Origin of the sequence: Sphingomonas sp. GV3 (assembly GCF_031082075.1) — a bacterium.
In the GTDB taxonomy this organism is placed as follows: Bacteria; Pseudomonadota; Alphaproteobacteria; order Sphingomonadales; family Sphingomonadaceae; genus Sphingomonas; species Sphingomonas beigongshangi.
This window is the reverse complement of sequence record NZ_JARWLE010000002.1, coordinates 54,248-109,594: the sequence shown is the minus strand read 5'-3', so window position 1 is coordinate 109,594 and position 55,347 is coordinate 54,248. Positions and strand designations below refer to the sequence as shown.

57 protein-coding genes and 3 pseudogenes (1 of these 60 running past the window's edge) are annotated in these 55,347 nt (G+C 64.9%); 25 read left to right on the top strand and 35 right to left on the bottom strand.

Annotation, left to right across the window (positions count from 1 at the left end; all coding sequences use genetic code 11):
• Both RF701_RS16935 and RF701_RS16930 read right to left on the bottom strand, forming a co-directional pair.
• Positions 1 to 383, bottom strand: a 383-nt coding sequence (locus RF701_RS16935) for a hypothetical protein (RefSeq protein WP_308815715.1), incomplete at its 3' end; no start/stop codon positions are given.
• 53 nt (positions 384 to 436) lie between these two features.
• Entirely contained in the window at positions 437 to 1,207 is a 771-nt protein-coding gene (locus RF701_RS16930) for a hypothetical protein (RefSeq protein WP_116463038.1), read from the bottom strand.
• 227 nt (positions 1,208 to 1,434) lie between these two features.
• Between RF701_RS16930 and RF701_RS16925 the strand changes: the two genes are divergently transcribed.
• Complete coding sequence (locus RF701_RS16925; protein WP_145147057.1) at positions 1,435 to 2,598, top strand: IS110 family transposase; 1,164 nt, start codon at positions 1,435 to 1,437, stop codon at positions 2,596 to 2,598.
• Positions 2,599 to 3,047: 449 nt separating this feature from the next.
• Here the strand turns inward: RF701_RS16925 and RF701_RS16920 are convergent, their stop codons facing one another.
• Both RF701_RS16920 and RF701_RS16915 read right to left on the bottom strand, forming a co-directional pair.
• A complete protein-coding gene (locus tag RF701_RS16920; protein ID WP_133177346.1) occupies positions 3,048 to 3,416 on the bottom strand; it encodes a protealysin inhibitor emfourin in 369 nt (122 codons plus the stop codon).
• On the bottom strand, positions 3,413 to 3,937 hold the full coding sequence (locus tag RF701_RS16915) for a hypothetical protein (protein ID WP_133177345.1): 525 nt from the start codon (positions 3,935 to 3,937) through the stop codon (positions 3,413 to 3,415). Before RF701_RS16915 ends, RF701_RS16920 begins: the two co-directional genes overlap by 4 nt.
• Positions 3,938 to 4,055: 118 nt before the next feature.
• Between RF701_RS16915 and RF701_RS16910 the strand changes: the two genes are divergently transcribed.
• Positions 4,056 to 4,337 carry a helix-turn-helix domain-containing protein gene (locus RF701_RS16910; RefSeq protein ID WP_115381532.1) on the top strand — a complete coding sequence of 94 codons (282 nt, stop codon included), beginning with the start codon at positions 4,056 to 4,058 and terminating at the stop codon, positions 4,335 to 4,337.
• A gap of 562 nt (positions 4,338 to 4,899) precedes the next feature.
• On the opposite strand, the gene RF701_RS16905 is transcribed toward RF701_RS16910, so the two are convergent.
• From RF701_RS16905 to RF701_RS16890, 4 genes are all read right to left on the bottom strand, one after another.
• The gene (locus tag RF701_RS16905; protein ID WP_125471575.1) at positions 4,900 to 5,118 is read right to left on the bottom strand and encodes a hypothetical protein; all 219 of its coding nucleotides are present in this window, start codon (positions 5,116 to 5,118) and stop codon (positions 4,900 to 4,902) included.
• A 393-nt stretch (positions 5,119 to 5,511) separates the two neighbouring features.
• Positions 5,512 to 6,702, bottom strand: a complete 1,191-nt coding sequence (locus tag RF701_RS16900; RefSeq protein ID WP_116463034.1) for a replication initiator protein A — start codon at positions 6,700 to 6,702, stop codon at positions 5,512 to 5,514.
• A 79-nt stretch (positions 6,703 to 6,781) separates the two neighbouring features.
• The gene (locus tag RF701_RS16895; protein ID WP_116463033.1) at positions 6,782 to 7,837 is read right to left on the bottom strand and encodes a ParB/RepB/Spo0J family partition protein; all 1,056 of its coding nucleotides are present in this window, start codon (positions 7,835 to 7,837) and stop codon (positions 6,782 to 6,784) included.
• Between the two features lie 50 nt (positions 7,838 to 7,887).
• The gene (locus RF701_RS16890; RefSeq protein ID WP_116463050.1) at positions 7,888 to 9,036 is read right to left on the bottom strand and encodes an AAA family ATPase; all 1,149 of its coding nucleotides are present in this window, start codon (positions 9,034 to 9,036) and stop codon (positions 7,888 to 7,890) included.
• A gap of 93 nt (positions 9,037 to 9,129) precedes the next feature.
• On the opposite strand from RF701_RS16890, the gene RF701_RS16885 reads away from it, so the two are divergent.
• Together RF701_RS16885 and RF701_RS16880 are read left to right on the top strand one after the other, a co-directional pair.
• On the top strand, positions 9,130 to 10,008 hold the full coding sequence (locus tag RF701_RS16885) for a site-specific DNA-methyltransferase (RefSeq protein WP_238995145.1): 879 nt from the start codon (positions 9,130 to 9,132) through the stop codon (positions 10,006 to 10,008).
• Positions 10,009 to 10,352: 344 nt separating this feature from the next.
• A pseudogene (locus RF701_RS16880) lies at positions 10,353 to 10,664 on the top strand (integrase core domain-containing protein); the annotation flags it as partial.
• A 338-nt stretch (positions 10,665 to 11,002) separates the two neighbouring features.
• Here RF701_RS16880 and RF701_RS16875 read toward each other — a convergent pair.
• Positions 11,003 to 11,116: pseudogene (locus tag RF701_RS16875) on the bottom strand (transposase domain-containing protein); the annotation flags it as partial.
• On the opposite strand from RF701_RS16875, the gene RF701_RS16870 reads away from it, so the two are divergent.
• The 3 genes from RF701_RS16870 to RF701_RS16860 are packed head-to-tail and all read left to right on the top strand — an operon-like array spanning position 11,064 to position 13,326.
• Complete coding sequence (locus RF701_RS16870) at positions 11,064 to 12,083, top strand: acyl-CoA dehydrogenase (RefSeq protein WP_232474430.1); 1,020 nt, start codon at positions 11,064 to 11,066, stop codon at positions 12,081 to 12,083. The pseudogene RF701_RS16875 and the gene RF701_RS16870 sit on opposite strands and share 53 nt — an antisense overlap.
• Entirely contained in the window at positions 12,080 to 12,733 is a 654-nt protein-coding gene (locus RF701_RS16865; RefSeq protein ID WP_198355652.1) for a PIG-L deacetylase family protein, read from the top strand. Before RF701_RS16870 ends, RF701_RS16865 begins: the two co-directional genes overlap by 4 nt.
• Positions 12,730 to 13,326, top strand: coding sequence for a class I SAM-dependent methyltransferase (locus RF701_RS16860; RefSeq protein ID WP_198355651.1), 597 nt, complete (start codon positions 12,730 to 12,732; stop codon positions 13,324 to 13,326). Before RF701_RS16865 ends, RF701_RS16860 begins: the two co-directional genes overlap by 4 nt.
• 95 nt (positions 13,327 to 13,421) lie before the next feature.
• On the opposite strand, the gene RF701_RS16855 is transcribed toward RF701_RS16860, so the two are convergent.
• Positions 13,422 to 15,590 (bottom strand): catalase, encoded by a 2,169-nt coding sequence (locus RF701_RS16855; RefSeq protein WP_232474429.1) that lies wholly within the window; start codon positions 15,588 to 15,590, stop codon positions 13,422 to 13,424.
• A gap of 337 nt (positions 15,591 to 15,927) precedes the next feature.
• On the opposite strand from RF701_RS16855, the gene RF701_RS16850 reads away from it, so the two are divergent.
• Together RF701_RS16850 and RF701_RS16845 are read left to right on the top strand one after the other, a co-directional pair.
• Positions 15,928 to 16,164 (top strand): diguanylate cyclase, encoded by a 237-nt coding sequence (locus RF701_RS16850; RefSeq protein WP_238995150.1) that lies wholly within the window; start codon positions 15,928 to 15,930, stop codon positions 16,162 to 16,164.
• Positions 16,165 to 16,263: 99 nt separating this feature from the next.
• Positions 16,264 to 17,439, top strand: coding sequence for a zinc-dependent alcohol dehydrogenase (locus RF701_RS16845; protein ID WP_116732693.1), 1,176 nt, complete (start codon positions 16,264 to 16,266; stop codon positions 17,437 to 17,439).
• Between the two features lie 124 nt (positions 17,440 to 17,563).
• On the opposite strand, the gene RF701_RS16840 is transcribed toward RF701_RS16845, so the two are convergent.
• Complete coding sequence (locus RF701_RS16840; protein WP_254688145.1) at positions 17,564 to 19,462, bottom strand: GGDEF and EAL domain-containing protein; 1,899 nt, start codon at positions 19,460 to 19,462, stop codon at positions 17,564 to 17,566.
• A 180-nt stretch (positions 19,463 to 19,642) separates the two neighbouring features.
• Between RF701_RS16840 and RF701_RS16835 the strand changes: the two genes are divergently transcribed.
• The gene (locus RF701_RS16835; RefSeq protein ID WP_165800967.1) at positions 19,643 to 19,798 is read left to right on the top strand and encodes a hypothetical protein; all 156 of its coding nucleotides are present in this window, start codon (positions 19,643 to 19,645) and stop codon (positions 19,796 to 19,798) included.
• A gap of 21 nt (positions 19,799 to 19,819) precedes the next feature.
• Here RF701_RS16835 and RF701_RS16830 read toward each other — a convergent pair.
• The 3 genes and pseudogenes from RF701_RS16830 to RF701_RS16820 all read right to left on the bottom strand — a co-directional run.
• Positions 19,820 to 20,038: pseudogene (locus tag RF701_RS16830) on the bottom strand (Tn3 family transposase); the annotation flags it as partial.
• Positions 20,039 to 20,388: 350 nt separating this feature from the next.
• Positions 20,389 to 20,901, bottom strand: a complete 513-nt coding sequence (locus RF701_RS16825; protein ID WP_116732694.1) for an MgtC/SapB family protein — start codon at positions 20,899 to 20,901, stop codon at positions 20,389 to 20,391.
• Positions 20,898 to 21,965 (bottom strand): molybdopterin-dependent oxidoreductase, encoded by a 1,068-nt coding sequence (locus RF701_RS16820; protein ID WP_114688962.1) that lies wholly within the window; start codon positions 21,963 to 21,965, stop codon positions 20,898 to 20,900. The genes RF701_RS16825 and RF701_RS16820 overlap by 4 nt, the downstream gene beginning before the upstream one ends.
• 146 nt (positions 21,966 to 22,111) lie before the next feature.
• Here RF701_RS16820 and RF701_RS16815 point away from each other — a divergent pair, with 146 nt between their 5' ends.
• Positions 22,112 to 22,984 carry a LysR family transcriptional regulator gene (locus RF701_RS16815; protein WP_116732679.1) on the top strand — a complete coding sequence of 291 codons (873 nt, stop codon included), beginning with the start codon at positions 22,112 to 22,114 and terminating at the stop codon, positions 22,982 to 22,984.
• 232 nt (positions 22,985 to 23,216) lie between these two features.
• Here RF701_RS16815 and RF701_RS16810 read toward each other — a convergent pair whose 3' ends face one another.
• A complete protein-coding gene (locus tag RF701_RS16810; protein ID WP_007407197.1) occupies positions 23,217 to 23,789 on the bottom strand; it encodes a recombinase family protein in 573 nt (190 codons plus the stop codon).
• A 191-nt stretch (positions 23,790 to 23,980) separates the two neighbouring features.
• Here RF701_RS16810 and RF701_RS16805 point away from each other — a divergent pair, with 191 nt between their 5' ends.
• The 3 genes from RF701_RS16805 (at position 23,981) to RF701_RS16795 (ending at position 26,780) form a co-directional block, all read left to right on the top strand.
• Positions 23,981 to 25,381 carry a Mu transposase C-terminal domain-containing protein gene (locus RF701_RS16805; RefSeq protein ID WP_004212864.1) on the top strand — a complete coding sequence of 467 codons (1,401 nt, stop codon included), beginning with the start codon at positions 23,981 to 23,983 and terminating at the stop codon, positions 25,379 to 25,381.
• The gene (locus tag RF701_RS16800) at positions 25,308 to 26,186 is read left to right on the top strand and encodes an AAA family ATPase (protein WP_239436640.1); all 879 of its coding nucleotides are present in this window, start codon (positions 25,308 to 25,310) and stop codon (positions 26,184 to 26,186) included. The genes RF701_RS16805 and RF701_RS16800 overlap by 74 nt, the downstream gene beginning before the upstream one ends.
• A gap of 141 nt (positions 26,187 to 26,327) precedes the next feature.
• Complete coding sequence (locus tag RF701_RS16795) at positions 26,328 to 26,780, top strand: hypothetical protein (RefSeq protein WP_043060763.1); 453 nt, start codon at positions 26,328 to 26,330, stop codon at positions 26,778 to 26,780.
• A gap of 40 nt (positions 26,781 to 26,820) precedes the next feature.
• Here the strand turns inward: RF701_RS16795 and RF701_RS16790 are convergent, their stop codons facing one another.
• On the bottom strand, positions 26,821 to 27,234 hold the full coding sequence (locus tag RF701_RS16790; protein WP_018251207.1) for a MerR family DNA-binding protein: 414 nt from the start codon (positions 27,232 to 27,234) through the stop codon (positions 26,821 to 26,823).
• A 63-nt stretch (positions 27,235 to 27,297) separates the two neighbouring features.
• On the opposite strand from RF701_RS16790, the gene RF701_RS16785 reads away from it, so the two are divergent.
• Positions 27,298 to 28,065: a glutaredoxin family protein gene (locus RF701_RS16785; protein WP_017980773.1), complete on the top strand. Its 768-nt coding sequence runs from the start codon at positions 27,298 to 27,300 to the stop codon at positions 28,063 to 28,065.
• A gap of 21 nt (positions 28,066 to 28,086) precedes the next feature.
• Here RF701_RS16785 and RF701_RS16780 read toward each other — a convergent pair whose 3' ends face one another.
• From RF701_RS16780 to RF701_RS16720, 13 genes are all read right to left on the bottom strand, one after another.
• Positions 28,087 to 28,413, bottom strand: a complete 327-nt coding sequence (locus tag RF701_RS16780) for a copper-binding protein (protein WP_017980774.1) — start codon at positions 28,411 to 28,413, stop codon at positions 28,087 to 28,089.
• Positions 28,413 to 31,550 (bottom strand): efflux RND transporter permease subunit, encoded by a 3,138-nt coding sequence (locus RF701_RS16775; RefSeq protein WP_018251208.1) that lies wholly within the window; start codon positions 31,548 to 31,550, stop codon positions 28,413 to 28,415. Before RF701_RS16775 ends, RF701_RS16780 begins: the two co-directional genes overlap by 1 nt.
• A complete protein-coding gene (locus RF701_RS16770; RefSeq protein WP_043060764.1) occupies positions 31,547 to 33,046 on the bottom strand; it encodes an efflux RND transporter periplasmic adaptor subunit in 1,500 nt (499 codons plus the stop codon). Before RF701_RS16770 ends, RF701_RS16775 begins: the two co-directional genes overlap by 4 nt.
• Positions 33,043 to 34,260, bottom strand: coding sequence for a TolC family protein (locus RF701_RS16765; RefSeq protein WP_018251210.1), 1,218 nt, complete (start codon positions 34,258 to 34,260; stop codon positions 33,043 to 33,045). The genes RF701_RS16770 and RF701_RS16765 overlap by 4 nt, the downstream gene beginning before the upstream one ends.
• A gap of 897 nt (positions 34,261 to 35,157) precedes the next feature.
• Complete coding sequence (locus RF701_RS16760) at positions 35,158 to 35,610, bottom strand: DUF411 domain-containing protein (RefSeq protein WP_017980778.1); 453 nt, start codon at positions 35,608 to 35,610, stop codon at positions 35,158 to 35,160.
• A gap of 68 nt (positions 35,611 to 35,678) precedes the next feature.
• The gene (locus tag RF701_RS16755) at positions 35,679 to 36,044 is read right to left on the bottom strand and encodes a DUF305 domain-containing protein (protein WP_018251211.1); all 366 of its coding nucleotides are present in this window, start codon (positions 36,042 to 36,044) and stop codon (positions 35,679 to 35,681) included.
• Positions 36,045 to 36,204: 160 nt separating this feature from the next.
• Positions 36,205 to 36,942, bottom strand: coding sequence for a PepSY domain-containing protein (locus tag RF701_RS16750; RefSeq protein ID WP_017980780.1), 738 nt, complete (start codon positions 36,940 to 36,942; stop codon positions 36,205 to 36,207).
• A 25-nt stretch (positions 36,943 to 36,967) separates the two neighbouring features.
• Positions 36,968 to 37,564 carry a cytochrome c gene (locus tag RF701_RS16745; protein WP_017980781.1) on the bottom strand — a complete coding sequence of 199 codons (597 nt, stop codon included), beginning with the start codon at positions 37,562 to 37,564 and terminating at the stop codon, positions 36,968 to 36,970.
• A 3-nt stretch (positions 37,565 to 37,567) separates the two neighbouring features.
• Entirely contained in the window at positions 37,568 to 38,860 is a 1,293-nt protein-coding gene (locus RF701_RS16740) for a copper resistance protein B (protein WP_043060765.1), read from the bottom strand.
• Positions 38,857 to 40,890 (bottom strand): copper resistance system multicopper oxidase, encoded by a 2,034-nt coding sequence (locus RF701_RS16735; RefSeq protein ID WP_018251213.1) that lies wholly within the window; start codon positions 40,888 to 40,890, stop codon positions 38,857 to 38,859. The genes RF701_RS16740 and RF701_RS16735 overlap by 4 nt, the downstream gene beginning before the upstream one ends.
• A 67-nt stretch (positions 40,891 to 40,957) precedes the next feature.
• Positions 40,958 to 41,527, bottom strand: a complete 570-nt coding sequence (locus RF701_RS16730) for an RNA polymerase sigma factor (protein WP_018251214.1) — start codon at positions 41,525 to 41,527, stop codon at positions 40,958 to 40,960.
• Between the two features lie 10 nt (positions 41,528 to 41,537).
• Positions 41,538 to 41,978, bottom strand: a complete 441-nt coding sequence (locus tag RF701_RS16725; protein ID WP_017980786.1) for a periplasmic heavy metal sensor — start codon at positions 41,976 to 41,978, stop codon at positions 41,538 to 41,540.
• On the bottom strand, positions 41,975 to 42,244 hold the full coding sequence (locus RF701_RS16720) for a hypothetical protein (RefSeq protein WP_020486670.1): 270 nt from the start codon (positions 42,242 to 42,244) through the stop codon (positions 41,975 to 41,977). The genes RF701_RS16725 and RF701_RS16720 overlap by 4 nt, the downstream gene beginning before the upstream one ends.
• Positions 42,245 to 42,371: 127 nt before the next feature.
• Here RF701_RS16720 and copC point away from each other — a divergent pair, with 127 nt between their 5' ends.
• Genes copC through RF701_RS16705 form a run of 3 tightly spaced genes read left to right on the top strand, consistent with a single transcriptional unit; the run spans position 42,372 to position 43,993 of the window.
• Positions 42,372 to 42,740, top strand: a complete 369-nt coding sequence (gene copC / locus RF701_RS16715; RefSeq protein ID WP_020486671.1) for a copper homeostasis periplasmic binding protein CopC — start codon at positions 42,372 to 42,374, stop codon at positions 42,738 to 42,740.
• Between the two features lie 4 nt (positions 42,741 to 42,744).
• Entirely contained in the window at positions 42,745 to 43,671 is a 927-nt protein-coding gene (copD, locus tag RF701_RS16710; protein WP_017980789.1) for a copper homeostasis membrane protein CopD, read from the top strand.
• A 52-nt stretch (positions 43,672 to 43,723) separates the two neighbouring features.
• The gene (locus RF701_RS16705) at positions 43,724 to 43,993 is read left to right on the top strand and encodes a flagellar biosynthetic protein FliQ (RefSeq protein WP_017980790.1); all 270 of its coding nucleotides are present in this window, start codon (positions 43,724 to 43,726) and stop codon (positions 43,991 to 43,993) included.
• Positions 43,994 to 44,038: 45 nt separating this feature from the next.
• Here RF701_RS16705 and RF701_RS16700 read toward each other — a convergent pair whose 3' ends face one another.
• The 3 genes from RF701_RS16700 to RF701_RS16690 form a co-directional block, all read right to left on the bottom strand.
• Positions 44,039 to 44,371, bottom strand: a complete 333-nt coding sequence (locus tag RF701_RS16700; protein ID WP_017980791.1) for a four-helix bundle copper-binding protein — start codon at positions 44,369 to 44,371, stop codon at positions 44,039 to 44,041.
• Positions 44,372 to 44,460: 89 nt separating this feature from the next.
• Positions 44,461 to 45,339, bottom strand: coding sequence for a DUF4396 domain-containing protein (locus RF701_RS16695; protein ID WP_017980792.1), 879 nt, complete (start codon positions 45,337 to 45,339; stop codon positions 44,461 to 44,463).
• Positions 45,340 to 45,409: 70 nt separating this feature from the next.
• Entirely contained in the window at positions 45,410 to 46,723 is a 1,314-nt protein-coding gene (locus tag RF701_RS16690) for a type II restriction endonuclease (protein WP_308815708.1), read from the bottom strand.
• Positions 46,724 to 47,054: 331 nt separating this feature from the next.
• Between RF701_RS16690 and RF701_RS16685 the strand changes: the two genes are divergently transcribed.
• Together RF701_RS16685 and cueR are read left to right on the top strand one after the other, a co-directional pair.
• Entirely contained in the window at positions 47,055 to 49,412 is a 2,358-nt protein-coding gene (locus tag RF701_RS16685; protein ID WP_371262954.1) for a heavy metal translocating P-type ATPase, read from the top strand.
• Positions 49,409 to 49,792: a Cu(I)-responsive transcriptional regulator gene (gene cueR / locus RF701_RS16680; RefSeq protein ID WP_017980795.1), complete on the top strand. Its 384-nt coding sequence runs from the start codon at positions 49,409 to 49,411 to the stop codon at positions 49,790 to 49,792. Before RF701_RS16685 ends, cueR begins: the two co-directional genes overlap by 4 nt.
• Positions 49,793 to 49,844: 52 nt before the next feature.
• Here cueR and RF701_RS16675 read toward each other — a convergent pair whose 3' ends face one another.
• Positions 49,845 to 50,366 (bottom strand): DUF6118 family protein, encoded by a 522-nt coding sequence (locus RF701_RS16675; RefSeq protein ID WP_017980796.1) that lies wholly within the window; start codon positions 50,364 to 50,366, stop codon positions 49,845 to 49,847.
• A gap of 212 nt (positions 50,367 to 50,578) precedes the next feature.
• Here RF701_RS16675 and RF701_RS16670 point away from each other — a divergent pair, with 212 nt between their 5' ends.
• Positions 50,579 to 51,826, top strand: coding sequence for a cytochrome P450 (locus RF701_RS16670; protein ID WP_017980797.1), 1,248 nt, complete (start codon positions 50,579 to 50,581; stop codon positions 51,824 to 51,826).
• Between the two features lie 73 nt (positions 51,827 to 51,899).
• Here RF701_RS16670 and RF701_RS16665 read toward each other — a convergent pair whose 3' ends face one another.
• Positions 51,900 to 52,316 (bottom strand): helix-turn-helix domain-containing protein, encoded by a 417-nt coding sequence (locus RF701_RS16665; protein ID WP_017980798.1) that lies wholly within the window; start codon positions 52,314 to 52,316, stop codon positions 51,900 to 51,902.
• 62 nt (positions 52,317 to 52,378) lie between these two features.
• Here RF701_RS16665 and RF701_RS16660 point away from each other — a divergent pair, with 62 nt between their 5' ends.
• From RF701_RS16660 to RF701_RS16650, 3 genes are all read left to right on the top strand, one after another.
• Complete coding sequence (locus RF701_RS16660; protein WP_017980799.1) at positions 52,379 to 52,795, top strand: mercuric transporter MerT family protein; 417 nt, start codon at positions 52,379 to 52,381, stop codon at positions 52,793 to 52,795.
• Positions 52,795 to 53,016: a GDCCVxC domain-containing (seleno)protein gene (locus RF701_RS16655; protein ID WP_081609171.1), complete on the top strand. Its 222-nt coding sequence runs from the start codon at positions 52,795 to 52,797 to the stop codon at positions 53,014 to 53,016. Before RF701_RS16660 ends, RF701_RS16655 begins: the two co-directional genes overlap by 1 nt.
• 262 nt (positions 53,017 to 53,278) lie before the next feature.
• On the top strand, positions 53,279 to 54,481 hold the full coding sequence (locus RF701_RS16650; RefSeq protein ID WP_081614886.1) for an aspartyl protease family protein: 1,203 nt from the start codon (positions 53,279 to 53,281) through the stop codon (positions 54,479 to 54,481).
• Here the strand turns inward: RF701_RS16650 and RF701_RS16645 are convergent.
• Positions 54,475 to 54,894 (bottom strand): helix-turn-helix domain-containing protein, encoded by a 420-nt coding sequence (locus RF701_RS16645; protein WP_007406847.1) that lies wholly within the window; start codon positions 54,892 to 54,894, stop codon positions 54,475 to 54,477. The genes RF701_RS16650 and RF701_RS16645 overlap by 7 nt on opposite strands.
• Positions 54,895 to 54,969: 75 nt before the next feature.
• Here RF701_RS16645 and RF701_RS16640 point away from each other — a divergent pair, with 75 nt between their 5' ends.
• On the top strand, positions 54,970 to 55,347 hold the 5' portion of the coding sequence (locus RF701_RS16640) for a cation transporter (protein WP_004212870.1). Its footprint extends 249 nt past the window's final position; 378 of the gene's 627 nt are visible here — the first part of the coding sequence; its start codon is at positions 54,970 to 54,972; the stop codon falls past the right edge of the window.

Genomic DNA, 55,347 nt, shown 5'->3' with positions numbered 1-55,347 from the left:
TCCGAACTCGTCATCGTCGCAGGCATTCCGAGCCGTTCACGCTGCTCATCGCGGGTTACGTAGCGGTCGGACTTGGCGCCCACGATGTCGGATTCGGAGCCATACCCAGCGATCACGAGAGCGGCCCGGATGAGCTCGCCAATGTCATGCGACCCGGCCTTCGCTTCGAGGCTCGCGAGCATGGGGTAAGGCAGGTCCAGCTTGACCCGGATCATCCAATCTCCCGCCGCGGTTCGGGTCGGATAACCGCCATGTCCGGGCTCGCTCCAGTCGGTGCCGGCAAAGATCAGCCGCAGGTCCGTAGAAGGGTCCGCCGACGCATAGGGCGGGGTCTCATGGGAGGGCAGAGGCGTCGGTTTAAAGTCGCTCAGGTCGAGGGTCATGATGGAGCTCCATTCAGTGTCTCAGTCGTATGCGAATTGGGCGGATCGACCCCTCAGAGTCCGTAAGTGCAGGGCGTCGAGAAGGTCGGTGCCAGCGCGTCGCGCCGCGACCAGAAGGTGGACTTGCCGTTGGGCGTCAGCCTGGTCGCAGGCACCGCGATCTCGACCATGGGTCCGCGGATCTGGATGACCGTGCCGCAGTTGGTTACGGTGCCGATCGCGAGCTCACGCCGAAACGTCTCGCGGTGCTTCTGCTCGGCCTCGCGATCGGCGACGTAGCTGTCCTGCGCGCGCTGGAACCATGCCGCCGAACGGATCTGGTCGGGGCGGTAGGCGTAGACCGCGGTGCGGGTCGGGACCATCGACACGCGGCTCATCAGCCGGCTGCCGAGGTCGCCTTTGGTAGCGACTTCGGTCGTATCGTAGGTGATCGCGACGAAGCCGCCGAGCACCTGGTCGGCGCCGCGCGAGCACACCGCCGAGCTGCCGGACCAGAAGTGCTTGGACTCGCCCCGGGGCGGCAACCTGCGACCGAGCGCGCGATCACGGAAGGTGCGCGCCGCGTCGCCGTCTTCCGGTTCGATCCGACCGCCCTTGGCGGCGCATTCCTGCGCGAATGCATCGCGGGCGCGCTCGGCCGTCGCCGAGCCGTTGGCGGTGATCTTTTCGGAGAAGAAGCGGTAGCCGATGATCTCGTCGGCGTCGTCGAGCAGCGGAAAGACCTGCGGCGACGGGCGGGTCCGAAGCGACCCGCTCGTCTTCATGTCGGTATCGCCGCCGATGGTGATGAGGAAGCCGGCAATACCGGGTGACTGCTGCGCCATGGCCGGAATGCCCGCCAGAGCCGCTGTGAGCGCCGCTAAGGCCTGAAATGCACCCTGCCCTGCCATAACTGCCTCCTCGTCGTCTGGAGGCGTTCTCCGGCCCGTAAGCCGGGTGTTAGGAACCCGGGCTCTCGCGCGAGCGCTGCCGCTTGTGGGTTAGCTGCTGCCCAGGCGACGGCGAGAGGCGTATCCTTTTTCGACCAACGGTGACGGGAAGGGAGCAAGTCATGTCGAAGAAGATCGTGGCGCCGGCCTATGTCGCGGCGATGGCGCGGGCGGAGGCGGATCCGGCGTCAGCGCGGTTCTGGGTGGGGCTGGATATCGGGTTCAAGAGCACGGCGGTTTGCGTGGTCGATGTCGACGGCGCAGTGGTCCACCAGGTGTCGATGAAGAGCCACGCGACCGAGATCGGCCGCTACCTGCGCCGCAACTTCAAGTCGCATGTGACGCTGATCGGCATGGAGACGGGCGGTTTGTCGCCGCACCTGGCGGGCAAGCTGCGCGAGCAGGGCTTCCAGGTGGCGGTGCTCGATGCGCTACAGGTCCACCGGGTGCTGTCGGTGAAGCGCAACAAGACCGACACCAACGACGCGCGCGGCATCGCCGAGATCACGCGCAGCGGCCGCGACTATCTGACCGAGGTCTACGTCAAGTCGAACCTGTGTTTCGAGGTCCGGGCGTCGCTGATCATGCGCGACCGCCTGGTCAAGCAGCGGCGCGAAACCGAGGCGATGATCCGCGGTCTGGTCCGGGTCTATGGCGGACGGATCGAACCCGGCAGCGACAGCCCGGCGACGTTCCGCGAACGGGCCATCGACCAGCTGTGCCTCATCGCCGACACCGAAGGCGTCGACCTGCGCCCGCGCATCATCCCGCTTCTCGACCTGTGCGAGCGCTTCTACATCGAGGCCGGGCGGATCGAGCGCGAGCTGGACCTGCTCGCCGCGTCCCATCCGGTGTGCAAGCGGTTCATGGAGATCCCCGGCATCGGCACAATCACGGCGCTGTCCTTCTACAGCGCGATCGAGGACCCGACCCGGTTCCGGCATGTCGACGATGTCGCGGCCTATCTCGGCCTGACGCCGCGCGTCTACCAGTCGGGCGAGAGCCTGACGCACGGCGGGATCAGCAAGATGGGCAACCAGCTCACCCGCACGCATCTGGTCGGCGCCGCGACGGTCATGCTGGCGAACACCAGGTCGTTCAGCACGCTCAAGGACTGGGGCATGAAGCTCAGCAAGCGCGTCGGCTTCAACAAGGCCAAGGTCGCGCTCGCCCGCAAGCTGGCGATCGTGATGTTCAGCCTGTGGCGCGACTGCACCCATTTCATGGCCAAGGCCGCCGACGTGGGGCCGCACCGCGACCTGATGCGGGCACGCGCCAGCGCATAGACAATTTCAGGGTCACACCAGGTTCGTCCGCACAAGAGCGGCGAAACCATCCTCCCGGGAGGCGGAGGGACAGGAGACTTCGGGCCTAAAGGTGAGGTGGCGACAACCTCGTGATGCTTGTTGAAGCTCCACCCTTTGCACGTAAATGCCCATAATGCGGCAGGCGACAGGCCTAAAGGCCACGCCACGCGCCCGACCGCGAAGAGACTGTTGCACTCCGGGAGCGATGACGGATGATCTTGCAAAGATCCGACAAGGAGCAGATCATGAGGTAGCGGAAAAAGTCGGGATATTCCTCACACCGAGGGGCAGCAGCTAGAGACTTTAGGCGGAGCCCTGGACATGCGCGACAGCCACCCGGCCGACAAACATGTCGACCGGCCGAGAGACTCTGAGGTTCCTACGCCTCACCGCCAGGACTGACCGGGCGGCGCGCGGATGCTATCACGTCATTGGCACGGGGAAAACGGGAAGGTTGCTCGCTCCCCTGCCCTACAGCGGCGCACGGTCCGGACCAGTTGCGCCAGCTCCGGTGCCTCGAACGGCTCAGGCACCGTCAGCAGCCGCGAGTGACCGCCATGGACGAGGCGGATGCTGTACGTGCGAGCGTCAGGGCGGAATGATGCAGCCCCATTCAGATCCGGGCAGGTGAACAAATCACTCGCCTCGGCCGCGGTGAGCAGCTCGGCGACCAGTGTCGGATCGAGATCGGCGAGATGGCGAACCCGCTCGCCAGCCCGGCTGGGAAAGTGCGCGATCCCGCCGAAGATCGTCACGCCGACCAGATCCCCGCCTGTTTCCGGCTTAGAGCCGGTCACGCAGGCGCCCTGCCCTGCCTGGCGGCACGCCGCTCGCGAGCTCGACGGCGTCGTTCCTCGTCGCGCGCGACCTGGGCGGCATCGATCACCGGTGCTTCGACAAGACGAAACCCTTCCGCTCGCCGAGCAGCTTCCCTCCGTCGGACTCGCTCTGCCTGAACCTCGATTCTCAGATCGGAGCGGGTGACCACGTAATCCAACTCGTGCTCATGCTGCCTGATCAGCGCGGCCAGCGCATGGACGGTCACCTCGTGGCCCACGGCCGCATCCACAGCTTGTAGCCAGCGAGGTGACGCATATCGGTGCCGTTGGACCCAAACATCGCGGCCGAGTTCCAGGCCTACTACCAGCGCCCACGCGACCGCATAGAGGCGGCTCGCCACCACAGGCGTCGTTCCGGTCACCTTGTCGACGACGGTGAGCGCGATCAGCCCGGCCCAGAAGGTTAGGATGCTGACGACCGGACATGGGTAGGTCCGGCTGACCTCCAGGCGAGCGACGAAGCGATCCAGCACCGGCACGGACTCTTTCCTGTCCGCCGATGCACATCTTTTAGCATTTCGGTCGTTTTCCATCGGATCACGCTCGCAAAAAGCTAGTCACGCGATATACGCTTTACGTATACTAGGCAAATGGTAGATGCCTGAAATGCGTTCTCCTGCCTCGTCTGACCTGCATGGTCGCATCGTGCACCTGCTCACAAAGGCACGCCGGGATGCGAAGCTGCGGCAGGTCGATCTCGCTGGGCGGCTTAGTTGGCAACAGGCTTACGTGTCGCGGTATGAAACCGGCGAGCGACTGCTTGGCGTTGACGAGTATGTTGCCGTGGCATTGGCTATCGGAGTCGATCCGGTCATGTTGCTGAAGCAAGCTCTCGAGATTGCAGTTGGTAAGAGGGTTGATGAAAGACCAACTGAATAGCCGGCATCCGCTTAGTTGGTCGCGCCGGTGCGATCGACGAGCTGCGAGTCATGGACACGGTTCGTTGAAGACGCCGATATCACCCCACCCGTCCTTCGTCACCGCGCCACTGCACTGACTGGGGCCTGGATCGAGCAAGTCGCTGCCCGGTCCTGACGATTTACGCTAGCGCACGGCACTGGGGGTGAAATGCGACGCCAGAGCCTGCCTTTCTGAATCTCCAAAATTCAAAGAAAAGCATCTCGCGGGGTTAGAGGGTTCAATGAGAGGTTAAGAGGTTAAGGGTGCCGCTGTAGCTGCTCAAGTCAGCGACTTTCCACGATTCGTTATGGAAGGTGCGTTCCCGGAGTATCGTTGCAGCGTTCCTGAAGGATCAATGCTCGCGTTCCCGATGTATCGCCTCGCCGTTCCGGGAGTGTCGATGAGCGTTCCCGGAGTATCGATGATCGACGGACGGGTGGGAAATGAGCGCTCTGATTGAATCAGTTTGTGATGGCGTTGCGCCGGCGACGTTCAAATTGTCCGGGTCTGCGGTGCGCGACGAGGCCGTAGGGAGGATCAGTCACTCGCCACGCGATACATCCGGAACGCCATCGTCCTTGCGGATAATCTCGATGCCCGTGGAACGCGGCTTTTGCGGGACCAGTCTGCTGCAATGGACGTCGACCTCTTGCCGCTCTTTGGATACCTCCACGACGCGGCAACAGCTCTCGCCCACCAGGATCAGTTCGGCGCCCTGCAAATCCAGGCTGTAGCGGAAACCACCGTACATTCCGGGCACCGGGAACTATCAATCCCCGGAGGTCTCTAGCATGGGTGCCAGTCGTGGCAGGCGGAGTCCGCTTTTTGCCTCCAGATCACCGACGCGGCCACGGATGACGGCGTGAAAGTTCGCGCAGGCTCCGCCAAGCGCCCCGTGTGATCAGAGCCATCGTTACGGATGACGGTCCATAGCCATGCGCCACCTGATGCAGCGGCGCGAAGCCGGATGTGCCGCCCGGCCAAGAAGTGTTGGCGAGCGCCGGCATTGTCCGGGCCATTTCAACAACCGTCGTTCAGTTGTAGCTCCGTGCCGCGTTTGCCAAATATCGCGTTGCTGCTCGATGTTCGGACGCAGAACTCCGCGCTTGCCGACGCCGTCCCACTCGGTAGCCATGACTCGGAGGTGACCTCGTTACCGCAGCGTATGTCGGTTCTTTGCATCAAAGCGCCGGACATAGCCGATGAAGGCGTTCTGGTAGCTCACCGGGGTTCGGCCTGCGTCCGCTTCGATCCAGGTGCGGAAGTCTGCGTGGAGTGTTTGATAGTCCCAGCCCGGGCATTCGGCGCGCAGCGTTGCCAGCGTGGCGTCGGTGATCTCGCCGAAGGTCGAGCGGGTGGAAAGGCTTTTCACGCTGCGGCGGATCAGCGCTGCGGCATCGACGCCGGGTTCGGCCGCAGGCTCCGCAACGGCATCGGGCTGCGGTGCGGGGGAGGATGCCTTGCCTGCTTTCGTCGTTTTGGCTGACAGCAGTGCCTTCGTTTCGCCCTCGCTTCTCCGACGCATGCGCAGCGCGGGCTCGCGCTTGCCCTCTGGCTGCTCAATCAACAGCGCATAGCCGGGCAGCTCGTCGCGCTCGGCGATCTTGGCGATCTCGAACTTGAAGCGGCGGTACTGCCCCTCGGCGCCCGACTTCTCGAACAGCGTCGGCATGGAGATGGCAAAGCCAGTCTCGCCGGCGCCGCCCGCGTGTTTGCGCGCGACCTTGTACAGCCAGCGCTCGCGCCCGCCGGTGATGTCGAAATAGGCGCGGTCGATCGACAGCACGCCGCCGGTCATCATCACGCCCTCCCAGAACCAGTTCGATAGCTCGATGGTCATACCGCGCGAGCGCTCGGTCTTCTCGTCGACCAGCTGCGTCCAGCCATCGAGCCAGCTGAACGTCGCCTCACGGCGGTTCTCTGCGCGAATGTTGGTCTTGACCGTGGTCGACACGAGCCGGTCGAGTGCCTGGCCGAGCAGCTCGTAGGCGCGCCCGGTCGGCTGCCGCCCGATCGCGCGCAGCAGGTCGTAGGGCATCAGGTGGAGCTTGCGCGGCACGTCGTTGACGCCGCGGCGCGCCATGTCGGCGAGCATCGAGGCGCAGTAGATCAGGATGTCCGCGTCCCAGATCGTCGCCATGCCGTAATCAGGATTGGCCGAGACGTGGACCCACAGCTTGCCGTCCGGCGATCGGTAGTCAATCGGCTTCACCCGCTTCGACTTGGCTAGGCTGAAGAATGGCCGCTCCATCATCTCGCGCTGGTCACGCAAGGGCAGGTCGGCGAGATAGGGTAGGAACAGCTCGAACTGTTCGGAAACCGCCTCGCGGCGCGCGCGCGTCACGCGATGTTTCCCCGGGGAAACATCGACCAGCGGTTTACAAAACCGATGCTCTGCCCCTGCGTGTTTCCCCGGGGAAACATCAGCGCTGGAGTCCCTTCCCGGTTGCCTCGAGGTGGGCGAGCGCGTCGCGCAAGGCGGTCACAAGCTCGTCCGTGTCGGCGCCCGATCCCGCGTGCAAGCGGATCGTCACGCCCTGCCGGTTGGCCGATTGCACCGTCAAGGCCGTGCGACCGTACTTGGTGGCGTAGCGGTACGGCTCTGGCTTCTCCTCGCCCGCCATGGGCTTCGGCGCGTCGAGCAGCCGCCGCAGCACGTCCGCGGCAGGGTAGGGAAGGTCACCCGCTTCGCGCCGCGCCGCCTGTTCCTTGGCGACCTGCCGCGCCATGGCGGTGATCGCCTTGCCCGTATTCTTGTCGTCGAGCGCCTGGGCGAGCGAATAGGCCGGCTTCAGCTGCACGTCGCCCGGGGACGCGAAAGCTGAGATCACCACCTCGGGGATCGTTGCGACCTTGAGCATCTTGGACAGCCAGCCCTTTGAGAGCTTCAGCCGCTCGGCCATCCGCGTCTGGTGGTTGCCGTAGTGTGCCTTCAGCGCGTCGAGGTAATTGCGCGCCCGCTCTAGGTCGGACACGTCGGCGCGCGCGCGGTTCTCGAGATCCGCGAGCCGGAACGCGGCCTCGTCGTCGAGGCTGGCGACCTGTGCCACGAACTGCATGTCAGGATAACTGTGCGAGCGCAGCCAGCTGATCGACCAGTGCCGCCGCGTGCCGGCGATCACTTCGAACTCATAATCGGCATCGCCGTCGACGCGCCGTACCACCGCGGGCACCTTCTGCCCGCCCTCGGCGACGATCGAGTCGATCAGCTCGCGGCAATTCTCCTCTGAGAGGTGCGCGTACGTGCGAGCGTTGCCGGGCCAGATGCGCACGCGGGCAGGATCGAGAAGGAGTTGCGTGACCTGCCGCACCTCGCCGCTCGCGACGCGCGCAAGCGCAGACTCGCGACCGAGCAGCGTAGTGGCCCGTGGGCGCTCCGGTTGAGCCTCGCGCGCTGGTGCAGGGGAGGGGGCCTCGCCTCGCTCGGCCGTGTCGTCCGCGAGCAGCGCCGCCAGATAGTCCGATTGCTTACGCGCCATGCCGCACCTCCCTCGCAGAACGTAAGCAGAACATTGTGCAATAGGAAAGGTTAGGCCGCGGCATGAATAACCGCCTCCTCGCTAGCCGGTTCGACCCGCCCCCAGCCCTGGCGGACCAGCTGCTCCACCTGCCTAAGCGCCTCGTCCAGATTGGCGCGGCTGCGCTTGTGCGTCTTGGGCGTGCCGATCGGCTTTTCCAGCTCATACACGGTCATCATTCGCATCGCCGCGTGGCTGATCTCGGCCGACTCCAGGATCGGAACGGGAAGGAGGGCAGGGCCGAAGCTCTGCTCCATGATCGCGCGCACCATGGCGTGGCTGGGATCGTTGCCGTCGAACTTGGAGCAGATCAGCCGGACAAATTGGTAATCGACCTCGATGCCGGCCCCGGTCAGCTGGTGCAGCACCTGATCCATCATCGACAGGAACTGCACGGTCGAGCAGAAATCCGGCGTCGTCGCCGCCAGCGGCACCAGCAGAGCGTTTGCCGCCTGCATCACTGCCAGGCTGATCGTGCCGAGGGCAGGGGGCGGGTCGAGCAGAACGATGTCATAGTCGCGCGCGAGATCCGACAAACCGCGCTTCAGCTTACGGAAGCGTGCCGCCAGTACCGATCCGCCGTCGCTGCCCGCCGCGGCGAGCTCATACTCCACGTCGAACAGCTCGAGGTTGGACGGGATCAGGTCCACGTTCGGCCATGGCGTCCGCTTCACCGCGTAGAGCAGGTCCGCCTGGGTCGGGTCGATCGAGAGATAGGGGTAGAGCGTCTCGTCGCGCTTGATGTTGAAGTGCGGGTTGAAGCCGAACAGCGTCGTCGTCGTCGCCTGGCTGTCGCAATCGACCACCAGCACGCGATAGCCCTGCACCGCGAAATAGTGCGCGAGGTGCGTGGTAACGGTCGACTTGCCGACGCCGCCCTTGAAGTTCTGCACCGCGATGATCGCCGGCACGTCGAGCGGCGCGCGGGCAGGGGAGGCGCCCAGCACCTCGCGCATCCGCAGCATTTCCTCGACCGTGTAGCCCAGCCGGCGTCCGCTTTCGGAAGCCGGGGCAGGGGGGAGCCGCCCGTCATCCTCCGCCATGCGGATGCGGTTGGTGGAGCAGCCGAGCAACTGCGCCGCCTCGGCGATGCCGAAGCGCACATTGAGGCCCTTGCGGCTCTCGGGCAGAAACGCCTTGCGTCGGAGGCGCTCGATCATCCGCTCGCCGGCATCGGCTAGGTCGCCGATCTGCGTCAGCACTGCACCATCCTGCGTCAAGACAAAGCCCCTTGAACCTTTTCACGCGCGACCTTGCCAGATTTCATTCAGGACGGCAAGAAAGCGGCTGAAGGGGAAACAATGCTGATCCTGCACTGGCTGACACGCGACCGCGACGTGAAGGCGGCCGATGCCGTACCGTACCGCCTGCTGGAGCGCGACGCGGCGCTTTCCGCGGGTGCGCCCGGCAGCGGCAACATGCTGATCCACGGAGACAATCTGGAGGCGCTCAAGAGCCTGCTGCCCTATTATCGCGGGCAAGTGAAGTGCATCTATATCGATCCGCCATACAATACCCGCAGCGCGTTCGAGCATTACGACGACAATCTGGAGCACAGCCAATGGCTGGCGATGATCTGGCCGCGGCTGGAGCTGCTGCGCGAGCTGCTGAGCGAGGACGGCAGCATTTGGGTGTCGATCGACGACAATGAGAGGCACTACCTGAAAGTCATCATGGACGAGGTGTTCGGGCGCGCCTCTTTTCTGTCTACTATGATCTGGCGCAAGAACTACTCACCTAAGTCAACAGCTCGCCACTTCTCGGAGGATCACGACTATATCTTAGTCTACGCGCGGAGTAGCGGCGTATGGCTGCCGAACCTTATGCCCCGGTCAGAAAAGCAGGATAGGGCGTATAGGAACTTGGACGATGATCCGCGAGGCCCCTGGAAAACAAGCGACCTATCTGCACGCAATTTCTACAGCAAGGGCAAGTACCGGATCGTGGGTCCGTCCGGCCGGGTCATCGAAGGTCCCCCGGGTGGTAACTACTGGCGTGTGTCCGAAGAGCGATTTTGGGAGCTTGATGCGGATAGACCTTGCGCCCTTCCGTATTCTCCACGCGCAAAGTCTGGATGGTGGCGACGAACACGCACAGGTGGCGCGACAGGTCGGCGGTGGTCAGCCGGGTGAAATCGGCGATGTCGAACACCCGCACCGGCTCGCCGAAGACTGCGGCCAGTGCCTGGCGATAGGGATGGCGCGGGTTGTTCAGCGCATCCACGGTCTGCCGGCGGATCGTCGTGGTCGGCACCAGCCACAGCACCGGCGGATAGTCGCGCCCGATCCACGCATCGCGCGCGACGGCGATGCTGTGCGCGGCGAGCAGCGTCTTCGAGATGAACTCCGGCCCATAGCACATCGGGAAGCGTCGGAACGGGAGCCGCCAAGGCCCTGATGAAGCCTGCGGCCGCTACGCGGCCTTGTCTTCATCAGGGCCATAGCGGCTCCCAAACCAGCGCTTCCCAATGTGCTACGGCACCGAACTGACCAGTCATGCCGTGCTCGCCTGGTGTCAGGATACCGGCGTCGAGTGGCATTATATCGCGCCCGGCAAGCCGCAGCAGAACGGCTTTGTAGAATCGTTCAACGGTCGCTTGCGCGACGAGTGCCTGAACGAGCACCTGTTCCCATCGCTGGCTGCGGCGAGACGGATCATCGAGGCATGGCGGACGGACTACAACACCGTGCGTCCGCACAGCAGCCTTGGCGGGTTGGCACCCGCCGAGTTTACGAACCGCCCCCGCCAGGGGCATATGGACACCGAAGCTAAGTTATCAGCGGCCTGAAAAGGGGGAGCAGGTCAATATTGTCTGGGGTAGCGTGATATCCATCTACCGCTTCGGCAGGCGGAATGTTGCCGTGAGCTCCAGCAGCTGGCGATGGTTAAGCGAGTCACGCCTCTAGAGAGGTGTACTCATTACTCGAAAAATGTCTGGAGCCCGTGGCGATGGATGATGGCGTTACGGACGCAACTGTGTTCGATGCAGGCTCGGTTCGTTCATCGAATAGGTGCCGTTCCCATGCTCTAGCTGATGCCTCGTGGAGATTACCGTCCCGATCGACGCAGTCTGCCACACCTGGTCTGCCTCTATCTAAGCCGTAAGCGTCCGGTGACGGCGTCACATCAAGCGGGCCGGTAGTTCCACGGCAGCAGTTCAGCGACCCGGCGGGCCGGATGGTCTGCGATGCGTCTGATGGTGTCGGCCAGCCAGGCCTCGGGGTCGACGCCGTTGAGCCTGCGTCATGGGATCGTCGCGGCGGGGTGGGCGACCGATCCCGCCGGCGATCCGACGACGCCCAAGGCATATCTGGACCTGCTCCGCCCTCTTTACGCTGCGGGACGCCGGGATCTCCCCATCGGGCGCCTGCTTGAGGGGCATGTCGATGCGGTGCAGATCGTGTTTCGATACGGCACGTCGTCCCAAGTCGCTGCGTTGCGGGCGCGCATCGCTGCGGGAGCGACGTTGGGTGTTTGGAATGCGGGCCTGCCGGGTGAGCCGCTGGTGCTTACCGGCGGACGGCTGACCGGCGGCAAGGGCTATGCATCGGGGGCGGGGATACTGACTCACGCGCTGGTAACCGCGAATAGCGAACGCGGACCGCAGCTGCTCCTGCTCGACCTCGAGGCCGATCCGCCTGCCATCGATCGGGAGTGGTGGCAGACGATCGGCATGCAGCGCTCGGAGACACATCTGGTGCGCTGGTCCGGCTCTGTGATCGGTGAAGACAGCCGTATCGGCGAGTCCGGCAGCTATGCGCGGGAGCCGTTCTTCAGCGGAGGCGCGCTGCGCTTCGCCGCGGTTCATGCCGGCGGCATCGCCGGCCTGCTCGATGCAGTGCGTGACCACCTGACCACCCACGAGCGCGCTTCCGATCCGTTCCAGGCATCGCGCCTCGCCGACCTGTTCCTGCTTGCCCAGGGTGCAGCGGCGAGCATCCGCGACACGGCGGGCGCCTGGTTCAGCGGGACGGATGCGGAACGCCTCGCCCGGGTGTCCGCTGCGCGGCTATCGATCGCCGGCTCTGCCGAGCGCGCCCTCACGATCGCGCAGGAGGCGGTGGGGCTGCCGGGATTGTTCCTGTCGCATCCGCTGGCGGCAAAGATCGCCGATCTCATGGTGTACCTGCGCCAGCCTGCGCCCGACGCGCATCGCTTTCGCGTCGGCCAGGCTGTCGCCGAGCACATCCTCGACCCCATTCTGTGAGGATCCCGCTGCGAAACGTACGTGTCGCGCTGGTGATCGCCCCGCACCCGGATGACGAGGTCATCGGCGCGGCAGGCCTCATTGCGCGGCTTCGCCGCCATGGAGCTCGGGTCCGGGTTGCGGTCGTGACCGATGGTGCCGCGTCTCACCGGGGCAGCCGACAATGGCCGAGAGCGCGACTGGTCGCGGCGCGCCAGCGTGAGAGCCTTCATGCGCTACGTCGTCTCGGCATCGTTGCTGGCGACGTCTCGTTCCTCAATTTGCCCGATGGCCAGTTGCCCTCGATCCCGGGACGCTGTTATCGCGCGCTGCGCCGCCAGGTCGCACGATGCCGGGATCTCGATCTCATCGTCGGACCGGCCTGCGATGACGACCATCCCGATCACCGCGCCGTAGCAGCGGCCGTCGCCCGATGCCCGGGTGGCGCCGGTCGGCTGACCTACCGCGTGTGGCCGCCTCGCCCGGACAGGTCCGGACCGGCATGGCGCATCGCTGTGCCCGGAGGAGTTCCGGTTAAGCGGTCGCTGATCCACGTCTACCGGACGCAGCTCGGCGCCGTTTCCGATGATCCAGCAGGTTTCACGATCGCGAGACACGAGCTTGCGGCCTTTGCTCGTCCGGTCGAGCGCTACCGGCCGGGTTCGAGGTGACGAGCCCGATCGATCTTGCGGGGTTCGCCGCCAAGTTTGCCGGCGACGACGATCCCTGGCGCACCTTCACCGCCCGTGACGAGGCGGTGAAGCGTACCGCGATCCTGCGCGCAATAGGTGACCGACCGGTCGGACGGGTGCTGGAGCTGGCCAGCGGCAACGGCTCCAACAGTGCCGCGATCGCGAGGAAGGCGTTGCGCCTCGATGCGACCGAGGGCACGAGGGAGGGGGTCGACCTGACGGCACGTGCCGTCGCTGCCTGGCCTCGCGCGTGCGCATCGCTGCTCGTGCTCCCCGGTCGACCGCCACGTGCCGTCTATGACGTGATCGTGATCGCCGAGGTACTGTATTACCTCTCAGCGCGAGACATGGCCCGGGTTGCGCGTGAGATGGCCGCCCGCCTGACGCCAGGCGGCACCATCGTGCTCGCGCACCACAGGATCGACTTCTACGACTTCGCCCAGCACTCGGCAGGGATCCACGCCCGGTTCCTCGCAGAGACCGGGCGTCGTTGGACGGTTCGCACCGTGCGCCGCACCCGCCGCTGGGTCGTCACCGCGGCTCGCCCCGACGATGTGCCCCGATCCCGTTGAACGCGAGCGAGGCAGCGCGTACCGCGTCCGGGCGATATGAAGTTCGCGGGTAAGTGGAGCGGCAGGACGTCCACCTGCCGCTCCCGCCAGGGTCGTCAGGCCGCCGCGTCGAGATCGACCTTCATTTCCCGAGCCCAGAACCTGAGGTCACGACAGGTCGTGACGAACGCCTTGACGTCCTTGCTCTTGCTTAGGGCTACGAAGCCATTGTCAAGCTCCGGCACCCGGGCGGCGTCGAACAACGTGGCGGCCGCATCGGTGTAGCCGATGAACTTGCAGTGGCCGAACGCGTCCGCCACGAAGTCCTTGGAGGCCGCATCCTTGGCGAGCAGCGCAGCCCCTTCCTCGGACGGGAGCACCGCGACGGCATCGAACAGGACCGAAGGTCCGCCGTCGATCTTCTGCTTGGCCGCGACCTTGGTGCCGTCGTCGAGCGTGACCCCGCCGATCTTCGGCGCGACCACCTCCCAGACCGCGCCTTCGGCTTCCAGCGCCTTGGTCAGCGCATTGAACAGCTCGGCGCTCGACCCATCGGTCAGCAGCAGGCCCATCTTTCGCCCGGCGAAATTCGCCGGGCCGTTGGCGACGATCGAGAGCGCCGACGATGTCGGCAGGTCTAGCGTCGGCTTGGCCGCCTTGGCGGCGTCCGGCAGGTCGAGGCCGAGCCCGTTCGCAACGGTAGCGGCGAGATTCTCGTCGATGTTGCGCAGGTGGCTGACCGCCCGGGCCCGGATGTCGACACGATCTACCTTCGACAGCTCGAACACCAGCGCGTCGCCGATGTGCTTCTGCTCGATCGGCTGCTGGCTGAGATAGAACTGCCGCGCCTGGCTGTAATGATCGGCAAAGGTTTCGGACCGAATCCGCTGTTTGGTCCCCTGAACCTCAGCGGGGAAGCTGGTGAAGCCGATCTCCGGGTTCTCGCGAGGACCGCCTTCCGCGCCCCAGCTGTTCGGCTCATAGTTCACGCGCCCCTTCGGATTGCGCATCGCCATGTGGCCGTCCTGCTGGAAGTTCATCACCGGACAGCGCGGGGCATTGATCGGCAGGTGGGTGAAGTTCGGGCTGCCGAGCCGCTTCAGCTGGGTATCGAGATAGGAGAAGTTGCGGCCGTGCAGCAGCGGGTCGTCACTGAAGTCGATGCCCGGCACGATGTTCTGCGTGCAATAAGCGACCTGCTCGGTTTCGGCGAAGAAGTTGTCCACGTTGCGATTGAGCGTGAGCGTACCGACGATGCGGACCGGCACGTCCTCCTCGGGGATCAGCTTGGTCGAGTCGAGATGGCCGAAGGGAAGCTTGTCGGCGGTTTCCTGATCGAACAGCTGGACGCCGAGATCCCATTGCGGGAAGTCACCGCACTCGATCGCCTCCCAAAGATCGCGGCGATGATAGTCGGGATCGGCGCCGCTGATCTTGACCGCCTCGTTCCACAGCACCGACTGGAGCCCCTGGCGCGGCTTCCAGTGGAACTTGACGAAGGTCGACCTGCCTTCCGCGTTCACCAGGCGGAAGCTATGGACGCCGAAGCCCTCCATCGTCCGGAAGGAGCGGGGGATCGTGCGATCGGACATGATCCACATGATCATGTGCCAGGCTTCCGGGGTGAGGCTGGCGAAATCCCAGAAATTGTCGTGTGCGGTTTGCGCCTGGGGGAACGCCCGGTCGGGCTCCTGCTTGGCCGCATGGACCAGATCGGGGAACTTGATGGCATCCTGGATGAAGAACACCGGGATGTTGTTGCCGACGATGTCCCAGTTGCCCTGCTTCGTGTACATCTTGACGGCGAAGCCGCGCACGTCGCGCGCCAGATCGCGCGAGCCCTTGTTGCCCGCTACCGTTGAGAAGCGGACGAACACCTCCGTCTGCTGCCCGACCGTGCTCAGCACGTCCGCGCGGGTGTAGTCGGCCAGACTGTCGGTCAGTTCGAACACGCCGTGCGCGCCATAGCCGCGTGCGTGGACGACGCGCTCCGGGATGCGCTCGTGATCGAAATGGAAGATCTTTTCGCGGAGGATGAAGTCCTCGAGCAGCGTGGGGCCCCGCAGACCCGCCTTCAGACTGTTCTGGGCGTCCGCGATCGGGATGCCCTGCTGCGTGGTCATGGTAAGTGCCGCGTCCGAAGTCGTCTGGCGGGTTTCGCCGCCATGGCCCTGCTGCTCGGCATAATTCGTCGGCTGGTCGGCACCCGCCGGCAGCGGCGGTGCCTTCTTGGCCGTCTCGCCCTTGAGTTTCACCGCGTCGCTTTTGATGCTCTTGCGTGCCATGGACGTAATCCTCCGATCACGCCCTTAATGCCACCAGCGCCACGGCGGTGCGAGGCATAAATCTTTGTAGCGACTGGGAACCAACCCGGAGGAGCGAAATCAAGTTATGTCAGTCGAGCATGGTAGCCGGTTCGGACGACAGGCGCGGGCTCGGCAACGTAAGTGTTCATGGCTGCGCAGAACCCGACTGCGGCTTCCTCGGTCCTGGATCACAGCCAGGGAAAGCCGATATGAACCGGTTGGGGATGTCTTGAAGCCTTGCCGTTAGCCGAGCATGATGTACTCCCAGGTCGTACAGGTTTTCGACCGCGTCCGGCACGACCATGATCCGTGGTTGGTGCTGCTCGCCGGCCTGGTTTGCCTCTGCGGAATCTATGCGTCGTTCGCCCTGGCCGCCCATGCCGTACGCTCCGGACGTAAGACTCGCCGCCCCTGGGGTCCTGTCAGCATCGTGTCGGCCGGCTGCACGGCTTGGGCGACCCACTTCATCATCTGTCTGGCTTTAAAGCCGGGCATGCCGTCCGCGTTCGACCCGCTGGCCGTACGGCCGTTTTACGGCCGCTCGTTGATGTGAACGATTTAAACGGACGGGGACCCGTGCCGCGGCTCAAGGCGTTGAGCGTCATAGAAATGGCCCTGACGACAGGGACATGCACTCAGATGAGGAAACGACATGCGCGCACTATGCTGGCACGGTAAAGGCGATGTCCGCGTCGACACCGTCGCGGATCCCGAGATCAAGCACCCGCGCGATGCGATCATCAAAGTAACCGCCTGCGCGATCTGCGGGTCGGACCTTCACCTGCTGGATGGCTACCAGCCCACCATGGAGGCCGGCGACATCCTCGGCCACGAGAACATGGGCGAGGTCGTGGCGCTCGGGTCCGAGGTCACCAACCTCAAGATCGGGGACCGGGTGGTGGTGCCGTTCACGATCAGCTGCGGCGATTGCTGGTTCTGCAAGAAGGGTCTGTTTGCGGCCTGCGATCGGACCAATCCGAACGCCGAGATGGCCGCCAAGGCGATGGGCCATTCGCCCGCCGGGCTGTTCGGCTTCAGCCACATGCTGGGCGGCTACTGCGGCGGCCAGGCGGAGTATCTCCGGGTGCCGATGGCGGATGTCGGTCCGATCAAGATTCCCGACAACGTAACCGATGAGCAGGCCCTCTTCCTATCGGATATCTTCCCGACCGGCTACATGGCCGCCGAGAATGCGCAGATCGAGCATGGCGACACCGTCGCGATCTGGGGCTGCGGCCCGGTCGGCCAGTTCGCCATCCGCTCCGCGCTGATGATGGGCGCCGGCCGCGTGATCGCGATCGACGAGGTGCCCGAGCGACTCGCCATGGCGGAGGCCGGTGGCGCTGAGACGATTAACTTCGCCGAAACCGATGTCTATGACGAGCTGCAGGCGCGAACCAAGGGCCGGGGCCCCGACAGCTGCATCGATGCTGTCGGCTGCGAGGCGGCCGCGCACGGGGCGGCGGACGCGGTCATGGACAAGGTGAAGGCAAGCATGATGCTCGCCACTGATCGCGTCCACGTCCTGCGGCAGGCGATCATGAGCTGCCGCAAGGGCGGCACGGTCTCCGTGCCCGGCGTCTACGTCGGGATGGGTGACAAGCTTCCGATCGGTGCAGCGATGAACAAGGGGCTGACGATCAAGCTTGGGCAGACCCACGTGCAACGTTACACCAAGCCGCTACTGGATAAGATCGTCGCGGGCGCGATCGATCCCAGCTTCGTGATCACGCATCCGGCCAGTCTTGAAGACGCGCCAGAAATGTACGCTAAATTCCGCGACAAGGAAGAAGGTGTAATCAAGGTTGTCATGCGGCCGCACGGCTGATTGGCGGAACAACCGGGAACAGGACGCTTATCGATGCCGATCGCCACCGCCGCTGTGGATTATGTTCAGCGGCGGTGTCGATCAGCTTGAGACCAAGTATGTCGACGGACCTAGGCAGCTGCCTTTAGCCGAGCGTGCCGCCTGGTCGAGTAGATCGGTGGCCTGAGCCGGCGAGAGCGGCTTTGCGAAAAGATAGCCCTGGATCGCGTTGCACCCGGCTCGGGCCAGGATGTCCGCCTGCTGCTGCTTCGGATGCGGTGGCGGTCCTCAGCGGCAAACTGCGCGAAGCAACCAACCACTGCCGGAAATCCTCCGCCTCCATTGGTCGTGCGAAGTGGTAGCCCTGTGCTTCCTCGCACCCCATCCCGGCCAGCATCGTCGCAGCGGCGGCGCTCTCAACGCCTTCGGCAACGACGCGGTAGCCCAGATCGTGCGAGAGGGTGATCATTGAACGAACAAGGGCTTGCTCCCGCTCTTCCTCCGCCAGGTGCCGGATGAATGACTGGTCGATCTTGACCACCCGCGCCGGTAGGCGCTGGAGATAGGCAAGGCTGCTATAGCCCGTGCCGAAATCGTCGATTGCCAGCGGCACCCCGGCGGCTTTCAGCTCGCGAAGCTGCGTCATGGCGCGACCGCCATTCTCCATCACGGCACTTTCCGTCACCTCCAGCTCGATCGCATCCGGGCGCAGCCGGTGCTTCAGGAGATAGAGCTGCACGCGTCCGGCGAAGTCGCTTTCTTCGAGATTGGCCGCAGAGACGTTGATCGAAAGCTGAAGGTCGAGCCCCTCTTTCCGCCAGGCTGCAAGCTGTCGCATGGCCGTATCAAGCACCCATGCGGTAGTGGGCTTCGCAAGCGAGGTCTGCTCGATGATCGGAATGAACTCTCCGGGTGACACTTCCCCCAAGCGAGGATGCTTCCAGCGGAGCAGCGCCTCCGCCCCGACGCACTGCCCCGAGGCGACATCGACCCGCGGCTGAAATACGAGCCTGAGCTGACCCGGCTGGTCGAGCGCGGCACCAAAATCGTTGAGGAGCGTGAACCTGCGACCGTGAACGCGGTCCTCGTCGGGTGAGTAGAGGCTAACGGCGTTCTCTGACGCACGGGCGTCCTGGGCGGCGCTATAGGCGGTGCGCAGCACATCGCGCGGGTCCGCCTCACCAAGAATGACGGACGTGACGCCAATCGCGGTGGTCATGGCGAACCGAACGACGGAAGCATTCTGGGCTGTCGCCAGCATCGAGCCGAGCAACGCCAGATATGCGTCCCGCTCCGGCTCAGGCGGGGACAGGAACGCAAACTGCGTTGCAGCGACATGGTAGGCCGTTCGTCCGGGGCCGAGTGCTGCCCGGAGCGACCTGGCGGCATCCTGCACCATGTCATCGACGAACGAAGGCCCCCTCACGCGCAGGCCGTTGTTGAGCTGGTCGTTACGGGCAAGGTCGAGCAGCACGGCATATCGCCGCTCGCCAGGCGCATCCCGACCAAGGTCTTCAAGATCGTCGAGAAACTGGGTGCGGTTGGGAAGGCCGCTGAGGGGATCGATGCGCCCGAACGCGTGCTGCATCTCGATCTGCACCATGACCATATCGGCCAGATCGCTCAGGCCGGTCATCTCCACCTCAGACACCGTTCGCGGCTCCGTGCCGAGCACACAAAGCGAGCCGAGGCCGAATCCTTCGCGGGTAACGAGCGGAACGCCAGCGTAGAAGCGAACTCCTGTTTCCGCCAGGAGGCTCGTCGCATAGCAGTTGTCGGCGAGAAGGTCGGGGATGACCAGCACCTCGGTGGTCTCCGCCACCTGCGCGCACGGTGCCTTGTCGCGCGGTATGGAGCTATGTTCGACCCCGACACGCGATTTGAACCACTGCCGGTCCCGATCGGTCAGTGATACCGCCGAAATAGGCAGATTGAAGATCTGGCTCGCCATGCGCGTGATGCGATCGAAGCTCGCGCTCGGAGGCGTGTCGAGCAGGTTCAACTGGTACAGCGCGTCAAGTCGCGCTTCTTCGTTCTGTTTCACGATCCGTGCCTCTTCGCCCCGGACCTAGCCGGCGAATCGATACCAAACCGCTAACACACACGCTCCAAGGGTTTTGGAGTCGACTCGCTTCCGCAACAATCATGTGCTATTGTCGTGGATGCGAGCGGGGGCGCACGCACCGGGACATGGCGCATGGCGCTGATTCAAGGAGCTGCGATAATGGATCAGGCCACGACTGACTATTACGTGAAGCGCGAGCAGCAAGAACGCGAGCTGGCCGCGTCTGCGGCCGACCCAGCAATTGCAGCAATTCACCTGAATATGGCAGAGCGCTACGCAAAGCTGGTGCATGCCGACTCGAATCGGGGGCGGTGAGAGGATGGTCGAAAACGTACGCTAAGCGTCGCGACCCTGCTGGTGAAGGCGGAGCGGCCTGAATCGCCCGCGGGGCTTGTCGATCTCACCCCATAGATAGTCGCCGGTGAGGCCGACATGCTCCCAGCCCAGCGGCGCGACATGGGCGAGCAGTTCGTCGGGTACGTCGACGCCGCTGCCGCGCAGGTGCCGGACGGCCTGGTCGAGATAGACGGTGTTCCACAGCGTTGCGCTGCCTGTTGACGTAACCTGCCGAATACGGCCGGGAGCTTGGCTGTATCGCTGCTCTCCAAAGACTTCTTAGCGTACGTTTTCGGCCCTTCTCTCACCGTTCCCCATCCCGATCTCGCCGCTTGACACACCGCCAAGCAAGCAGCCTAGACCCCCAGGATGAGGGGTCCTTTTTCGACGCCGATCACCCCGCTACCGGGGTCCCTTTTGCACGCCGATCCACAGTGGTGGGCGAGCGCCCCGCTTCCGAGCCGCATCCGATCGCCGACGAGGTCCGGCGCCAGGCCGATGCGGCGCTGGTGTCCTGATTGCACCTTGCCGCTTCCCGACGCCGACAGGCACCGGGCGATCCAGCGGGATCACGGCTTGCGCTCGACGTCCTTCCTGTCGGCCTCGGCCGGCGTCAGGCGAGCCCGCTCGCGGATGCGGCGTTCCAGCGGCGCACCGACGAACAGGACGAGCATTGCAAGGCTCACCCCGCCGATGATGAGCGGCCACACTGCCAACCCCGCTGCCGCGCCGATCGTGGCCGTCACCCAGATGCACGCGGCGGTCGCCAATCCATGCACTTCCTGACCCTGGCCGACCCGCAGCACCGCGCCGGCACCGATGAAACCGACGCCTGTCAGAATGCCCTGCATCGCCCGCCCTGCGGCGTCGGCGTTTACATTTGGCAGGCCACTATGCACGACCGCCTGCACGGCGATGCAGCTCGCCAGACCGACCAGACCCAGCGTTCGCAAGCCCATGATCTGCCGGTTCTCGCGCGAGCGTTCCCAGCCGAGCACCATCCCGGCCACGGTCGCAACCACCAGCCGCCCGATCGCATCGATCCAGAAGCCGATGTCCGATCCCGCTGACGCTTCGATCATTCGACCAGCACGTGGACGTGATGCCAGGCGGTGCACAGATAGCCGGCGAAGTTCCACATCGTGTCCGGCCGTTCGGGCTGTCCCTGTCCAGCCCCGTCGAAGGCGCGCACGACGAGGTGCTGGCGACCTTTGGCAAGCGTGGCGTCGAGGGTCCAGCGCCGCCAACCCCAGTGCGTCTCCGGATCATCGGCGAACGTCGCCTGTTGCCACTCGCGACCACCGTTTACCGACACTTCGACCCGAGAGACGCGGCGATCATAGGCGATGGCATAGCCCTCGATCCGCACCTCCCCGGCCGGCAGGCTTTCGCCAGAGCCGGGCACGCAGATCGCGGCGTTGAGCGGCATGGCATTGATGGTCAGACCCCGGCTCCAGTCGACGGTGTCGCTCGTCACATCGGCGGGAAACAGCTTGTAGTCGTGCGCCTGGATCGGTGCGTCGGAAGGCATGTCTCGCACCTCGATCCGTGTCAGCCACTTGGCGCTGCGCACGCCGGCATAGCCCGGCACCACCATGCGGAGCGGTGCGCCGTGTTCGGGCGTCAGCGGCTCGCCGTTCATCGCCCAGACGAGGAGGACGTCGGGCTGCCGCGCCTTGCTCATGGCGATCGATACCCCGAACAAGGCTTCCTCGCCCTCCACGTCCACCTCGTCCGCGCCGGTGAACGCCACGAACAGGTCGGAAGCATCAGGTGCGCCGACCGCATCGAGCACATCGGCCAGGCGTACGCCGGTCCACTCTGCATTGCCGATCGCGCCGACATCCCAAGGATCACCCGACGTTTTTCCGACCTGCTGGAGGTCAGTGCGCCGGTTGCCGGCGCACTGGAGAACTGCCGTCACCGTCCGCGTGGGGAACGTAGCTTTCAGTTCCTCTACCGAAAAAGAGCGGCTCGCCATGCCCGTCCCGCTCACCTCGATCCGATGATTGGCGGGCAGATCCGGCACTGGCCCGTGGCTGCGCACGTAGAACAGCGCCTGCGGCGTCAGGAACCGCTCGATCAACGCACCGGGCGTCGGCTCGGCGTTGTAGGGATCGGAATTGCGCGCGATCATATTGGTCATGGACGATCAAACGTCGCAGGCCCGCCTAACGCTCCAAGTCTTCGAGACCATCGCAGACGAAAGGCTGCCGATCATTCCGATATCCAGATTGGAATGACCATATCAAACGGTTGGTCGTATCGATCTAAGTACGCGATATATGCTGCATGACCCTGGAGCAGCTCAGAATCTTCGTCGGTGCCGCGGAGCGCGAACACGTCACCAAAGCAGCGGAGGCGCTGAACGTGACGCAGTCCGCTGCCTCCGGCGCGGTCGCGGCCCTCGAAGCGCGCTACGGAGTTCCTCTTTTTCACCGCGTCGGGCGTGGCATCCAGCTGACCGAAGCAGGCCGAGGCTTTCTGGAGGAAGCGCGCGCGGTGCTGGGGCGGGCAGCGCATGCCGAGACGATGCTGGCGGACTATGCCGGGCTTGCCCGTGGTTCGTTGCGGATCGTCGCCAGCCAGACGATCGCGAGCTACTGGTTGCCGGCAAAGCTCGCCGCCTTCCACGAACGCCACCCGCAGATCGCGGTCGAACTGGCGATCGACAACACCGAAGGTGCAGCAGCGCAGGTCCTGAGCGGCGCCGCGGAGCTCGGTTTCGTCGAGGGCGAGGTGGACGAACCGGCGCTCGCCCACTGGAATGTCGGGCATGACCCGATGGTGCTGGTCGGCCGCGAGGACGCCGGGCGCGTCGACGAGGACTGGCTTCGCGCTGCACGCTGGATCGTCCGCGAGCAGGGTTCGGGCACGCGCTCGACCTTCGAGGACGTGCTGCGAACGCGCGGGTTCGATCCGGCCCAGCTGACGGTAGCGATGACGTTGCCGTCCAACGAGGCGGTGCGTACCGCGGTCGAGGCCGGTGCCGGCGTCGCTGTGTTGTCGCGATTGGTCGTCGCACGCGCGCTCAAGGCCGGCGATCTGGTCGAGCTGCCGCTTGGGTTGCCCGACCGCGCCTTTCACGCGCTACGCCACAAGGAACGCTATCGCACCCGCGCGGCCGACGCGCTGACGAACCTCGTCAAGGAGCAGGTCGCATGACTGCCGACACGCACTCCGTTCTCAGCGGCCTCAAGCCGGGGTCAGCACATAGAACGGACCCAGATATACGGTAACGCGATCGGGTGTCGGCAAACCCCCAGATTCGGGTTTCCGTACAGCTGACCAAAGCGACAGGATTTGTCGCACACTCTGCCGTCCTGTTGGCACCACGACTGTAAACGCTCGCGCTAAGTGGCGGCATTCTGATCGCGCTATTTGTCGGCGAGCGTCGCTACGCGGCTACCGGCTTGGTCTCGGCCGATCGCACATAGGCGTAGAGTGTTGGCTTGGAGATGCCGAGCATCGAGCAAATCTTGGCGATCGGCATCGTGTTCTCGTGGTAGAGCCTGACGGCCAGGTCGCGCTTGTCCTTGCCGAGTGCGGCCGGCCGGCCACCCTTCTTGCCGCGAGCGCGGGCTGCGGTGAGACCGGCCTGGGTCCGCTCGCGGATCAGGTTGCGCTCGAACTCCGCCAATGCCCCGAACAGGTGGAAGGTAAGCTTGCCCGACGTGGTGGTCGTGTCGATCGCCTCGTGCAGGCTCAGCAGCCCGACCTTTTCCTCGTCGAGGTAGGTCATCCATCCGATCAGATCACGGAGCGAGCGGCCGAGCCTGTCGAGGCGCCAGACCACCAGTGTGTCGCCGGCGCGAAGCAGCTCCTTCACCTTTTCCAATCCAGGGCGAGCGGCAGTCGCCCCGGAGGCCTTGTCGGTGATGACCTTCTCGCAGCCGGCAGCCTTCAGCGCATCACGCTGGAGGTCCAGGTTCTGCTCGGCGGTCGATACGCGGGCGTAACCGATTTTCATGCGTAGGGCCGGTGGCGCCCCGATCGGGCGCGGTTTGGGAAGAAAGTCGTCATCGGCAGGTCTATGTTGCCCTAGTTTTCTTTACCGGGTAGATTTACGTCGAACAGGCCGGTTTGGCAACGCGAGCGGACTCGCATGGCGATGGGCAGGCAAATCTCCGTTTTCCTTACCTGCGACACGGACCGTCGGCGGTGACGCATCCGGCGCTTGTCCCGCCGCTGGCGATCGAGCGCTACCGCGTCCTTGAACCGCACCTCGCCGATGGCATCCCGCTCGCGGACCTCGCCCGCACCGGCACGCTGAGCGAGCGGACGTTGCAGCGCTGGCTCGGGCGCTACCGTGCCGAAGGACTTGCCGGTCTCGCGCGTCTGCCGCGCAACGATCGGGGCAGGCTGCACCTGCCGGAACATCTGGTCGAACTGACCCGCACTCTCGCCACCAAGCGCCCGCGACCCCCGGTCGCCGCCATTCACCGAAAGGTGCAGGAACTCGCCATCGCGCATGGACACCGAACCCCCAGCTATGCGGCCGTCGCGCGTGTCGTCAGGGCGATACCGGCAAGCCAGATCGCCGCAGCCTCCGATCCGGCCGTCTACCGCGACCAGCACGAGCTAGTGCATCGGCGCGAAGCCGCGACCTCGAACGAGATGTGGCAGGCCGATCATACCGTTCTCGACATTCTCGTGCTCGATGATGCCGGAACCCCGGTGCGTCCTTGGCTGACCGTCATCGTTGACGATCACAGCCGAGCCATCGCCGGTTACTTCCTCAGCCTCGATGCCCCCAGTGCCCTCAACACGGCGCTCGCCTTGCGGCAGGCGATCTGGCGCAAGCCCAATCCCGAATGGATCGTCAGCGGCATTCCCGAACAGCTTTACGTCGACAACGGCTCGGATTTCATCTCCGAGCATATCGAGCAGGCGTGCATCGCCCTCAAAATCCGCCTCATCCATTCGCTGCCGGGGCGTCCTCGCGGGCGCGGCAAGATCGAGCGGCTGTTCCGCACCATCAACGACATGTTCCTGCCCGACCTGCCCGGCCACCTGATCGCGGGCAAGCCGCTGTCGGCGCCAGTGCTCACGCTCGACGAGCTGCGCGCCCGCTTCGAGGCGTTCGTGTGCGGCGTCTATCATCGTCGCCCGCATGGCAGCACCGGCGAACCGCCGATCACGCGCTGGCAGAAGGGCGGGTTCCTGCCCGCAATGCCCGACAGCCTTGAACAGCTCGACATGCTGCTCGTGCACGTGCCCAAGCCCCGTAAAGTGCTGCGCGACGGCATCCGTCTGATGGGCAGGCGCTATGTCGAACCCACGCTCGCGGCCTTCGTCGGCGAGCAGGTCGAGGCGGTCTATGACCCCCGCGACCTGACCGAGATCCACGTCTACCACCAGGGCCGGTTCGTCTGCCGTGCGCTCAGCTCCGAGCACGCTGGGCACCCGTCGTTGCGCGCGATCCAGCGCGCCCGGCGCGGCGCGAAGGAGCGCGACAAGCAGGTGCCTGCCCCCACGGAGACCTTCGATGGCGACCAAGAGGATACGGCTTCCCGGCCCACCACCTACCGAGGGCTCCGGCTCTACGCCGCTGACGATTGAGTTCCTGGTCGAGCAGCCGTTCCTGGCGACCCGCGAACATGCCCGGTTCGTCGAGTTTGCCGAAGCCTGCGCGCACTACCGCTATATCGGCGTGTGTCATGGCCGGCCGGGCGTCGGAAAGACGCGATCGGCGCGCGAGTTTTCCAGCTTCCCCGACCTGGGGGAATATGCCGCGCTCCGTCCCATTGCCGCGCTCCTTGGCGAAAAGGTCGCTCGCTGCCGCGCCGTCTTCTACACCGTGTCGGTCAGCAACACGCCCAAGACGATCGACGCGGTGTTGGGCCTCAACCTCATTAAGCTGGGCTATGCCCGGCTGACGGTCGCGGGCGGCTCGCAGGACGAAATCACCCATGACGCCGCCCGCATCGCCTGCCCCCTCGTCATCGTCGACGAGGCCGACCGCCTGACCATAAAGTCGCTCGAACATCTCCGCGACATGGCCGATCGCCACGGCTTCGGGCTGATCCTGATGGGTATGCCGGGCTTGGAGAAGCGCCTCGCCCGCTATGCCCAGCTCTACTCGCGGATCGGCTTCGTCCACGAGTTCAAACCGCTTACCGAGACCGAAATGCGGCTGCTGCTCGCGACCCACGCCGGCGATTTCGGGATCAGCTTCGACCCGGCCCAACTCGACGCGATCGAAGCGCAGGCAGCCGTGATCCGCATGACGCGCGGCAACTTCCGGCTCATGGAGCGCCTGTTCGCGCAGATGCGGCGGATCATGACCCTCAACCGCGTCGAGGAGGTCACCGCTGACATCGTTCAGGCCGCGCGCGATTGCCTCGTCATCGGACCCGGCAACTGACAAATAGCGCGATCAGAACGCCGCCATTTAGCGCGAGCGTTTACAGTCAGCTAATCGCTTAGTGACCTAGCCGTAATGGATAAGTTGAGTCACTGCTGTTTTCTGCTTTCGTTCTCCACGATACTGAATCATAGAATTGTTATGCCAATCGCGCGTGAACATCGCTGGCTCTACCCGATTGACTGGCGTGAACTATCTGCCTTCATCCGGTTTGGCCGCGCCAAAGGACGCTGCGAACATTGTCAGCGCCCGCATGGTCGTCATGTGCTGCATCTGGGCGATGGTGTTTGGTGGGATGAGGACATAAGCAGGTGGCGCAACGGGCAGGGCAGGTGCGTTCGCCGCCTGCCGCCGCCCGACGCCCTCTTATGCGCGCAACCTGGCTTCGTCGGCATTGATCCACCTTCACAAGTGCGGATCACGCGCGTGGTTCTTGCTAGCGCGCATCTGAACCATGATCCGAGCGATAACCGACCACGCAACCTCGCTGCACTCTGCCAGCGGTGCCACATGCGCCACGACGCCAGCGAGCATCGCCGACGTCGGTGGATCAACGCCTTCCGTATGCGTGCGATCGGCGATCTATTTGCCTGATCCGAAATCTCCTGCTGACCGCCTGGGAGCTAATCAAAGATCACTCAGTCGGTGAATCGAACGCTGTCAGGATTGGGCACGGCCCTGCCGATCCCGAGCCGCACTCGCTGGCAAGCCGACGCAGCGAAGCACGCGCCTGTTCAAGCTCGGCGATCTTCGCATCCAGCGCCGCCATCTGCTCATGGGCGAGCTGGCGCGCACGCGCGCGATCGTCGGTCGCATCCAGCGCCAGAAGCTCACCGATCTGCTCGAGCGTGAAACCGGCTGCCTGCGCCGAGCGGATGAAGCGAAGGCGGCGGGCGTCATCGGTGCCGTAGCGCCGGATGCCGCCTCCGGCGCCAGCCCCGGTCGGCCGGTCTGGCTCGTCCAGCAAACCGCGACGCTGATAGTAGCGCACCGTTTCGACGCCGACGCCGCCCTCGCGCGCGAGCGCCGCGATCGTCATGCCGGTCATGCCTTGACTCCGTACTATGGTACGGACCCTATATAGGCGGGGCGAGGATATTGGAGAAGCGGCATGGCGAGCGCCCCCGCCAAACAGGCGACGATCTACCGGATGGTGATGCCGGAACATACCTGCCCTTTCGGGCTGAAGGCGAAGGATCTTCTGCGCCGGGAAGGCTATGCGGTCGATGACCATTGGCTGATGACGCGGGAAGAAACCGACGCTTTCAAGGCGAAGCACGGCGTCAAGACGACCCCGCAGATCTTTATCGCCGGGGAGCGGGTCGGCGGCTATGACGATCTGCGCCGCTTCTTCGGCAAGATGGTCCGCGACCCCAAGGCCGTCACCTATCGCCCGGTGATTGCCGTGTTCGCGATGACGGCGCTGATGGCGCTCGCCGCCAGCTATGCGGTACTCGGCACGCCCTTCACGGTGCGGGCGGGTGAATGGTTCATCGCGTTCTCGATGTGCGCTCTGGCGATGCTCAAGCTCCAGAACGTCGAGAGCTTCTCGAGCATGTTCCTCAACTACGATCTGCTCGCGAAGCGCTGGGTGCCCTATTCCTATGTCTATCCCTACGCGGAAGGAGCGGCGGGCGTCCTGATGGCAGCCGGCGCGTTGACCTGGCTGTCGGTGCCCGTCGCGCTCGTTATCGGTACGATCGGCGCGGTGTCGGTGTTCAAGGCCGTCTACATCGACAAGCGTGAGCTGAAATGCGCGTGCGTGGGCGGGGACAGCAACGTGCCGCTCGGCTTCATCTCGCTCACCGAAAACCTGATGATGGTCGCGATGGCGCTGTGGATGATCGCTGCGCCGCCCGTGCTGGCGATGGCGCACTGACGCGAAGGTCGGCACGCGTCGTCAATGCGGGCTGATCGCCGTAACTTCTGCCGTCATACCCTTCGCCTTGGCGGTGAATGCGACCCGCTGCCCCGACCGCAGTCCCTTGAGCAGGGTCGGGGGGGATGCCCGGAAGGTCATCGTCATTGCGGGCCAGCCGATCGTCGGGATCGGGCCGTGCTTGATGGTTACGGTTCCACCTTTCGCGTCGACGGCAGTGATCGTCCCCGATCCGCTGCCGGATTTTACAGCCGATGCAGCCGGCCTGCTGCCTTGAGCAAGAGCGCTCGCTGCGATCGGCGTGACTAGTAGCATGAATGCGGCGCGCATGGAGAAAGTGGCTTTCATCAGATCTTCCTTTCGGGGCGGGTTGAAGCTCGCCGCCGCAAGAGCAAGTAGGCGGCTGGCAGGATGAACATGGAGAGGAAAGGGGCGGTCAGCATTCCACCGATCATCGGCGCGGCGATCCGGCTCATCACCTCCGATCCGGCGCCATGCCCGATCAGCACGGGGAACAGCCCGGCGACGATGACAGCGACGGTCATCGCCTTGGGACGTACCCGCAACAGCGCGCCCTCCCTGATCGCTTCCGATACTTGCTCGCCCGACGGTGACGGCCCGCGCTCGGCCAATGCGTGTTTCAGGTAGATCAGCATGACGACGCCGAACTCCGCCGACACGCCGGCGAGCGCGATGAACCCGACACCTGTGGCGACCGATTGCGCATAGCCGAGCAGCCATAATGTCCAGATGCCGCCGGTCAGCGCGAAGGGCAGTGTGCCCATGATAAGCGCCGCCTCGTCGAGGCGACCGAAGGTAAGGTAGAGGAGAAGGAAGATGATCGCGAGTGTCGCCGGCACGACGAGCATCAACCGAGCCTCGGCACGCTGCAGATACTCGAATTGTCCGGAATAGGCGATCGAGACGCCGGGGCTGAGCCGAACATCTTTGCCAACAGCACGGCGCAGATCGGCGACCGTGGAGGCCAGGTCGCGCCCGCGCACGTCGACATAGACCCATGTCGAGAGTCGACCATTTTCCGTCTTGAGCATCGGTGGACCTTCCGCGATCGACACGGATGCGACGGTGCCGAGTGTGATCTGCTGACCCGATGCGGTGACGATTGGGAGAGTTCGCAGTCCCTCCAGACTGTCACGCAGCTCGCGGGGGTAGCGGACGCTGATCGGGTAGCGGGCAAGGCCCTCCACCGTCTGGCCGATCGTCTCGCCGCCGATCGCGCCGGACACAATCTCCTGCACATCGGCGATGTTGAGACCGTAGCGCCCCGCGGTCACCCGATCGATATCGACATCGACATAGCGGCCTCCGGTCAACCGTTCTGCCAATGCCGAGCTGACGCCCGGCACGGTCCTGGCGACACGTTCGATGCTGCCGGCGATGCGGTCCAGCTCGGAGAGGTTGGACCCCGACACTTTCACCCCGATGGGACTCTTGATGCCGGTCGCGAGCATATCGATCCGATTGCGGATCGGAGGCACCCATACGTTCGTGAGGCCGGGCACGCGCACTGTGCGGTCCAGCTCCTCCACCAGCTTTGCCGGCGTCATCCCCGCGCGCCATTGATCGCGCGGCTTGAATTGGATGGTCGTCTCGAACATCTCGAGCGGTGCCGGGTCGGTCGCGGTCTCGGCGCGTCCGGCTTTGCCGAACACGGTTTTGACCTCGGGAACGGTTTTTATCAGCCGGTCTGTGCGCTGGAGCAGGGCCGAGGCGCTCGCGGCCGAAAGGCCGGGAAGCGCGGACGGCATGTAGAGCAGATCGCCCTCATCCATCGTCGGGATGAACTCGCCACCCAATCGGGTCAGCGGCCATGCCGTCGTCGCCAGTACCAGGGCGGCGATGCCGATCGCCGCCCAAGGCCGCGCCAACACGCGGTCGAGCGCCGGGCGATAGGCACGGGTGAGCACGCGGTTGATAATGTTGTCGTTCTCGGCCGGAATGCGTCCCCGGATCAGCCATCCCATCAGGACCGGCACGAGCGTTACCGACAGGATCGCCGCTGCCGCCATCGCATAGCTCTTGGTGAAGGCGAGCGGGGCGAACAGCCGTCCCTCCTGCGCTTCGAGCGTGAACACCGGCACGAACGACAGCGTGATGATGACGAGGCTGAAGAACAGCGCCGGCCCGACCTCGGCCGCGGCCTCGGTGATGACGCGCCAGCGTTCCTCGCCCGCCAGCGCCACGCCCGGATGGTCGTGTTCCCATCGCTCGATCCGCTTGTGCGCGTTCTCGATCATCACGATCGCGGCATCGACCATCGCGCCGATCGCGATGGCGATACCGCCCAAAGACATGATGTTGGCGTTCACCCCCTGCACACGCATGACGAGCAAGGCCGCGAGCACCCCCAGAGGCAAGGTGACGATCGCGACCAGCGCAGACCGGACATGCCACAGAAACAACCCGCAGATGATCGCGACGACGACGAACTCCTCGATCAGCTTGCCCGTCAAATTCTCCACCGCGCGGTCGATCAATTGCGAGCGGTCATAGGTGGTGACGATCTCGACGCCGGGGGGAAGGCTCGCTTTCAGTTCCGCGAGCTTGGCCTTGACGGCTTCGATCGTCTGCCGTGCATTCTTGCCCTGACGCAGGATGACGACTCCGCCCGCGACCTCGCCTTCGCCGTTCAGCTCGGCGATGCCGCGGCGCATCTCGGGGCCGATCTGGATCGACGCGACGTCGCCCAAGGTAACGGGGACGCCGGCACCGGCGACCTTGAGCGGGATCGCGCGGAAATCGTCGACGGTGCGCAAGTAACCTGACGCGCGCACCATATATTCGGCTTCGCCCAGCTCGAGGACGGACCCGCCGGCCTCCTGATTGGCGCGGCGAATGGCATCGACGGCCTGAGTGTGCGTGACACCGAATGCGGCGAGCCGCGTCGGGTCGAGCAGCACCTGATATTGCTTCACCATTCCGCCGATGCTCGCCACCTCCGCAACGCCGGGCAGCGTTTTCAGTTCATAACGTAGGAACCAGTCCTGCAAGGATCGGAGCTGCGACAGGTCACGGCGGCCGGTGCGGTCCAACAGCGTGTATTCATAGACCCAGCCGACCCCCGTCGCATCAGGACCCAGCGCGGCCTGCGCGCCTTGGGGAAGCCGTCCCTGCACCTGGCTCAGATACTCCAGCACGCGTGAGCGCGCCCAATAGAGGTCGGTCCCATCCTCGAAGAGGACATAGACGTAGCTGTCGCCGAAGAACGAATAGCCGCGCACGGTTTTCGCGCCAGGCACGGACAGCATCGTCGTGGTGAGCGGATACGTCACCTGGTTCTCGACGATCTGCGGGGCTTGGCCCGGCCAGCTCGTGCGGATGATGACCTGCGTGTCGGACAGGTCGGGGAGCGCATCGACGGGGGTGGCACGCATTGCGAACACCCCGGCCATGGCGAGCGCGATGGCCGCCAGGACGACGAGGAAGCGGTTCGCGACCGACCAGCGGATGATCGCGGCAATCATCGCCCAGCCTCGCGCGTCATGCGGCGCAGCGTTGGACCATCGGCGGGTTGATCAAAGCCGAACCGCACCCGCTCACCCTTGCGATACCCACGCACCAACGCGGGATCGGCGACGCGGAACGTCATTGTCATGGCCGGCCAGCCGATCGCCGGAACGGGCTGATGGGACAGGGTGACGGAACTGCGATCGATCGCCTCGATGCTGCCGACCGTCTCGTAGATCGACGCGGTGGGTTTCACGGCCGGCTTTGTTGCGGGTGACGCTTCGACACCAATCGGACGCGCATCGAGGCCAGCGAGGCTCGCTTCGGAGTCGATCAGGAACTGGCCCGACGCGACAACCTTCTCACCCTCGGTCAGGCCGGCGACTATCTCGGTTTTGCCGCCGCCTTCTGCGCCAGTGCGAACCTCGGCGGGTCGAAAGCGTCCACCCGGCCCTGCCAACATGACGAGTGTGCGCCGGCCGGTCCGGATCACGGCCTCACTCGGAACAAGGAGTGCATCGCGGCTCCCCTGGTCGAGCGCCACGCTGGCGAACATACCGGGGCGCAACCGGCCGGCACGGTTGGGGAGCTCGACGCGGATTGTGAGCGTGCGGCTCGCTGCCTCGGCCTGGGGCAGGATCGCAGCGATGCGGCCCCTGAAGCTTTCGCCCGGGAAAGCCGCCAGCGTGGCGATGACGGGCGTGCCGATCCGCAGGTTTCCTGCGAGGGCCTCAGGGACAGCCGCGTTCAGCCACACGGTGGCGAGGCCGTTCACCTCCGCCAGTGTCTGTCCTTGCGCGACCGTCATCCCCTGTCGGACGCCGAGCGTCTTGATGACGCCCCCCACGGGCGTGCTGATCGTCGTCACACCTTGCGGTCGGCCGCGCCACTCCGCCGATGCAATCGATCCGGCGGGCATCCCGAGAAGCAACAGGCGCTCTCGTGCCGCCCGCGTGAGCCCGGCATCCCCGGTGCGGCGCACGGCGAGATACTCCGCCTGCGCGCCCGCCCATTCGGGCACAAGGATATCGGCGAGCGGGGCGCCTGCCGGCACGACATCGCCTGGCGCGCGCGCATAGACGCGCTGAACGAAGCCGCCGCTGCGTGCCTGCACGACCGCAACGTTGCGGTCATTGAACTCGATGCTGCCGGTTGCCGAGGCCGAGTTTGACAACGATCCGCGTTCGACCGTGACGATCCGCGCGCCGAGCCGCTGGAGGCTGGCCGGATCGATCGCTACGCCCGGTGCGGCGCTACCGCCTGCGCCCTCGTCGGCATAGCGGGGGATCAGTTTCATCCTCATCGACGAGAGACCCGGGCCGTCGTGCCGCTCCCCCGGGATCATCGGATCATACCAGTAGAGGATCTTCTTCTGCGGGGCTGGGGATGCCGTTTGATCGGCAGCCGAGGACGTGCCAAGTTTCGCGAGCCCGAAGCCCACGCCCCCTGCGACCAGCACCAGCGCGCTTACCGCGGTGACAAGGCGGGCGCGGGTAATGGTAGTGTCGCTCATCGATCGGCGCTCCCGAAGGTAATGGTGAGGCGGACAGAGTCTGCGGCGACGAGCGCCTCACGGTCGAGCACGGTCAGCTCGGCGTCGGCGAGCGCGGTCTTGGCTTCGATGGCATCCGCAAGACTCGCGCGACCGGCAGAGTAGCTCGCTATCTCCAGATCGGCTCGCTTCCGAGCGAGCGGAAGGAGCACGTCGCGCGCGCGCTGCCATTGGCTGTGATGCATTTGGTGGTCCGCCAGCGCGGCCTCCAGATCGGCTGCCAATGTGCGCCGGGTTTCTTCGCGCGCGGCCTCGGCCTGCGCCTGTGCGGATTTGCGGGCTTCGATGCGCGGGTTCTGACGCGATCGAGCGAACAGCGGCAGGCTCATCGAAACTCCCGCCGACACCATGTCGCCATACCGGGGGTCACGGCGTTGATAAGCTACCTCTACCCCCCAATCGGGTCGCTTCTCCGCTCGCGCCGCATCCACGTCGGCCTGGGCGCGCTGAATACCGGCCTCGGCGAGAACCATGTCGGAGTGAAGGCTGAGCGCGTCCCGCAGCCGCGCCGGAGCCAGATCGATCGCGGGCATATCGCCGGCAATCTCGGGCGCCGATACGCCGGTCCAGCGAGCCAGCATCGCGCGGGCGCGCGCAACGGCGGCCATCAACTCGTCGCGGCGGTCGTCGAGTGCCGCGATCTCCTGATCGGTCGTCAGTGTCTGACCAGGGCGGACCGAACCGGTCGTCACGGCGGCCCGCGCAGCGGAAGGGAGAGATCGAAGGAATAGCAGAACGGTGTCGAGGGCAGCTAGTCGACGCTCGGCATAAGCAAGGTCGATCCATGCCTGCCCCGCTCCCAATCGCACCTCCCGGAGCTTGGTCGCTTGCGATGCTTCTGCCGTTGCGATCACGGCGCGTGCCTGCGCTTGCGCGGCATGACGCTTGGCAAGGTTGGGTAGGTCCTGTTGGAAACCGACACGCCCCATCGTCATGTCGTCTCTGGATAGGGAGAAGGCGGGTGGCCCAGAGACAGGATAATTCTCGATTCCGATCGACACACGGGGGTCCGGAAGGCTTCCCGCCGCACGTGCATCGGCTTGGGCGGCGCTGACCCCCGCGCGACCGGCAACCGCTCCCGGGGCGTTGGCAACCGCATCGCGCAGCGCTTGGTCATAGGTAAGTGTCTGCGCGTGCGCGGCGCTCGTCGTGAGCGCGGCGACCGCGAGCATCATGGATGCGCGCATCCCTCTAGTCCCTTCATGTCATAATGATGGCCGGGCTCCAAATGGTTGATCGGAGCCCGGCACCTGTTCAGGCTCGCCAGCTTAAGTTGACTGGCCGCCCTTCATTGACATGCAGGCGTCGCGACCGCGTTCCATCATCGGGCACACGCAGGCGCTCGACTGGGGAACGTCCGTAACCCATACGCGACGTGGGGCTTGAAGCGGCGCCCGCGGGCCCGGCTGGTAATTGGAACGCCACTCCCAATGACCATTGCTTTTATTTTCAGATGTGGCCGCCGTCGCTGCCGACGCGGCGAGGCTAGCGGCAAATACCGCCAAGATGAACGTTTTCATGTCACTTTCCAATTTGATCGAGATTTAAAATCGGCAGAGCCGCAACCGGCGAACGGCTGCAGCCTGACACGGCTTGACTCGATCAAACGGTAGGCGGTTCGGGCTCGGGAGCGACGTTGAGGCCGGCAAGTGCCCGGCTGGCAGGCCAGATAACGATTTGAGATGCGATCGAGCGCTTCAGCACTCTTGCCGGCTCCTCAAACGTCATGGGAACAACGCATCCCATTTGGGCGATACACGCCAGCGTCAGTCCTTTGCATGGGTGTTCCGATGACGGATCCGGGGTCGCCATACCCGCGCAATCCATGCGGGATGGGGTGACATGGCTCATCGCCATCTTGGGTGAGAGCGATGGGCCGGCCGCATACGCAATTCCTTGGCCCAAAAGGCCAAGCAACGCTCCAACAAGAAGCAAGAGAGAAAGACGAGCTTTCAACACCCGGATACTATCCCAATTGTCAACGCCGAGGTCAATACGGGTGGTTTGCCGGGTGCCGTAGTGCCGGCATGAAGCGCCGGGGAAGATTTGCCGCTCACAAGACAACCTGTCGTTTAGGCGCCGTGGCTAGCAAAGACACGCCGGCCAGCGGCACCGAACGCAATGACGTCATAGGGCTGGGTTCTCATGCCGGGCACCTCCATGCCCGGTGAGCCCATCGGCATTCCGGCCACGGCCAAGCCGCGCACGCCTTTAGGATGCTGGGCCAGCGCGCGCTTCATGTCCGCGATCGGGACATGTCCCTCAAACGCCATGCCGTCGATGATCGCGGTATGGCAGGACGCGAGGTCAGCGGGCAGGCCGATCTTACGCTGCAGCACCTCACGGCGATCATCGTCGATGATCTGGACCTTGCGGCCGAACTGCTGACGCACCTGCGCCGCCCATTTCTCGCAACAGCCGCAACCCGGATCGCGGTGCATGGCGATGTCGGCCGCGGCCGATGCGACCGCTGGGATGGTCATTAGCAAGGCGGCGACGGCGCCACGAACACCATTCTTCATCATCAGCTCCTAAAAGGAAATCCCCGCCCTGCCGGGGGGTAGGGGGATCGACAGGGCGGGGCAGCGCTCCCTTATTGCGGGCGCTTGCCGTGCTTGCTGAGCCACGCCTGCAGCTCGGCAATATCCTTTTCCTGTTTCGTGATCGTCATCTGCGCCATGCGCTTGGTCTCGGCGTCGCGCGCGTCACGCACCGCAACGCGCGACATGGCGATGGCGCCTCGGTGATGCTCGATCATCTTGCGCGTCCACATTTCGGCCGCGTCGCCCTGCTTGGCCGCCATCATCTTCTGATGCATGTCCATCTCGGCCTGGCCGTAGGGATTGCCGGCCATCATGCCCGCCATGTCGTCGTGGTTCATGCCGGCCATCTGACCGTGGTTCATGCCCTGCATTCCGCCGCTCTGCTGCGCGAGGGCGGGCGTGGCGAGCAGCGCCAAAGCTGCGAATGTTGGTGCGAAGCGCATTATTGATCTCCCTGGGTTCTAAGACTTCTACGCGTGCGAGGCGGCTATCCCTCACCCGGGGTGCTAGAACGCGCGAGAAATTGTCAGGAAACAGGACTTTATTTCCGAGGGCTACGCTCCTGAGCCGCGTATATTATGCCTCGATCACGATGTTGCGACGCCGCGTTTTGGGCCATCGCATGTAGAGAAGCACTGCCCCCCCTAACCAAAGCGCAAGCCCACCGATCGCGAAGGCGAGCAGCCAGGGCGTGTTGAAGTTCTCGTGATTCGTCCAATCCATGATGTGAAGGCCCCAGAAGAAGTCGTAGAGCCGCCAAGTGCCGGTTCGGACAGCCGAGATCCGACCGGTGTCGGCCGCGACAAAGACGCGGGTGGAATCGAGGTCGGCGAACGCGACGCGCCAGGCGGGGAGCGTGCCGCGATATTCGGGGCTGGCGCGCTCGATCCGCTCTACCTTCGCCGCTGGTCGAGCACCGCCACGCCATGCCAAACGCGCGATCTCCTCGGCCTCACGAGCCGTTGGTGCTGGCAGCGCTTGGCCCGTCGCGGCGTCGAACAGGCGCGTTCCCTTGGCTGTCGCGACCTCGGCGACCGGGCGGCCAAGCCACATGCGATAGGTGATGGCCTCGATGGGCGCATCTGCTGCGCCTACGATCGCCGATGGTGGGGCGAACGTGCTGCCGCGGGGAAGGGGCGCCGCGGCTTTGCGGTCAACGAGGTGATCGCCATGCACCCGATCGATCGGCAGGAAGCTCATCAGGGCGCCGCTTGCGAACCATAGCAGGAGCTGCGCGCCGATGATGATCGCGAGCCATTTGTGCGTGCGGCTCGCGAGTAGATGCAGCCTCAGTTTCGCGCTTTTCAGAACCACTCCTCCCTCAACCTCGTCGCCGGGGTCACTTCATACCCGGCATGTCCTTCATCATCTCGTCGTGATCGGCCGGGGCGCTCGCGACCAGTGCCTTATACTGTTCGGGCGTCATGCCGGGGAGCTTGCGGACGAACGCGACCATATTCCAAATTAGGGGGTCGGGATGCGTCTTGCCCCATGCCGGCATGGCGCTGAGCTTCACCCCGTGCTTGATGATCCAGAATTGCTGGGCGGGGGTGAGATCTTGAGCGCGCGCGAGTTCCGGCGCCTGTGGATAGAGGCCCTGGCTCATCTCGGATTTCTCGACGCCGGGGCCGAGATGGCAACCGGAACACATTTCTCCGTAAAGGCCCGCGCCGACTGACACGCGCTGCGCCGATGCCAGATCGGCCGGGGGTGTTATGCCGCGCGCGCGTGCCTCAATCGACCGATCGCGCAGGCGTTCGAGCATTGAATAGACCGCCGGCGTGTGCGGTTCGTCGGCCGCGATGTTATACACGCCAAGGTAGATAAACGCGGCTGCGCCCAGCGCCAGGACGATCGCCAGGGCGCCTACGAACGGCAGGCTCGGGAAGTGCTGCCTTATCGAGCGCCTGCCGTCTTGAGCCATCTGTTCCTCCATCGATCAGAACCAGACACGAACGCCGGCGACGATGCTCTTGGACGTTGCGCGATCCCCATCGGCGCGCGCGTAGCGGGCGGTGTCGCCGAAGCGGCGATCCCATGACACGCCGACATAGGGGGCGAACTCGCGCCGGATCTCATAACGCAGCCGCAATCCAAGCTCGGCGTTGGATAGGCCCGATCCGATCCGGTTTTCCGGCACGTCCTGCGCAGCGAAATTGAGCTCGGCGCGCGGTTGCAGGATCAGCCGCTGGGTGATGCGCTGGTCGTAATAGCCCTCAAGCCGCCCTAGCAGGTCGCCCTTGTTGGACAGGAATACCGCGCCCTCTAGCTCGAAGAAGCCCGGTGCCAGCCCCTCCAGCCCGACGGTCGCATAGGTGCGTTTCGGGGACGGCCCCAAATCCTGGCGGACACCCGCTTGTAGATTGAAATAAGGGCCAATGGTCCGGCTATAGAGCGCCTGCACCTCGGCGCTCTCGATGCCCTCGCGGAAGGCTCCCTCGCCCTCAGACTTGATGAAGAGGCGGTTGATGTCACCCCCGAACCACGCCTCGCCATCCCAGCGATAGCCGTCACGACCGTTGCGGAATTGATACTCAGCGAGGTTCAATAGCACCTGGCTGAAGTTTTGACCGCCGTGATGCTGCTGAAGGTGATGGCGACCCATCGCCATCGCGTCCGCGCCGTAAACGCTGTCGGCCGCATGGTCGGTCGGCAGGGGCGGGGCGGGGGCGTTTCCTGCGGGAAGCGCGGTGCCAGTCTGCTGCACCCCATCGGCCGCCATGCCTGGCATTCCGGCCATTCCCGACATGCCCTGCATGTCGTGGCCGCTGTGCTGGTCGGCTGGCATGGTCATCCCCGGCATCGCCGAATGGTCCATGCCCTGCATCGGCTGCTGGGAGCCCTGAGGGACCGTTTGGCCGTTTCCGGGCATCTGCATCCCCGGCATGGCTTCCATGCCCTGCTGTGAGCCCTGCGGAGCCGCATGGTCCATGCCGGGCATAGACGAGTGATCCATGCCCGGCATGGTCCCGTGATCCATACCATTCATGCCGGCCGTTGGCGCGGCGCGGCGTTTCGTCGTCGAAGCTGATGGTCGCCTCGCAGGAGCTGACCTAGTCTTGGCCGGCTTGCCTTTGGCCGTGGGCTTCACCACCGGCTTCTTTTTCGCAGGCATCGGCATGGTCATGCCCGGCATTGCCGAATGATCCATGCCCTGCATCGACTGAGCGGCGACAGGACCGGCGATGCCGAGCATGGTGGCGGCGGCGAGCGCCGCGGTCAGCCGGTTCATGCCGCCTCTCCCGCGAACGGGCGAACGGTGACGACGCGCATCATGCCTGCGGTCATGTGGTAGAGATTGTGACAGTGGAACGCCCAATCGCCGGGTGCATCGGCGGTCAGATCAAAGGTCATCTTGCCTCCAGGCGGCACGTTGACGGTGTGCTTGCGCGGCGCATGATTGCCGTGCCCCGTCACCAGCTCGAAGAAATGGCCGTGGAGATGGATGGGGTGCGGCATCATCGTATCGTTGACCAACGTCACCCGCGCCCGCTCGCCTTTGCGGAACGGGATGGGGTCGGCGGGATCGCTCAGCTTCTGCCCGTCGAAGCCCCACATGTAGCGCTCCATGTTACCGGTCAGATGGATCTCGAACTGACGCGACGGCGCGCGCACGTCGGGGTTGGGCGCGAGCGAAACGAGGTCGCGATAGGTGAGGACGCGGTGATCCAGGCCCTCCAGACCCTGGGGCGGTTCACCGCTACGGTCCTTCGGCATCGGGGAGATGGTCTGCACGCCCGGCCCCATCTTCACGCCCGGCGCATTCTTCGGGTCGCGCATGTTCATGTTCATGCCGCCACCCGACCCGTGGTCCATCCCGGCCATGCCGCCAGCCTGGCCCGATCCGCCCGACATGGCACTATGGTCCATGCCGGCCATGCCAGCACCGCCCGCTGCCATTTGGCTATGGTCCATCCCGGGCATTACAGCGCCGCCCATCTGGCTGTGGTCCATGCCCGACATGCCGGACATGCCCGCCATCGCTGCGCCTGCCGCGACCGTCCCGTGATCGGTCGGCCCCTTCCAGCCCGTCAGCTTCCAAAGATTGCGCGAGGCGTTCTGCATCAAGGTGGGGTCCGGCCCGCGCGTGGCGACCGGGCTCTCGTCCTTCATGCCGGACATGCCCTGCATCCCGCCCATGCTCCCCATGTCCATGCCCATATCGGTCATGGTCAGCAGCGTGCGCGGACGAAGCGGCGGGACCGGGGCGACCATCCCCTCACGCGGGGCGAGCGTCGCCCGGCCCATGCCGGAGCGATCGATAGCCTCGGAGACGAAGCTGTAGGCCCGGTCCTCGGGCGTCACGATCACGTCGAACGTCTCGGCAACGCCGATCTGGAACTCGTCGATCTTCACCGGACGGACATTCTGCCCATCGGCCTGCACGACGGTCATCGGCAGGTCGGGGATGCGGACGTTGAAGTTGGTCTGCGCCGCGGCGTTGATGATCCGCAAGCGGACCCGCTCGCCCGGCTTGAACAGCCCCGTCCAGTTGTCATACGGCCCGTAGCCGTTGACCAGGAAGGTATAGGTCGAGCCGGTGACGTCGGCGATGTCGGCGGGGTCCATTCGCATCTTTCCCCACTCGATCCGGTCCTTGAGCGGCATTTCCCGACCCGCGAGCAAGCCCGCGAGGGTCGGCCGCTGATAGTTGAAATAGGCGCCGCCCATCTGCTTCAGCTTCCGGAAAATCTGCTCGCCGGTCATCTGGCTGTGGTCGGACAGCACGATCACATGCTCGCGGTCGAACGCGATCGGATCGGCACCGGCCGGGTCGATCACGATCGGCCCGTAAAGTCCGCCCTGCTCCTGCTCGCCGGAATGGCTGTGATACCAGTAGGTGCCCGACTGGATGATCGGGAACTCGTAGATGAAGGTCGAGCGCGCCTTGATGCCGGGGAAGCTGATGCCGGGCACGCCGTCCATCGCGAACGGCACGAGCAGCCCATGCCAGTGGATCGAACTGTCCTCGTCGAGATTGTTGGTGACGGAGAGGCGGACCTTTTGCCCCTCCTTCAAGCGAATGAGAGGGGCCGGCACCGTGCCGTTGACGCCGATTGCGGGCGTCGACTTGCCGTCGACGGGAAGTCTGAAACTGTCGATCGTCAGCGCGATGTCAGTGCCCGAGACGGTCGGCAGCGGTTTGACGATCCCGCCCGAGACAGGCTGCGCCCACGCGGGCATATAGGCGGTCAGCGCCATGCCACCGCCAGCAAGGGCGGCGCCGCGAAGCATCTGGCGGCGATCGATAGTGCGGCTCATACGGTCCTCAAGGCTCTCGAACGGGAGTGTCCCTCTAGCCTTGATACGCAGCTCAGGGCGCTATCCCTCAGCGCCCGCCCAATCGCTCCAGCAACTTCGATCGCGCGCGATAGAGGCGGGTTTCTACCGCCTTTTCGCTGATCGACAACACTGCCGCGGTTTCAGCCTGGCTCAACCCCTCGATCGTGCGCAGCACCAAGGATTCCTTCAATGCGGTCGGCAAGCCCGCAATGGCGCGCGTCACGCGGTCGAGTTCCTGTCGGTCGCCCGTCGCGTCGTCGATCGCCACCTGGTCGTCTGCAATGGCTTCGGCTTCCGGGCCGATCGGTGCGGCGAACGCCAGAAAGCGCCGCACGGTGCGCTTGCGCCCCCAATCGCGGCACTTGTTGATCGCGATCGTCGATAGCCACGCGCGCATCGATCGATCGCCGTCGTAGCGGGGCAGGGCCTGATGCGCCGCGACGAAGGTCTCCTGCAGAAGGTCCAGCGCCTCGTCGGCCTCGCCGACGCACGCGCGCACCATGCGGAAGATTGACTGCCGATGGCGGCGCATGATCTCGGCGAAGGCGGCTTCGCGCCCGGCGATGCTGAGGGTCGCCAGCTCGCCGTCCGTAAGCGTGGTCCAGTCGAGGCTCACGCGCCGAACCTCAACGTGCGTCGTCGGTGAGCGCCTTCACCACGGCCTGATCGAACTGGCCGGTCTGATTGGGCCGCAAGAGCTGGCGCATGGCGAAGATGTGCGCCAGCGTCGCTTTCTGGAGCTCGCCCATGACGGCGTGGCTCTGGTCGACCGCTGCGGCGACGCGCGGCCCGTTGCCATGCTCGGCCTCGATCGCTTCAGCGAGCCGGGCATTGTTCGCCCGCAATTCCAGCTCGAATGCGCGCCGCTGCACGGCGAAACGCTGCTCCAGCACTTCAAGTCGCGCTTCCTGGTTGGCGTCCAGCGCCAGCTTATGATGCAGCACGTCGTGCAGCTCCGAGCCGGGCTGGGCACGTGGCGGAAGTAGCGCCCGCCCCACGAACACACCGATGATCGCGGCGATGAAGCACGCGACAATGCCAAGCAGAAGGCGGATGCGGCCGCTCATTGCACGCCGACGAGCAGCGTGGAGGGCGCGAGCGGCGACACCGGCCCCAAGGGCGATAGCGAAGCCGCGCTGGCTTCCTTCGCGGGCACACCGGCACCGAAGATGCCCATGACGAGCGCCGCAGCGATCGTCATTGCCCCAACGCCTAAGCCGGCGCGCGCCGCTGGACGTGCGGCGACCCGCGCCAGCACGCGATCTTCCATGCCATCAAGGCTCGCGGGCACGGGTGCTTGCGCCAGCCTCATCAATACTGCGTCGAGGTCCATGTCGTTCACTCCACCCCTCTAGCATGGATTACGCAAGCGACGCGCCCATCCCTCAAATCCATCCGTGAGGGGTGGTCGATCGGGGCGCGTAATGAAGGACAGGAACCCTCCTGTCGAAAGGCCCCCTATGCGCCGCCTATCCGTTCTGACTGCTGCTGCCGCTCTCGTCATGTTCGCCGGAACGGCGAACGCCCATCCTAAGCTGGTGTCGGCATCGCCGGCCGCCAATGCGACGGTCGCGAAGCCCGCTCGTATCGAACTTCATTTCAGCGAGAAGCTGATGCCAGCCTTCTCCAAGGCCGATCTCACGATGGCAGCGATGCCCGGCATGGCAGCCATGAAGATGGCCAGCGCCTCCGCGCTCTCGTCCGATGGCCGGACCCTCGTCATCACCCCGAAATCGCCGCTCCCATCGGGTCGGTATAGCGTCGCGTGGAATGTCGTCTCGACCGACACCCACAAGGTCGCAGGAACCTACGTCTTCGCGGTGAAGTGAGGCGATGGGGGACTGGTCGCTTATCGGCGTCCGCTTCGCGCTCTACGTGACGCTGGCTGCGCTGTTCGGCCTTGCCGCATTCAGCCTTTATGGGCTGCGGGCGCGCGAGCGCGGCGACGCGCTCGCGCTGCGTCCCTGGTTCATCGCCAGCGCTGGCCTGAGCCTGTTGTTTTCAGGCGCCTGGGTCGTGCTGATGGCCTCCTCAATGGCCGGAACGCCGGCCTGGCCGATCGACCGTGAAGCAGTCGGCGCGCTGCTCACCGGCTCTGCGATCGGAGCAGCATGGAAGCTGCGCATGGTCATGGTGGCCCTCGCGGCGCTGGCAGCGCTGGTCGCGGGCGGGCGCGGCATCTGGCTGAGCATCGTCGCGCTCTGCTCGGCCGTGGCACTCGCAACGCTGGCGTGGACCGGACACGGCGCGATGGACGAAGCCGTGATGGGCTGGGTCCACCTCATCGTCGACATTCTCCATCTGATCGCCTCGGGCGCTTGGGTTGGCGCACTACTGGGGCTGCTCCTGCTCGTCTCCCGACCCGCGGCGCGCGTAGACGCGGCGCATCTGGGGCTGACGCACCGCGCGCTGCACGGGTTCGGCGCGATCGGGACGGTTGTGGTCGGCACGATCCTCGTCACCGGCCTGGTCAACGGCTGGATGCTGGTCGGGATCGGCAACCTCGCCACGCTTCCTGCGACGCTCTATGGTCAGCTCCTGATCGCAAAGCTGGCGCTGTTCGTCGCCATGCTAGGGCTCGCCTCGCTCAACCGCTTCCGGCTCACGCCGGCATTCGAGCGGTCGATCGCAGCGGACGATCACAAGGGCGCCCTCGGCGCGCTGCGGACAAGTCTGGCGATCGAAACCGCCTGTGTCATCGCGGTTCTCGGGCTGATCGCCTGGCTCGGGACGCTCGCGCCGCCTGCATCGGCGATGTGATGCGCGGCCGGGGAGCCCTCGCGGTCCCCGGCCGTTCACGGGGCCGCGCCTGATGGATCAGTCGATCCTGCTCGACGAGACGGGGAGGATGCTGGCCGTGGCCGGCCTGATCTGCGTGGTGCTGCTCGTGCCGATGATGATCGTCGGGCTGATAATCAGCATCATCCAGGCGGCGACGTCGATTAGCGAACAGACGCTGAGCTTCGTGCCTAAGCTGATCGCGCTAGGCGTATGTTTGGTGATTTTCGGGAGCGCAGCGACCGAGCTCCTGACCAAGTTCACGGCCGAGCTGTTCGCTGTGATCGCGAGCATGGGCCGTTGATATGCAGATAGCTGCGCGGGCGGGCGACCGCCCGCGCAAGCCCCGCTATGCCGCCATCCGATCGCAGGAATCGGCGCACTTCCGGCACGCTGCCACGCAATCCTCCATGCCGCCCAGGGCCTCGCAGCTCGCTGCGCAAGCCCGGCAGATCTCGGCACACTCGCGGCAGATATGCTGATGGTGGGCGGACTTGCGCGCCATGAAGTCGATCGCAACCGCGCAAATTTGCGCGCAGTCGGCCATGATCTTCATATGCTCGGGCGCGGCGTGCTGGCCGCCCATTTCGAGGCAATGGTTCATCGCCATGTGAAGACAGGTCACATGGCATTCGTGGCAGGCGTCCATGCACGCCTTCATGCCGGGGTCGATCTGGTGCATCGCATTATCTCCGTATGAGCCCCCGCCTGTTCCTAGATACGCGCGCCGCGCGATCACCCCTTGCCGCGATCTCCGTCGTTCGCGGCAAGTTACATGGCCCACCGACCGAACAGCGTCGCAACGATGATGCCCGCGCCAAGCATGATGAGCGTCAACACTGTCATTGCGGCGATCTGAGGTCCGGTCACGCGCGCGCCGGCCGCCATGCCGCTCATCCCTGCCATTGCGTCGTGTCCCATGTCCGGCATCGGCGTGGCCGATTGCCGGTCCGCGCCGACTTCGTGTCCGCCATGCCCCAGCGCGCGCACCGTGCCCATGCCGTGCTTCAAGCGCACGCCAACCAGCCAAAGGTTGATCGGATAGGCGACTGCGAACCCGACGAGTGTCGCCAGCGACATGACGCCCCAAAAGCGGAGCGAGCTGGCGTGCATCGCGGCCATGTCGCGGCTCATCAACACCACCATCGTCGGGATCATGCCGGCCATGACGGCATTCATCGACAGCCATTCGGGGATGAACGACATGCGAAGCGCGCCCCAATAGGAACCGCCCGCCATGTCGCGCATGAAAAGCGCCTGGAAAATCAGCAGTCCGAACGCGAAGCCGAACACATATTCCGCGATCACGTCCTGCCACATCGGCAGGCCGAGCGCCGTGGTGATCGCGGCTGCGGCGATGACGCCGGTTGCATCGCCCGCCATGCAATGGATGGCCGAGCCGAACGCCTGCTTCCAGAGCGGTCGAACGAAATCCTCGTGCCGCTCGTTCGCCGGCTCCTGGCAGGACAGGACATAGGCCGCGGCCATGATCGGGCCACCATAGAGCGTGACCAACAGCCACCCCCATTTCATCACGCGCAGCTCGGGGTTGCGGGTGAAGGCATCCCACGCGACGTAAGCGACCGAAAGGGCGGTCAGCACGAACCACCCGATCAGCACGGCGTCGAGCCAGGGGGCCGGGGATGGCATCGTCACGGCAGCACTCCTCTACATGCTAGAGGATACGCGGCTCTCCGGATCATCCCTTGCGCGGAGCGGGCTAGGCGAGCTTGCTGGAAACGGCCTTGATCGCTTTCAGTCCCGATCCGAACCGCGCGATGGCCTCCCGGTTCTTCTCCAGCTCGCCATAGGGCAGGTAGGATATGTCGAGGTCGGCTACGCGGCTGAACGCGGGCCGCTGCAACTGCGCGCGAACGTCCGTCTCGCGCGCGTCGGGCGCGACAAGGAACAGCCCCGCGGTCGCGTGAAGGTCGCCACCGCTCAAGGCCAGGTCGAGCATCCTGACGATGCCCGAATAGATCGAGGTCGAATGCTCCACCTCGAACGCCGCGGCGACATGATCGCCGGCCTTCTCAAGCCACAGCACGTCGATCAGCCGGATCGAGTCAGCGCCCTTCGACGTCGCGATCGTGTCGGGCAGGCGCTCAAGGCATCCTGCGCCCAAGGGTGATCCGTCGAAGGCGCGGCTGCGGTCGTTCGCGGCGATCCATACGTCATAGCCGAGCGCCAACCCTAGATCGCGAAGCCATGCCTGGATTTCGGTATGGGTGCGCTCGTTCTCGCCCTCGCGCTGAGCGGCCTTGCTGAGCGTGCGCGCTTCCTCGCGCGCCGCCTCAAGCCGCTGCCCCCAGCTCGCCAGCGTCGCGCCGCTCACGTCGAGGGGCGGAGCCGGATAGCGATCGGAGCCGATGTCGAACAACAGACCGCCGATCGCGCCTAAATCATTCGATAGCAGCTCGCGGAAGCGGTCGTTGAGATCGAGGATGCCGGTCCGCATCGCCAGAAAATGCTCCCAGCTCCCGAGCTTCACATTCGCCCCCGTCAGCGCGTTGTAGCCCTTAACGATTGCGGTGTTGAAGGGCGGCACCAGCGTCGGGTGAAGGAAGTAGAGGAGGTTGGCGACCGCCGGACCCAGCCCCTTGATCTTCAAACGGTCGATCGCGTGGATATGGCTGATGATCTCCTCGGCCGTGTCGCAACAGGAACAGGCGTCGAGCAAGCGGCCGAACGCGCGCTGATTGTCGGGGCTCTCGTAAATGTCGGGGATGCGGAGCTTCGGCTTCCAGAGGAACGCATGGTCCGCGCCCTTGAAGATTTGCCGCTGCTCGGCGACGGAATGGGCGACGGTTTCGAGCGACGATCCGCGGTAGGCGACGCCGAACGTGCCGCGCTCGATCTCGCCGACAACCTGGGTGATGCCGCGCCGGATTGATCGGAAGTTCTTCAACCGCTCGTCCCAAAGAAACCAGCTCCGATAGGTCGCGCCCTGATCGTCACGCCAGCGGGCAATTAAGCGGCGCACCAGGCCGTCATGGTCGGTGCCAGTAGAAAGACTGTCGATCTGCGCTGCCATATGTCCCCGATTGCCCCCGGCCCGCGTTTGGCGAGCTAGTAATAGACCTAAGCTGCGGCCCTTATGGCGTCGAGGGTGTAGAGCTGGCCCCCGCAATATGAGGGCAACGCCGCTCCCGCGCGTAGATTCAACATACAGGCCAGCGGTGCCGACAGGGCCTTGACCCTAACACGGTGTCATACCCTACATGCTCTCGGGTCGAAGGAGTCTTGCCATGAACGACCCTCATTACCATTCCCAAGCCGGGCGTTGCGGCTGTTCGAAGCCTGCGCCTGAATCGGTCTCCACGCCCTCATCCTGTTGCGGGGGCGGCTCGGCCGCTCCCGCAAAGATCGAGCACGAACATCATCACACCGAAGCGGGCGGCTGCTGCTCGGGCAGTAAGGACAACGATGCCGCAGCAGCAGTGATCGACGCGGTGTGCGGCATGACGGTCGATCCCGCAAAAACGACACACCATGCCGAGCACGCTGGTCATGCCTATCATTTCTGTAGCGCAGGGTGCCGGAGCAAGTTTGTCGCCAATCCTGACGCCTATCTGAGCGATAAGCCGAAACCGGAGCCGATGGCGACGCCGGGGGCGATGTGGACGTGCCCGATGCACCCGCAAATTCGCCAGGAAGGGCCGGGAACTTGCCCAATCTGCGGCATGGCGCTCGAACCCGAAGAACCGTCGCTCGACGATACTCCCAACCCTGAGCTGGTCGACTTCACGCGCCGACTGTGGGTGGCGGGCGCGCTCACGATCCCGCTGCTCGTCGTCTCGATGTTCGCGGAAATGTTAGGCCTGCATGTGGTTAGCCCTGCGGCCTCGCCTTGGGTCCAGCTCGCACTCACCGCGCCGATCGTGCTGTGGGCGGGCTGGCCGTTTTTCGAGCGGGGGTGGACATCGCTTCGTACCCGCCATCTCAATATGTTCACACTGATCGCGATCGGCGTAGGTGCCGCCTTCCTCTATAGCGTGGTCGCGACGCTCGCGCCGGGCATCTTCCCAGCGACCTTCCGCACGCATGGGAGCATGGTTCCCGTCTATTACGAGGCGGCCGGCGTCGTGGTGACACTGGTGCTGCTCGGGCAAGTGCTCGAACTGCGCGCTAGGGCGGCGACAGGGCGCGCGATCCGCGCTCTCATGGATCTCGCCCCCAAGACGGCGCGACGCTTGCAGCCTGACGGTTCTGAAGAAGAAGTCGGGCTTGCCGACGTGGCAACCGGTGACCGGCTGCGGGTCCGCCCCGGTGAAGCCATCCCGGTCGATGGCGTCGTGGTCGAGGGTCGTTCGTCGGTCGACGAAGCCATGCTCACCGGCGAACCCGCGCCGGTCCTCAAGGAAGTCGAGGCGATCGTTACCGGGGGCACCGTCAACGGGACGGGCAGCCTGGTGATGGAAGCCCGCGCGGTTGGTTCGGACACGATGCTCGCGCGTATCGTCCGCATGGTCGCGGAAGCGCAGCGAAGCCGCGCCCCGATACAGGCGGTCGCCGATCGGGTTTCAGGATGGTTCGTGCCGCTCGTCGTGCTGATCTCGATTGCGACCTTCATCACTTGGTCGCTGGTCGGCCCTGAGCCGCGCATGGGCCATGCCCTGCTTAACGCCATCGCAGTGCTGGTGATCGCCTGCCCGTGCGCGCTCGGGCTCGCCACGCCCATGTCGATCATGGTCGGCACGGGACGCGGCGCTCAGGCCGGCGTGCTGGTGAAGAACGCGGAAGCCTTACAGGGGCTGGAAAAGGTCGATACCCTTGTCATCGACAAGACGGGTACGCTCACGGAAGGCAAGCCCAAGCTGATCGCGGTCGAGACGGTCAGCGCGGTCGGAGAGAACGACATGCTCGCGCTTGCCGCGGCCGTCGAAGGCCAATCCGAACATCCGCTCGCGCACGCAATCGTCGTTGCCGCCAAAGAACGAGGATTGCAGCTCGGCACAGTCGCGGACTTTGCCTCGCAAACCGGGCTGGGTGTCAGCGCCACGGTGGGCGGCCGCTCGGTCGTGATTGGCAATGCGGTGCAAATGAGCCGGATCGGCGCTGATCTCAAGCCGGTCGACGCCGCGGCCGATCGTCACCGTGGCGAAGGCGCGGGCATCATCCTCGTCGCGATCGACGGGGCGCTCGCCGGTCTGCTCGCAGTCGCCGATCCGGTGCGCGCATCGGCGCGCGACGCTATTGCCGCGCTTCGCAAGGAGGGCCTGCGGGTCGTCATGCTCACCGGCGACAATCGTGGGACGGCCGATGCTGTCGCGCGCGCCGTGGGCGGTCTTGATGACGTGCGCGCCGATCTGCTGCCGGAAGACAAGGCGCGTATCATCGGCGAGCTGAAAGCGAGCGGCGCAAGGGTCGCAATGGCGGGCGATGGGATCAACGACGCCCCGGCGCTCGCCGCCGCGGATGTCGGCTTGGCGATGGGAACGGGAACAGACGTGGCGATCGAAAGCGCCGGCATGACGCTCACGCGCGGCGATCTCTCGGCGATCGTGCGCGCCCGCAAGCTCGCTCGCGCGACGATGCGAAATATCCGCCAAAACCTGTTCTTCTCGTTCTTGTTCAACGGAATCGGCGTGCCGGTTGCGGCCGGCGTGCTTTACCCGGTTGCCGGTATCCTGCTGTCGCCGATGCTGGCCGGTGCAGCGATGGCGCTCTCGTCCTTCACCGTGGTCCTGAACGCACTGCGGCTCAACGCGGTAAAGCTGTGAACATCGGAGCGGCGTCGGACGCCAGCGGCGTCTCCCAACGCATGATCCGCCACTATGAAAAGATTGGTTTGGTGCCCGCGCCGCCACGGCGCGGGAACTACCGGGACTACGCCGACGCTGACGTTCATCGGCTGCGATTTATCGCCAACGCGCGCGACCTGGGGTTCCCGATCGAGGAAATCCGCACGCTGCTGGGGCTGTGGTCGGATCGCGATCGGTCGAGCGCGGAAGTGAAGACGCTGGCGGAAGCCCGCGCTGCCGAACTGGGCCGCAAGGTCCGCGTCTTGGACGCCATGCGCCGCTCGCTTACCGGGCTCGCCCAAGCCTGTCATGGCGATGATCGGCCTGATTGTCCGATCATCGAACGCTTGGCTGAATAACTTGCGCGGCTAACTTTTACTCCACTTGAGCGTGATCGTGCGTCGCACCGTTTCACGCGTTTCGCGCTGCGGCTTTGCCGCACCCCTCGATCGCCGCGCGGTTGGCCGTCACGATCCTGTCGGCCCCGACGATGGCGCGGAACGCGGTGGGACTGGCGCTCTGGATCATACGCTGCCCGGCTTCCCAGCGGGGCAAGTCGAGCGTCCGCGCCGCCATGCGCTCGGGCCATTGCCAGCTCGCCGGTGCGATCTCGCGCGCGACCAGGCCCGGCACGATCGCCCATGCGAGGATGCCGGCCGCCACCCCACCCAGGGCAAACCATAGCTGCCGATTCTTCTGGTCGGCGCGTGTCCATGCGGACCCGGCGATGGCGCGAAGATCGGCCATGATGCGGGCCTTGTCCTCGCCCGCCTTGGCGAGCGCCGCCTGATCCTCGCGCCGGGCGGCGCTGCCCGCCGCGGCGATGCGCTGCGCCATCTGCTCCGGCGTCATCGCCAGCGCCGGGGCCGCTTTCAGGAATTGGCCGATGCGCGCGACGTTCTCGCCTGCCGTGTTCACGTTCTGCTGGAGCACGCCAAGCGTCTCGGTATGGTCGGGTATGTCGATCGCCGCGCTCGGCCGCCAAGCCCTCCACGGCGCAGCGCCAGCTCGCCGCGCATGGCCTCGAACGCCTCGGCCGCGCCTGCTCCGCCCTGATCGTCCTCGTTCGTCACCTGTCGTGAGCCTGCAACCCGTGATATTCCTCCGAGTTAATCAAAGGAGACCCAACAATCACCGGACCGGTCATGCCTAAGACACCACACACGAAAGGCCCGGACGAAACCCTTTCTCTCCTCGCCGATCCCTATCGGTTCATCTCCAGGCAGTGCCAGCGCCTAGGCGCAAACGCTTTTGAATCCCGTTTCCTGCTGAAAAAGACCAACTGCCTTAAGGGGGCCAAGGCCGCCGAAATCTTCTACGATACGACCCGCTTCGAGCGCGAAGGTGCCATGCCGGTCGCTATTCAGAAGACACTGCTGGGCCAAGGCGGCGTTCAGGGTCTGGACGGCGAGACCCATCGGCACCGCAAGCAGATGTTCATGGGCCTGATGACACCAGAGCGCGTGCGGGCGCTGGCGCAATTGTTCGAGGCCGAGTGGCGCAGGGCGGTGCCGGGCTGGACGCGCAAAGGAGAGATCGTCTTCTATGACGAGTTGCATGAGCCGCTGACGCGAGCGGTATGCGCTTGGGCGGGAGTTCCTCTTCCGGACGATGAAGCCGGCAACCGCGCGGGCGAGCTGCGGGCGCTGTTCGACGCCGCCGGCTCGGCGAGCCCAAGGCATCTTTGGTCACGGCTGGCCCGTCGTCGCGTCGACGCATGGGCGAAGCGGATCATTGAAGGCATTCGGGCCGGGAGCATCGGCTCGGGCTCGGGGACCGCGGCTTACGCGATAGCCTGGCATCGCGACCGGCACGACGATCTTCTTTCGCCGCACGTCGCAGCGGTCGAACTGGTAAATGTCCTTCGCCCGACCGTCGCGATCGCAGTGTACATCACCTTCGTCGCCCACGCGCTGCAAACCTGTTCAGGGATCAGGGCGGCCTTGGTTCAGCAGCCGGACTATGCCGAGCTCTTCGTCCAAGAGGTCCGCCGATTCTATCCCTTCTTTCCCGCTGTGGTGGCGCGCGCGAGCCAAGATTTCGAGTGGGAGGGGATGGCCTTTCCGGAAGGGCGTCAAGTGGTGCTAGACCTTTATGGGAGCAATCACGACGCAGCGACCTGGGCCGACCCCCAGGAGTTTCGCCCTGAGCGTTTCAGGGCTTGGGACGAAGACTCCTTCAACTTCATTCCGCAGGGCGGCGGCGATCACTATCTCGGCCATCGCTGTCCCGGCGAATGGATCGTCCTCGCGATCATGAAGGTGGCGGCACACCTCCTCGTCAACGCGATGCGCTATGACGTACCGGACCAAGACCTGAGCATCGATTTCGCCAGGCTGCCAGCGCTTCCGAAAAGCGGCTTCGTGATGCGCAACGTCCACATAGGTGGCTAGGGCCGCGTGCCGTGGTGATGGTGATCGGCTCCGTTATCGACCGTTTGCGCGAGTACGGGGTGCGATGCGACATCTACGCAGTCGAATGTTGGTTCAGCAAGTCGATCACGGCGCACCTCGCCGCCCCGTCGCCTTCGCAACGGTCGATGGTCGCAGCCAGCAGGCTTTCTAGTTGCGCCAGATCCTCCATCTTAGCGCGCACACGCTCTAGATGGTGAGCCGCGATCTCGCGGACCTCACTGCATGACGCCTGCGCAGAACCGCCAAGAGACAGGATCGCGCGCACCTCGGCCGGGGAGAAGCCGAGTTCGCGCGCGCGACGGACGAACCCAAGTGCGCGGACGTGACCGGTCCCATATACCCGCCGCCCGCCGCTTGTGCGGGGTGGCGTTGCGAGAACACCAACGCGCTCGAAGTACCGGATCGTCTCGATATTCACGCCAGTCCGGCGAGACAGCTCGCCGATCGTGATGCTTTCCTCAACGCGCATATATTGCTTGCTCCTGTAGTCACTACAGGATGCATAACGGGCTAACCCGCTAGAGGCGATAGATGAACCAAGAGACCATCCCGCGTGAACCCCTAGGCGCACCAACGTCACGACGTCGCGCCGACACGGGGCTATCCGCCCTCGGCGCGCTTGCGAGCTTAGCCGCTGTTCTAGCTGCGGCGTCATGCTGCGTCCTGCCCCTCGCACTCGCGGCGCTCGGCCTGGGGGCGGGCCTGTCCAGCAACTTCGCCGCGCTGATACCACTACGGTGGCCGCTAACGGCGACCTCCCTCATCGGCTTGGCTGCTGGGTGGTGGGCCTACGCGCAGCGGCGGAGGTCCTGTGCTGGGGACCGGTCCTGCACAATGCCGCTGCCCTCGCGCGCGACACCTATCCTGCTCGCGATTGGAACGGTTCTGACGCTTATCGCGTTCGCCTGGGACCTCCTAGAAGCGCCGCTGATGAACGCGCTTTCCTGATGCAGCTCACCTCAACCCTGACCTGTCCCAAATGCGGCGGGGTGGCCACCGAAAGGATGCCCACCAACGCCTGCCAATTCTTCTATGATTGCCGGCATTGCGCGGTGGTGCTGCGGCCCCTGGCTGGCGACTGCTGCGTGTTCTGCTCATTTGGCGATGTCCCATGCCCTCCGATCCAGGAAGCGAAAGCAAACGGGACTGTGGCGGGCTGCTGCGGGTGAGGCGATAGCTTCACGTTTCTTCGTGAACTGGGGTCCTGCTCGCCAAGGTCGCGCAAGCGAAATTGCCTACTTCGGTCTTATTCGACCGGTTCCTGACCTGCCTCAACTGCTCATTTTCGAGAGGGCATTTGAACAGGATAGCATTTCGGGCGCTTCAAAAACCCTTGCTCCTCCAGTTGCTAGAGCATGTAACCGCAATTTGCTCTCCTGCGGACGGGGGGCTGGAGGTGGCTTTTTGACGGCCCGTGTTGAAGCAATCGGTATGTCTCGACGCTCATTAGTGGCGCGGTTGGTGGCCTGTGGAACCGGCTTGGTGCTCGGTTCTCCAACGCTCGCGCGACAGACTTCCCGGTCTGCGGCCTCGTGGAACTTCGGCGCGGCTCACCTCGAATGGGAGCCGCTGGAAGTCGGCACGGGTGATACCCTCCTTGTTTCGGCACAAGTGCGCGGAGTGCCGGCGCGGGCGGTGCTCGACAGTGGCAGCGGCGCGTCGATCATGAGCACGGCGCTCGCGGCGAAGCTCGGCTTGAACAATGGTGAGCGGCGCATGATTAGCGGGCTGAGCGCCAAGGCCCCGGTGCTGCTGGTCCGCGACATCGACGTACAGCTCGCCCGCGAAACCCGTCGCTTACCCTTTGCCGTTGTTGGTGATCTGAGTTCAGTGTCGGCGGCCTTCGGACGACCGATCGACGTTCTCCTCGGTGCCGATATGTTCACGGGCAGCTGCATCGCGCTCGATTTCGCGAACAGGCGTATGGCGGTCGTCAAGTCAGGCACGTTTCTCGCCGGCCCCGACTGGCGCGCTGTCGCGCTCGGACGCGGTGCCAAGCAGGAGCTGTTCATCCGGGCCTCCGTCGAGGGCCTGTCTCCCGTGCCCTTGATGATCGATCTTGGCAGCTCGGCCGCGCTGATGCTCTCGTCGGCCTATGCCCGCGATCAAGGGCTGTTGAACGGGAAGCTCGTCTCGACCGCGGCGATCGGCGGCGTCGATGGTGTGCGTATCAACGATGCTTTCACGATCCAGAACATCAACATCGAAGGGCTTGGCGTCTCGAACGTCCCCACACTCGGGATGAGAGCTTGGCTCTCCACCAGCACGGTTGGCAATGTCGGCCTACCGCTGATCGCTCAATTCGACGTGGTGTTCGACGTGACCGCCGGATTCGTGTGGCTCCGGCCACTCGGTCCTCGTCGTCGCCTGCCGATGCTGAAGGACCGTAGCGGCCTTGGCCTCGCAGCCTCACCAACGGCGCTCACCGTTGTTCATGTGGCGGCGAACAGTCCCGCGGAAAAGGCTGGCTGGGCGGTCGGCGACCGGATCGTGGCGGTGAACGGCCATTCGATCGATGCGAACTATACGCGTGGGGAGCTCTGGCAAGTGCGCTCCCGGCCTGCTGGCACCCTCGTAAAGCTGACGATGGCCTCGGGTGATGTGCGCGAGCTCAGGCTGGCCGATTATTATTGATCGGCTTGAGGGTGGCCTTTGCCGATCGCCTTCATGATCCGACAATCGGCCATGCGCGCCTTGGTGCAGCTCTGGCTGAGCATTGCCAACTCATCCCGCAACACCGCGAGTTGCGCCAGTCTCTCCTCCACATCCTTGAGGTGCTGAGCAGCGATAGCTGAGGCGGCACCACAATCCTGGTCCGGGTTCTGCGCCAGCCCCATCAACGAACGGATCTCGTCGACGGAGAAGCCAAGCCGGCGACCGTTGCGGATGAAGTGCAAACGCTCAATGTCACTGGCATCGTAGGTTCTGCGACCCGACGCCGTGCGAGGGGCGGATCGGAGCAACCCGATCGACTCATAAAAGCGGATCGTCGTCACCTTCGTCGAGGTCTCGCTGGCGAGCTGCCCAATCATCACCGGCTTCATCATGCCATCCTTGCTTATGCGAACGTGTCGCACATTTCGCTTGCTTCTACAGCGACTGGAGGTGGTAAGGAAGGCCGCATGAATGCTTCTACCGAAAGCTGCGGGTGCCACGGGGAGCCCGCGCGCGCGCAAACCGATCCGGCCTATCGCCGTGCGCTGCTGACCGTCGTGGTGCTCAACCTCGGCTTCGGAGTCGCCGAGCTGTTCGGCGGGTTCATCGCCGATAGCCAAGCGCTGAAAGCGGATTCCCTCGATTTTCTCGGGGACGGGTCGATCAGCCTTATCGGTCTTCTCGCGCTTGCCTGGTCCGCACGGGCGAGGGCAAAGGTCGCGCTGACGCAGGGGTTGTTTCTCGGTGCGCTTGGCGTGGGCGTAATCGGTTTCGCGATTTGGCGCGCCCTGAACGCAACCGCGCCGGATGCCGAACTGATGGGCACAATCGGCGTTGTCGCGCTC

Bases quoted from the DNA above. Each gene is read 5' to 3' on its own strand.
- RF701_RS16930 (WP_116463038.1), bottom strand. From the start codon at position 1,207: ATGGCGCAGCAGTCACCCGGTATTGCCGGCTTCCTCATCACCATCGGC.
- RF701_RS16925 (WP_145147057.1), top strand. From the start codon at position 1,435: ATGTCGAAGAAGATCGTGGCGCCGGCCTATGTCGCGGCGATGGCGCGG.
- RF701_RS16910 (WP_115381532.1), top strand. From the start codon at position 4,056: ATGCCTGAAATGCGTTCTCCTGCCTCGTCTGACCTGCATGGTCGCATC.
- RF701_RS16895 (WP_116463033.1), bottom strand. From the start codon at position 7,837: ATGGCGCGTAAGCAATCGGACTATCTGGCGGCGCTGCTCGCGGACGAC.
- RF701_RS16890 (WP_116463050.1), bottom strand. From the start codon at position 9,036: ATGATCGAGCGCCTCCGACGCAAGGCGTTTCTGCCCGAGAGCCGCAAG.
- RF701_RS16870 (WP_232474430.1), top strand. From the start codon at position 11,064: ATGCGTCTGATGGTGTCGGCCAGCCAGGCCTCGGGGTCGACGCCGTTG.
- RF701_RS16855 (WP_232474429.1), bottom strand. From the start codon at position 15,590: ATGGCACGCAAGAGCATCAAAAGCGACGCGGTGAAACTCAAGGGCGAG.
- RF701_RS16845 (WP_116732693.1), top strand. From the start codon at position 16,264: ATGCGCGCACTATGCTGGCACGGTAAAGGCGATGTCCGCGTCGACACC.
- RF701_RS16835 (WP_165800967.1), top strand. From the start codon at position 19,643: ATGGATCAGGCCACGACTGACTATTACGTGAAGCGCGAGCAGCAAGAA.
- RF701_RS16825 (WP_116732694.1), bottom strand. From the start codon at position 20,901: ATGATCGAAGCGTCAGCGGGATCGGACATCGGCTTCTGGATCGATGCG.
- RF701_RS16820 (WP_114688962.1), bottom strand. From the start codon at position 21,965: ATGACCAATATGATCGCGCGCAATTCCGATCCCTACAACGCCGAGCCG.
- RF701_RS16815 (WP_116732679.1), top strand. From the start codon at position 22,112: ATGACCCTGGAGCAGCTCAGAATCTTCGTCGGTGCCGCGGAGCGCGAA.
- RF701_RS16810 (WP_007407197.1), bottom strand. From the start codon at position 23,789: ATGAAAATCGGTTACGCCCGCGTATCGACCGCCGAGCAGAACCTGGAC.
- RF701_RS16800 (WP_239436640.1), top strand. From the start codon at position 25,308: ATGGCGACCAAGAGGATACGGCTTCCCGGCCCACCACCTACCGAGGGC.
- RF701_RS16795 (WP_043060763.1), top strand. From the start codon at position 26,328: ATGCCAATCGCGCGTGAACATCGCTGGCTCTACCCGATTGACTGGCGT.
- RF701_RS16790 (WP_018251207.1), bottom strand. From the start codon at position 27,234: ATGACCGGCATGACGATCGCGGCGCTCGCGCGCGAGGGCGGCGTCGGC.
- RF701_RS16785 (WP_017980773.1), top strand. From the start codon at position 27,298: ATGGCGAGCGCCCCCGCCAAACAGGCGACGATCTACCGGATGGTGATG.
- RF701_RS16780 (WP_017980774.1), bottom strand. From the start codon at position 28,413: ATGAAAGCCACTTTCTCCATGCGCGCCGCATTCATGCTACTAGTCACG.
- RF701_RS16775 (WP_018251208.1), bottom strand. From the start codon at position 31,550: ATGATTGCCGCGATCATCCGCTGGTCGGTCGCGAACCGCTTCCTCGTC.
- RF701_RS16770 (WP_043060764.1), bottom strand. From the start codon at position 33,046: ATGAGCGACACTACCATTACCCGCGCCCGCCTTGTCACCGCGGTAAGC.
- RF701_RS16765 (WP_018251210.1), bottom strand. From the start codon at position 34,260: ATGATGCTCGCGGTCGCCGCGCTCACGACGAGCGCCGCGCACGCGCAG.
- RF701_RS16760 (WP_017980778.1), bottom strand. From the start codon at position 35,610: ATGATGAAGAATGGTGTTCGTGGCGCCGTCGCCGCCTTGCTAATGACC.
- RF701_RS16745 (WP_017980781.1), bottom strand. From the start codon at position 37,564: ATGGAGGAACAGATGGCTCAAGACGGCAGGCGCTCGATAAGGCAGCAC.
- RF701_RS16740 (WP_043060765.1), bottom strand. From the start codon at position 38,860: ATGAACCGGCTGACCGCGGCGCTCGCCGCCGCCACCATGCTCGGCATC.
- RF701_RS16735 (WP_018251213.1), bottom strand. From the start codon at position 40,890: ATGAGCCGCACTATCGATCGCCGCCAGATGCTTCGCGGCGCCGCCCTT.
- RF701_RS16725 (WP_017980786.1), bottom strand. From the start codon at position 41,978: ATGAGCGGCCGCATCCGCCTTCTGCTTGGCATTGTCGCGTGCTTCATC.
- RF701_RS16720 (WP_020486670.1), bottom strand. From the start codon at position 42,244: ATGGACCTCGACGCAGTATTGATGAGGCTGGCGCAAGCACCCGTGCCC.
- copC (WP_020486671.1), top strand. From the start codon at position 42,372: ATGCGCCGCCTATCCGTTCTGACTGCTGCTGCCGCTCTCGTCATGTTC.
- copD (WP_017980789.1), top strand. From the start codon at position 42,745: ATGGGGGACTGGTCGCTTATCGGCGTCCGCTTCGCGCTCTACGTGACG.
- RF701_RS16705 (WP_017980790.1), top strand. From the start codon at position 43,724: ATGGATCAGTCGATCCTGCTCGACGAGACGGGGAGGATGCTGGCCGTG.
- RF701_RS16700 (WP_017980791.1), bottom strand. From the start codon at position 44,371: ATGCACCAGATCGACCCCGGCATGAAGGCGTGCATGGACGCCTGCCAC.
- RF701_RS16695 (WP_017980792.1), bottom strand. From the start codon at position 45,339: ATGCCATCCCCGGCCCCCTGGCTCGACGCCGTGCTGATCGGGTGGTTC.
- RF701_RS16690 (WP_308815708.1), bottom strand. From the start codon at position 46,723: ATGGCAGCGCAGATCGACAGTCTTTCTACTGGCACCGACCATGACGGC.
- RF701_RS16670 (WP_017980797.1), top strand. From the start codon at position 50,579: ATGCCTAAGACACCACACACGAAAGGCCCGGACGAAACCCTTTCTCTC.
- RF701_RS16665 (WP_017980798.1), bottom strand. From the start codon at position 52,316: ATGCGCGTTGAGGAAAGCATCACGATCGGCGAGCTGTCTCGCCGGACT.
- RF701_RS16660 (WP_017980799.1), top strand. From the start codon at position 52,379: ATGAACCAAGAGACCATCCCGCGTGAACCCCTAGGCGCACCAACGTCA.
- RF701_RS16655 (WP_081609171.1), top strand. From the start codon at position 52,795: ATGCAGCTCACCTCAACCCTGACCTGTCCCAAATGCGGCGGGGTGGCC.
- RF701_RS16650 (WP_081614886.1), top strand. From the start codon at position 53,279: ATGTCTCGACGCTCATTAGTGGCGCGGTTGGTGGCCTGTGGAACCGGC.
- RF701_RS16645 (WP_007406847.1), bottom strand. From the start codon at position 54,894: ATGATGAAGCCGGTGATGATTGGGCAGCTCGCCAGCGAGACCTCGACG.